Source organism: Kribbella hippodromi, assembly GCF_039531045.1.
GTDB classification, from domain to species: Bacteria; Actinomycetota; Actinomycetes; order Propionibacteriales; family Kribbellaceae; genus Kribbella; species Kribbella hippodromi.
This window is the reverse complement of sequence record NZ_BAAAPH010000008.1, coordinates 1-56,153: the sequence shown is the minus strand read 5'-3', so window position 1 is coordinate 56,153 and position 56,153 is coordinate 1. Positions and strand designations below refer to the sequence as shown.

The following is a 56,153-nucleotide window of genomic DNA, read 5'->3' as shown; positions in this document are numbered from 1 at the left end:
GCGGCAGTACAGGCGGCCGCACGGATCGGCGTGGTTCAGTACGTGCTGAAGCCCTTTGCTTTCGAGACTTTACGCGATCGGCTGTCCGCGTACGCCCGCCAGCGCCGCGCCGCCGAGTCTGGTCAAGTGGTGGCCGATCAGGACGAAGTGGACCGCTTGTTGCACCCAGCAACTATTTCGTCGGTCCCGAAAGGGCTTGCCGGTCCCGTACTCGATCGGGTGGTTCAGCTCCTGGCCAATCGGGAAGGGTGGACCGCCGAGGAGGTGGCGACGTCGTTGGGTACGTCGCGGATCACGGCCCGGCGGTACTTGGAGCACCTCGCGGATCAGGGGCAGGCGCTTCGTACGCAGCGCTATGACGGGCGCAGCGGGCGGCCGAAAGTCGAGTACTCCTGGGTTGCGGAGAGTTGATCAGGTACGGACGAGGGTGGCCCAGAGGTGCGGCTGCAGCGCCTGGCCCTCGGCTGCCATGTCGTACGCCCAGAGCAGCTCGCCGTTGACCAGGCCGTACAGCCGGTGGCCGGCGGTGACTTCCTTCGCCGACACCGTACGCGCGACCATGTCCGTCTGCAGCTCGATCTTCGCGCCGTCGATGTCGCCGTACCAGATCTCGGCGAACCCGGTCGGATGCGCGAGGATCACCTCGACCTTGTTGTCCGGCTGCGGCCGCCAGAAGCCGGTCTCGACGGCGAGCGGGCGCTGCTTGGTGCCGTCCTCGCCGACGACGAACGTCTGGCTGACGTAGTGCAGGTACGGCTTCCCGTTGTGGGTGAAGTCGATCTGCTGCCCGAACTCGAACTTCTCGATCGTCGGGTAGTCCCCGTGCCCGCGGCCCTCCCAGCGCCCGAGCAGCCAGGCCAGCGGCATCAGGTCCGGATGCAGGTCCTGCGGGATCTCGAACGCCATCGAACCCCTCAGCTCGCGTTCCGGCCGCGGTACAGCCGATAGACGACAAACGCCGAGAACCAGCCCATGAACACACAGACCAGCACCAGCAACGAGGTAAAGACAACGTGTAGCACGTTCGTCAGTCTAGAGGATGCGTCCGCTGACCCGGGGCCGCCACCGACGTGGCCTCCCGCACCACCGGTCAGTACACGATCGCCTGGACCCCGTCGGCGAGGATCTCCTCGACAAAGGCCGGGGCGCCGGCGATCCGCGTACCTGGCATCAGGTCCCGCTCGGTCAGCTCCCGGCGCTTGGCACACTGCGTACACACCGTGAGCCGACCGCCTTCCAGCACTGCGGCAACCAGATTAGCCAGCGGGGCGGCGTGTGGCAGCTCGAACTCCTCGGCCCGTCCTGGCACCGCGAAGAAGACAGAATCCCCGGTCAACCAGAACGAAACGTCCGCCCCAGCGGCAACCGCGCTGGCCCCCACCGTGAACGCCTGATTGACCCGCTCCGCCTCGCCGGCCCCCGCCGTCAACTTGATCACCAAAGCCCGATCCACGTCCCTACGCTAACCGACCTCTACCGGGGCCGCGGTAGGCCGCGACCAGTGGGGTCAGGGCGGCTGTCGCCAACGCGCCCAGGGTCCCGTCCGTGGCCAGGATCAGGCGGACGGTCTTCATCGCGGCTGTCAGCACCTGGGCACCACGCTGCCGCGCCTGCTCTTCGTACCGGCCGACCGCCGCCGGGATGTTCTTGTCGGTGTCCAGCTGAGCGAACAGATCGGCCGCGTCTTGGATCGCCGCCCCAGCACCCATCCCCGCGGTAGGTGGCGTCGCGTGCACCGCGTCACCCAGAGCAGTGATGCAGCCCGCATCCCACGGCGCAAGCTCAGCGGCCCGAGTCGAGGCAGCGTTGAACCGGAACGCCGCCACGCTGCCCGGATCGGCGCGCGCAATCACCTCCAGCGTGTGCTCGGCCCACCTGTGTTCCTTGAACCGATCGACCAGAGCACCCTGCAGCGCAGCGCCCCGCAAATCACGTAGCTCAGCGGTCCGATCCGACTCGGGGAACATCGCCCCCCAGATGTACGTCGGCCCGGTAGTGATCGACCTACTCAGCTCAGGAGCGTCGAGCACCGCGTTCCCCACCGGGTCGAGAAACCCGACGTACATAGCGGCGCCGCGCGGCCCGATCCCCATCGACGACCGCGTACCGAGCCGGTGCTGCTCGGCCGTACCCACCTCACCCCGCCTGGTCCGACCGGAGAACCCGATGATGCCGACCGGCTGATTGGTCCGGTCCCCCGCCAAGTGCCGAGCCACGATCGAGTGAGCCCCGTCAGCTCCGACCACCAAGTCCGCCGACACCGACGTCCCATCAACAAAGCTGACCCACGGCCGCCCGTCAGTACCCACACTCGCGACGGTCCGCCCAAGCTGCAGATCCTCACCGACAGCCTCCGCCAGCAGCGTACGCAGCGTGATCCGGTCAACGTCGATGCTCTTGCTGCCGGACAGGTCTGGCCCGTGCCCGAGCACGCGGCCGCGATAGTCCCAGAACACGTCCCGGTCCCGCGCGCGCAGAGCTGAGGCGGACGCCAAGAGCCCGCGCATGATCTCCGGCGCGACCAACCGTGCGAGCGCCGACTGGGCTCGCTCATCAAGCGTGATGTGGTACCCGCCGGTCGCGGTGACATCGGTGTCGCGGTCGTACACCGTCACCTCGTACCCGCTCCGCCGCAAGCCCGCCCCAAGAGCGAGCCCGCCGATGCCTCCTCCTACCACCGCAACCTGCATTCTCAGCCGCCTTACCTGGTGTCGGGCTTCCTGGTGTTGGACTTCCTGGTGTCGGGCCGACTGTGACACCAGTACTGGCCGCCGAGTGGCCAGTACTGGTGGCAGGATGTTGTGATGGCGACGACGTCACACCGCGCACTGCAGCTGCTTTCCTTGCTCGGCTCCGGCCGTACCTGGCCGTTGCGCGACCTCGCCGTCAAGCTGGAGATCAGCGCACGCACCGTACGCCGCGACCTGGACACCCTCCGCGAGCTCGGCTACCCAGTCACAACCGTTCGCGGCCCACACGGCGGCTACCGCCTCGGCACCGGCCACACCCTGCCGCCGCTGCTCTTCGACCACGAGCAGGCACTAGCGATCGCCATCGCCCTACAGACCGCCCCCAGATCCGTGTACGGGCTGCAAGACGGCACCGCCCGCGCCCTGCTCACCGTGCAACAAGCCATGCCCGCGACACTCCGCGCCGCAATGGAATCCCTGCGCCTGACCAGGCTCCGCAACTACTGGGAGTTCCCCGGCCCTCCGATCGACCCCGCCGCCCTGACCACCGTCGGCACCGCCGTCCGGCTCCACCACATCCTGACCACGGAAGTCCTCCGCCCCGACGGAACCCGCCCAGCCCCCGACGAGCCGGATTTCGCCCCACCACATCAGCTAGAACCCCACCACCTGGTCGTGTGGGCAGGACGCTGGTACCTCATCGCGTACGACCTCGACGACCAATGCTGGCGAGTAGACCGCGTAGACCGTCTGCACCCCCGCCCCACCGGCCGCCCCTTCACACCCCGCGAACTCCCCGGCAGAACGGGAGCGGCACCAGACCAATCGATCAGCGACCTGGCGCACTTCGTCATGACCAGCCCCGACCGCGGCGACACCCCCGCCGACTGGCCCTGCATCGGCAGCGCCCGCCTGAACCTCCCCGCCCACGTAGTCGCCCACTGGGCCCCCGGCGGCTCCGTAGTAGAACCCCTGGACCCCCACCACAGCCGCCTAACCCTAGGAGCCTGGTCCTGGCCCGGCGTCGCCGGCATCCTCGCAACCTTCGACACAGACCTCTCAGACCTACACCCACCCGAACTACAAACCGCCTGCCAACAAATAGCCCACCGCTACACCACCCTCACCCCACCCCCACCGAAGAAGCCACCCAGCGCCCCTTAGCTGGCGGATATTGCTCCCGACGTAGGTAGGAGCAGCCGACCGGGCTAATCCGGCCGGGGAAGCGTTTCGCGCACATACGAGGCAGAACACTCCTCTGTCCCTTGACCCCCGCCAGTTCCCTTGACCCCCGCCAGTTTCCCTTGACCCCCGCCAGTTCCCTTGACCCCCGCCAGTTTCCCTTGACCCCGCTTGTGTCCCTTGCCCCCGCTTGTGTCCCTTGCCCCCGCCTGGCCCCTCAACCCCCGCCTGCTCCCTCGACCCCGCCTGTGTCCCTCGACCCCGCCTGGTCCATTGACTCCGCCTGCTCACCCACCACCCCGCCAAACACACACCGTGACCACAGCGCGGCTCCCGCCCGCGCCTCGGCACGCCGCAGGCCATCCCCGTGCCCGCCAGGCCAGACCAGGCCACCCAAGCCCCAGCCGGGCAACCCAGGCCACCCGCTTCACAACACCCACAACCAACCCAGCACCACACCCACCGGACCGCCCACACCGGGCACACCCGCACACACACCTGCGGCATACCAGGGCCTCACGCGACGCTCAACACCCGAGGCACCTCCCCCACGAGCAGCCCCCACACAAGCACAACGCCACGCAAAGCACTCCCTTGTACAGCCCAACGCTCGGCAGGGCACTATCCGACCCGCGTCCCGAGACGGCCACACGGCACACTGCACCCCTCGACCAGCCCACACGGCCTACTAAGCAGGCCTCCACCGGGCACGCGATGTACCGCATGAGGGCACCACCAGGCAGCCCCCCGTCCCGCATGGGGCTCGCGCCGTACGGACTCCGCCGGGCAGGCGATGCACCGCAGCAGGGCAGCACCGGACAGCACCACGTACCGCATGGACCTCGCGCCGGCAGCCCGCACTATGCAGGCGCCCCGTACAGACTCGACCGGCATGCAATGCATCGCAGGAGAGCAGAACCGGACAGCACCGCGTACCCCGTACCGCATGGAGCTCATGCCAGCTAACCGCACCATGCAAGGCGACCCGTACGAACTCCGCCGAGCACGCAACGCACCGCAGGAGAGCACCACGGGGCACCGCCGAGCAGCGCCGCGTACCGCGTGGAGCTCGCGCCGCCCGCCCGCACCATGCAAGGTGGTCCGTACGGACTCGACCGGGCATGCGATGCACCAGGCACGGGCACGCACAGGTAGCCGGGTCAGATCGGACAAGGCCGCCTCCAGGCCGTCCGGCGTGCACCTACGAGCCAAGCCGGGCCATCCGCTGCACGACACAGGCTGCCCCGCAGATCGGCACCGCGCGAGTTCAGCCGGGGCAACCACCCGCGCACCACCGGGCAGCTCGACGTGCGACCTGGCACCACCGGGCAGCTCGACGTACGACCGGGCACCACCGGGCAGCTCGACGTGCGACCTGCACCACCGGGCAGCTCGACGTACGACCGGGCACGATCGGGCAGTTCGACGTACAGCAGCGGATCTCCGACGGAGCGCCCTGCGTACTGCTCGGAGGCCCACGTGGACCGGGCCTGGCCGCGTCACCTCATGCACCTGCGAGGCTCTGCGGGGCAGCTCACGTCCACGTGTGGGGCAGATGTCTGCGGTAAGGCCAGCACCTCCAGGCCGCAAGCACCTGCAGCTCCAGAGGAAGCAGCAGACTCGGCGTACCACGCAGGGCTGCACCGGGCCGCCTGGGAACCGTCCGACGACATACGGCTGCCGGGCTCGACCTGAGCGAGTGGATCTGGGAAACACCTCTGGGATGAGCAGGAGGCTTGCCGCATTGCTCGGGGCAGAGCCGGGCAAATGGCGCACCGTACAAGGGCAGTGGTTGCCCGGCTGAACTTCGACGGCCGGAGCCAGCGGGATGAACCTCCGGAACCGCAGCAGACTCGGCCTACACATGGGGCCTGCGCCGGGCAGTTCGATGCACTGCGCAGGGGAGAGGTTGGCCGCACTGGACCTCGGCAGGTGGAGTCGGGGCGAATGCGCCTCCGGATGACTCGGCGTACAGGGTCGGCGTAGAGCGTGGGGCGATTGGGGGTACGGCAGGCGGCGCGGTGCGTGCGGCGCGGGGGCGGGCGTACGGCGTGCGGTGTACGGGGTGGGACGTACCGGCGTGGGGCTCGAGCGGGCAGGCGGTATGCCGTACAGGGGAGAGGAATGCTGTGCACTGGCCGTCGGCGGGATGGTATGGGGTGGCGTGCATCTGCGGGCGGGGCGGGGCACGCCTGCGGGACGGGGCAGGCAGAAAGGCTGAGGTCTGGCCTGTGTGTAGCAGCAGACCGAGCTGGTCCCACGCACGAGAAAGTAGCCCCGCGGGGCCTGACCTGCGCGAGGCCGGGCGGATGCGCGCGTTGGATGGGCGGGCGTGGGGCGTACTGGGCCGGGTGTCGGCGTAGATGGCCGGTAGGGCCGCGTACCCGGCTCGGTGGGCCGCGTACCCGGCTCGGTGGGCCGCGTACCCGGCTCGGCATGGCGGCGTACCTGGCCCGGTGTCGCGGCGTACCCGGCCCGGTGTCGCGGCGTACCTGGCCCGGTTGAGCGGTGCGGTGAGTGGTGGTGGTGGGGTTGGCCGCTGAGGTGGAGGTCAGGGTCAGGGAGGCTGAGGCGCCCCCGGGTGGAGTTGCGGGGGCGCCTCGGGCTGGTGGGTGGGCCTGCCGGAGTGTGGGTGGGCCGGGTGGGTGGACGGGTGTGGGTGGACCGGTGTGGGTGGGGTTTATCCGCCTAGGGTGTTGCTGTTGGTTTGTTGGGGGGTTCGGGGCTTGGAGGCGGTTCTGGTGTCGCGGAGGTGGTCGGGGCGTTCGCCGGCGGAGGTGGTCGTGGTGGGGCCGCCGTCGCTGCGGACGGTGGCTCCGGAGGCGCTGGCCCGGCCGGCGCTCGTGACGTATGCGGTGGTTCGCTGCTCGTCGGGGGTCATGTCAGAGGATCGGCTCGGCTGGCCGCGGCCTTGCTCGGAGGCGCGGGCATCGCGGTACTCGGCGATGAGTGGCTCTTCTGCTGGGAGCGCGGGAGAGTTGCGCTGGCCGGATGTCTGGACCGCGCCGTTGTTGACGGTGAGCTCGTCGATGTGGTCGGCGCTGATCACCTGGCCGGACTGATTGCCGCCCTGCGCCGGTCCTTGGGCATCCTGGCCTAGTCCCGGACTCTGTGCGTCTTGGCCTGGACCTTGCGGGTTCTGGCCTTGTGCCAAGTCCTGGGGTTGCTGGGCTTGGCCCGGTGACTGGGTGTCTTGGGTCAGGGCCTGTGCGTCTTGAGCTTGGGTCGGGGCTTGGGCGTCTTGGGTTTGAGCCAGGGTTCGGGCGTCCTGGGTTTGGGCCGGGGCCGCTGGGTCTTGGAGCTGGCCCTGAGGTTCCTGGCTCTGGCGCTGGTCCTGGTTCAGAGTTTGGGCGGTTTGGGATCGGTCCGGCGAACCGAGGTCTGCGGATGGATCGGCCTCGCGCGCGGTGTCCGTGTCGGTGGCGTACGGGTCCGTCTCCGGCTGCTGCTCTTGCGGCAGGTCCGCTTCGGCGGCGGTGTCGGTGACGTACGGGTCCGACGCTGGCTCCTGCACGGCATCGCGGGCGGTGTCGGTGTCGGTGACGTACTCGCTGGGGCCGTCTGGGCTGCCGGACTGTAGTTCGTTGTCGGCGGTGGACGCGGGGGCTGCTTCGGCGTCCCGGTCGACGGTGGGGTCCGTCGTTGGGTCTTCGGCACCGAGCCCGTCGAAGGCGTCCTCGTGGTCCGCCCACGGGTTTTTCAGCTCGTCGGCTTCGGCGTCCAGGGGTGCGCCGTGTTCGTCGACGGTTGGGGTGTCGACAGCGGATTGTTCGTGGAAGGGGTCGGTGGTGTCCAGGGCGGTTGCGTCGGTTGCGTCGGGGTTGACCGTGTCTTGTTCGGCTTGGTCGGTTTGTGCGCCCTGGCGGTCGGCGCGTTCGTCCAGCTCGTCCTTGATCTCCTCGGCTGCTACTACACCACCGGCGGCTGCACCGGCACCGTCGACCGCGTTGACGCCCTCGCGGTCGGACGCCTCGGCCTTCTTCTTACGGTCGGCTTCCTCTAGCTGCGCCTGCTTGTCGTGTTCACGATCCAGGGTGTCGACCACACCGTTTTTGTCCAGATCGCCCGCGTTCTGGTTCCGCTGCTCATCCGCCACACGGACCTGGTTGTTCCGATCAGCATCCAGGTCACGGTTCCGGGTGTCGGGAATGCCGTCACGGTTGAGGTCGGTCTGGTTCAGCTCGGCGTCCTGATTGCGCTGGTCGGCGAGTAGCTGTTGCTGCTCCGCGATTCGCTGCTGGTTGGCGGCGTTTTGCCGCTCCAGCGCTGCCGCCTGACGGCTCAGCTGCTCGTTCTGAGCATCCGCAAGCGCAAGCTGCCCACTCACGCGATCCACCTGGCCGTACAACGCCCGCTGCTCGGCCTCGGAGGTCCCCCGGGCGGCGTCGGGGCGATTCCATTGTCTTCCGCGGACCACCTCTTCGACCGCCCCGCGACGCATTTGGCTCTGGTTCAGCCGTTGAGCAAGCCTGCCCCGCCGCTGTTGCTGGAACTGTCGTAGGAATTGCCAGATCCTGCGCACCGTTTGGGCAACGGACATCATGATGTCGTCTGCTTGACCTTCAGTTGCCATCAGGCCACCTCGCTGGCATAGACGGAGTACGCGAAACCGGCGGCGGTGTCTTCCGGTCCGGGCTGGGAGGCGAACAGGTGGATCTCGGCGCCGGGTCGTAGCCAGACCGCGAGGTGCCGGCGGCGGCCGCGCCACTCGGGTGGGATGCGCAGGTCGGTGCCTGGCCCGACGAAGACGGGCGGCCCCCAGTACCGGCGGGCCAGCTCGAGTTGTTCGGGCCAGTGGGCGTCCAGGCCTTCCTCGGCCTGGGGTAGCTCGGTCGAAGCGATGTCGTACGCCGACCAGCCGCTGCGTGGGCTCTCCGGGAGCACCGCGTCCGGCAGCACCAGCATCACTGTCTCGCGCTGGGTGACCAGACCCCAGGTGTACCGGTCGGGGTCGATGTCACCAGGCGCCCAGGGACGCCAGCCGGTGGCGGCGGTGACGCGGTTGACCAAGGCGCGGATGGCGTCCATGCCGGTCGCCGGCGGTCCCCAGACCGGCCGCCAGTCCAAGACCTCGGCCAGATCCGCCATTGCGCGCTCGTCATCCTCTGACGACCGCTCCTGCGTCATCACTCCGCCACACTCCCTTCGTCAAGTTTCCACAGAGTATGCCCCGATCGGTGCCACCATCTCCCGTACAGACGCAAACCTGTGGACAACGGCTCCACCCAGCCGTTCGCGACCAGTAATCGGCTCTCGCCGTCCACAGGTCTCCGGTTGGGTTGTAGTGGAAACATGAAGCCGCCGGAGAATTCGTTCCGTTCCGCCCTGCACCATCCGCGGGTCGCGACGGTGCTCGGTCGCTGGCTGGGGACAGCCGTCGTGATCTGCTTCTTGACCGGCCTGTACAGCCACTTCCAGCAGGACACTCCAGGCTGGCTGCACCTCCCGAGCCGCCCAGCCGAGCTGTACCGCGTGAGCCAAGGACTGCACGTCCTCAGCGGAACCGTCGCCGTCCCGTTGCTGTTGGCAAAGTTGTGGACGGTCTACCCGAAGCTGTTCGCGAAGCCACCCTGGCCGCCAAGCCGGCAGGCGCTCCGCACCCTGCTGGAACGCGCATCGATCCTCGTACTGGTGTCCGCGCTGGCCCTCGAACTCTTCATCGGATTCATCAACACGTTGCAGTGGTACCCGTGGCCGTTCCCGTTCCGCCAGACGCACTACGCGCTGGCGTGGATCATCATCGGCGCGCTACTCGTACACCTCGCCGTCAAACTCCCGTTGATCAAAGCGCATTGGCGCCGTACGCCCACCAGCGATCCGGAAACACTGCCCGCCGGGGTCACCGGGCTCACCCGTCGGGGCCTGTTCCGTACGGTCGCCGGCGCCGCCACCCTGGTCGGCATCACCTCGATCGGCCAATCGGTCCCCGCACTAGGACCGATCGCCGTACTCGCGCCCCGCAAACCGAACATCGGCCCGCAAGGCGTACCCGTGAACCGTACGGCGGAAGCGGCCGGCGTCACCGGAATCGACGCGAATTGGCGCTTCATCATCAACGGACCCCAGCAACTGTCGTACACGCTCGACGAGCTCAGAGCCCTTCCACAAAGCCGCTCCGGCCTGCCGATCGCGTGCGTCGAAGGCTGGAGCCAGCATGCCAACTGGGAGGGCGTACGAATGCGCGACCTGCTCAACCTCTGCGGCGCCCCGCCGAACTCCAGAGTCCGTGTCGTATCAATGGAAAAGGGCGGCTTCTATGCGACAAGCGAGCTCCCACCCGAGTTCGCCGCCGATCCGCTGACCCTCCTGGCGCTCCGCCTGAACGGTACGGACCTCGCACTCGACCACGGTTTCCCCGCCCGCATCATTGCGCCGAATCGCCCAGGCGTCCTGCAGACCAAATGGGTCCACCGCCTGGACGTGATCACATGAAGACCCGCGCAGCACTCGCGACCATCGGCGTCGGCTTCGGCCTCTGGGGACTGTGGCTCTTGTTCACAGCTGTAGATAACCACGGTCTGATCCGACTGCCGATCTGGCTGGCCGGTGCGGTTGTCGCCGACGACTTCTTCCTCGTACCGCTGACCGTCGCGATCAGCTGGCTGCTCACCCGCTGGTCGACCGGCCCCGATCGCCACCGAACAGTCGCGGCCGTACGAACCACGCTGCTCGCGATCGGTATCACCACCCTGCTCGCGCTGCCACTGCTCATCCGGCAGGGCAAAGGCGCGAACCCGACGGTGCTCCCCCGCGACTACCTCCGGGACTGGTTATTGCTTGAAGCAACAATCATCGCGGCAGGCGTCACGACGTACGTGGTTCAGCGATCGCGCTTCACGTTGAGCAGGTCACGCGCCTCGTCCGGCGACATCGGGGGCCGCTGAGCCAGCGTCGCGAGCACGGCCGCACGTTCGACGAGCTCGGCGTTGTGCGTGACCGGCTGCCCCTTCGCCAGCGTCAGCGTGTCCTCCATGCCGACCCGGAGGTTGCCGCCCTTCGAAAGCGCGGCCAGCGCGACCGGGAGCGCCGTACGCCCGATGCCGGTGGCCGACCAGGACGTGACCGCGTCGGGCAGTGCGTTCACGGCCGCGACGAGCGCATCCGCCGTGCCGGGCATGCCGCCTGGTACGCCCATCACCAGGTCACAGTGCACCCGCCCGCCGTACGGCAGCCCGTACTTGTCCAGCAGCCGATGCAGCGCGGCGACGTGACCGAGATCGAACAGCTCGAACTCAGGGACGACCTCACGCTCCTGCGTCAACTGGTACAGCTCCGTGACGAACGGCCAAGGGTTCATGAACACGTCGTCGCCGAAGTTCACCGTGCCCATCGTCAAGGAGCACGAGTCGGGTACGGCATCCAGTACGCGGAGCCGATGTTCGTACGGATCCGTGACTGCTCCGCCGGTGGAAAGCTGCACGATCAGGGCCGTGTTCTCGCGCACCGCGGCGACCGTGTCCGTGAGCCGGCCGAGGTCGAGCGTCGGCTGGTGCTCGCCGTCGCGGATGTGGATGTGGATCATCGCGGCCCCGGCGGCCTCGCAGCGTTTCGCGGTCTCGACCAGCTCGTCGAGCGTGGTCGGCAACGCCGGGCAGTCCGCCTTCGCGGTCTCGGCACCGGTGGGAGCAACTGTGATCAGAGTCGACGCCATGGATGAATCCTGCCAGATCGCACTTCGAAACGGATATTTGCCCGTCCTTGGCCCCGTTTACCGGACGATCTCCGGTAGGACAGGATGTTGCCATGAGAGCCGTAGTACAGCGAGTCAGCACCGCGTCGGTCACCGTGGACGGCGAGGTGGTCGGGGCGATCGAGCAACCGGGCCTGCTCATCCTGGTCGGTGTCACGCACGACGACACCGCCGAGAAAGCCGCCGCGCTGGCCGCCAAGATCTGGACCCTGCGCATCCTCGACGGCGAACGGTCCGCCGCCGACGAGCAGGCACCGATCCTCGCGATCAGTCAGTTCACCTTGTACGCCGACACGCGCAAGGGCCGCCGCCCTTCCTGGAGTGCCGCCGCTCCCGGCCCGGTGTCGGAACCGCTCTACGACGCGTTCTGCACCGCCCTGGCCGCCCTCGGCGCGAAGGTCGAACGCGGCCGCTTCGGCGCCGACATGCAGGTCGCCCTCGTCAACGACGGCCCAGTCACCCTGATCCTCGACGCCTGACCCCGGCTTTGGGAAGCCACCACGCAAAAGATCCACTCCAGAAATACACGGTGGCTTCTCAAAGGGGGTCCTGACAACAGAAACGGCCCCCGGTTCCGCAAGGGAACCGGGGGCCGGATTCTGGAGCCGGTGAGGTTCGACTCAGAACGCGTCTACCGCAGTCAGCTGACGACGCCGGCGGCCGAGTGGCCGACGATGACCTTCGTGTTCAGGCTGTAGACGTCGATGACCAGCGCGTTGACCTCGATGTAGCGCTTCTGCCGCATCACCTGGTTGAAGGTCAGCTTGGCGACACCCGGGATGTCCAGGGTGGCGTTCTCGCCGGTCTTCACCGGGTAGGTCTTGTTGCCGACCTTGATCGACGCGATGCTCGAGGACGAGCTCACGCCGGCCTTGCCGTCCTTGGTCTTCCAGGCGGAAGCCTTGGACTCGATGGCGCCGATCGACAGGTTGCCCACCTTCACACCCGCGACGTGCGAGCTGAAGTCGATGTAGGACTTGTTCTCGCCGATGGCGCCGTTCTTGGTGGTGTAGACACCGCCGACGTAGGCGACCTTCGGGATGTTCAGCTCGCCGACGGCGACCCGGACGGTCTTGCCCTCAGTCCCCTGGCAGGTGGTCTGAAGCGACGTCGGGCCGGACACGACCAGCTTGTCGGCCTTGGCCTGGGTGCCGTACGCGGACCCGATCACCAGCGCGGTGGCCGGCTTCGAGATCTCCGCACGGGTCTTCAGGACCGCGACGTCGACGCCCTGCGGGATGAACTGGTTCTTCACCGTCGCGTGCACGACGACCGCCTGCGCGTACGAGTAGATGCCCGACGCGGTCTTCACGCCGCCGACCCGGTTCAGCACGATGTAGCCCAGGCCCGGAACCGCGACCTTGGTGTTCGGGCCCGGCTTCAGCAGCGACGGAACCGCGATGTTGCCGATCTTGACGCCGGCGAAGCTGGTGTCGCCGGTGTAGGACAGCTGGCCCTTCGAGTACCGCGCCGTGGTGGTGGTCTTCACACCCGTCAGCGTGAGCAGGTTGCCCACCTTGACGTCGGCGGCGGTCGCGGTGCTGGTGACGCCCGTACCGCTCTTGTCGTTGAACGCGTGCGTGTCGGTCTTCACCGTCCGCGCGATCGCCTGCTCGTTCACGTTCGCCGTGGCGAGGTCGTTCTTGTCAGCCTTGGTGGCGTCCGTGGTGCAACCGAACTTGCTGACCACCTGCGGGCCGCTGTTCGCCAGACCGGTTTCGACGTCGGTGCCGTACGAGTAACCGCTGTATCCGAAAACCGGCGAGGCGGATGCCGAACCCGAGGTCAGCGCGATCGTAGAAGCCACGCCGACAACCGCCGCAACTCCGACGGCAGCGAGCTTCTTGTATCCGATGCGGGGTCGCATTGACCCCTCCTCCCTGAGTGATGACGTGACCCGAAGCGCGGGTCAGGACACAGACACAACTTGGCCGATTGCGGTAGGTAACGAGAAAGTCCCGCTCCGAGACCAAACCGTTACATTGCCGGGTCGTTGCCCGCGACATCCACGTCACCCCGTAACCCTGGCGCGATGACCGGAACCCAAAGCGGGCAAAGCGTTTCCGGACATGCCGAGGGGCCCGGACGCGCAAGGTCCGGGCCCCTCGGTGCTTACTTCAGGGTGGGCCACCTCGGGTGGTGGTGGCACCTTCAGTAACGAACGACTGCTCAGACGGTGACGGCCACTTCCGCAACCTCGCCGTACTGCGCCACTACCTCGCGGTCCACCGGCTGGGCCTTCGGCGCCAGCGTGCGCAGCGTCCAGCTGCCCGGCGCCGCGAAGAACCGGAAGTGCCCGGTGGCCGAGGTGGGCACCTCCGCGGTGAACTCACCGGTGGAGTCCAGCAGCCGCACGTACGCGCCGCCGACCGGCTCCTCGCCGCGCAGCACCTGGCCCTGGATCACGGCTTCCTTGTCGACGTCGACGCCCTTGAGGTCGAGGCCGCCCTTCTTCGCTCCGCACATGGTCAGGCCTCCCCGGGCTCGTCGCCGAGGGCAACGGGTACGCCGACCAGCGAACCCCACTCGGTCCAGGAACCGTCGTAGTTCTTCACGTTCTCCTGGCCGAGGATCTCGTGCAGCACGAACCAGGTGTGCGCCGAACGCTCACCGATCCGGCAGTACGCGATGGTGTCCTTGCCGAAGTCCACGCCGGCGTCGGCGTACAGCTGCTTCAGCTCGGCGTCGGCGCGGAACGTACCGTCGTCGTTGGCCGCCTTGCTCCACGGAATGTTCGCGGCGGTCGGGATGTGACCCGCGCGCTGCGCCTGCTCCTGGGGCAGGTGGGCCGGGGCGAGCAGCCGGCCGGCGTACTCGTCCGGGCTGCGGACGTCGACCAGGTTCTTGACGCCGATGGCCTCGTTGACCTCGTCGCGGAAGGCGCGGATGTCCAGGTTCGGGTCCTTGGCCTGGTACTCGGTGGCGTCGCGCTTCACGACCTCGTCGGTCAGCTCGCGGCTGTCCAGCTCCCAGCGCTTGCGGCCGCCGTCGAGCAGCCGGACGTCACCGTGGCCGTAGAGCTTGAAGTACCAGTACGCGTACGCGGCGAACCAGTTGTTGTTGCCGCCGTACAGCACGACCGTGTCGTCGTTCTTGACACCTCGCTCGGACAGCAGCGCGCTGAACTGCTGCTGGTTGACGAAGTCCCGCCGGACCGCGTCCTGCAGGTCGTCCTTCCAGTCCAGCTTGATCGCACCGGCGATGTGGCCGGCGTCGTACGCCGAGACGTCTTCGTCGACCTCGATCAGGACGACACCGGCGTCGTTCTTGTGCTCCTCGACCCAGTCGGCCGAGACGAGAGCGGATTCCCTGCTCATGTGTGCTGCCTCTCAGTTGGTGGCGGTTGTTGGCGTACGAATGCGATGGATCAGCAGATAGGCCTCGCAACCGAGGCAGAGCCCGACCGCGGCGTTCACGAACGCAGCGACCAGGGCGAATCCGGTGGCGACCACGCCGAGCACGGTCGCACCGGTCAGGTACCCGACCAGTCCGGCGAGCGCGAAGACGAGGCCGACCAGCTGGGCGAACCGCGGTGGCGCCGCGTCCTCCAGCTCCTTCGGCGGGGCCAGCCGGGGCCGGACCAGCCGCTTGAACAGCCACCCGTACGGCGACGCCTGGACGCCGAACGCGACCGAGACCGCGAACACCACGGCCTGCACCGCGAGCGGCCAGGGGCTGTTGAGTACGAGCGTCAGCGCGAGAACGACGGTGGTGACGCCGGCCGCGAACCGGAGTCCGCGCGGATCGACCTGCCGCGCCGCCTGTTGTTCGGACATGACAACTCCAGGAGTTGGAGGATGTCGAGCCGGGACCCGCCCGAATCTGCGGGAGACGACGTACGCGGAACCGTGCTCAGCGACCGGTTCCGCAGCGCTCGGGACGCCGCCTGGTCAGCGGCGTCGACACAGGGACGAGCGCACCCGGCAGTTGTCCACTGCCCGGCGCTTCGTCAGCCATGTCCGGTAAACCACGCAACGAGCGTACGGAACGTAGGCGGGTGCGCCGACCGTTGTCCCACTGAGTGAGACAATTGATCACACTATGGGATAGCTACTTCCGGACCACGTTGGTGGCCGCCACCTTGTCGTGCAGTGCCTGCTTCTTGTCGTCCCAGAGCGGCCACAGGTAGTCGAGCAGTGCGGCGAAGCCGGTGAGCGTACCGATCAGCGGAATCAGGCCGAGCACACTCAGCGCGATCTGGAAGCCGTACCGCTTGGCAACGGCGGAGCCCGGCGGGTTGCCCGGTACGTCGCGGAGCCGGACCGCGATACCCAGCGCCATCTTGCCCGGAGTAGCGCCCTTCTTCGTCACGAACAGGTACTCGTACACGAACGAGACCACGAAGCCGATCAGGACCGCCGGGACCATCCACTTGTAGACCTCTGGCGGCAGTGTGGTCGTAGTGGCCGGGTTGCCGGCCTCTGCGCTGTCCAGGGTGTCTCTGAAGTAGTCCAGGAGCACCTGGGAGTAGTGGTAGTAGAAGTAGCCGGTCAGCGGGAGCCCGATGATGCCGACGATGATCGAGTCGATGATGCGGGCGAACACACGCCGCCACCAGCCGGACAGCAGCTGGCCGTCGGGGGTGGCGTGGGGGCGCTGGCCTGGGTAGCCGTAGCCCTGCTGGCCCGGCTGCTGGCCTGTGTACTGGCCGTACTGCTGCTGACCGTACTGGCCGTACTGAGGCTGTTGCCCCGGCTGTTGCTGGCCGTACTGCTGTTGTTGCTGCTGGGGCTGGTTTTGGGCGTACTGCCCGTACTGCGGTTGTTGCGGCTGGGCGTACTGGCCGTACTGCGGTTGGGCCGGGCGGCTCTGCTGGGTCGGTGCCGGACCTCCGTACACCTGCCCGTGCTGTGCAGCCTGGCCGTACTGGCCCTGGTACGGCGGTGGGGTCTGCTGGGGGCGGCGCTGATCCGTCCAGGAGGTGCCGTCCCAGTACCGCTGCTGGGTCTGGTCCTCGGGATCGTCGTACCAACCGGCTGGAGAGCTCACCGGGAGAGTCTTACGTACCTGACGGTGGTTCCGCCATCCGGTGGCGCTTACCGGACGCCGGTCGGCTCGATCGCGGCAGCCAGCGCGGCAATCACGTCCGGCTTCCGGGGCGCACCGCTGGCGCGTTTCACGACCGCACCGGTGCTGTCCAGGACCAGCGTGGTCGGCGTACGCAGGATGTCCAGCCGCCGGACCAGCTCCAGGTGGGACTCGGCATCCAGCTCGACGTGCCGTACTCCGTCGACCATGCCCTCCACCTCGGCCAGCGTCCGCCGGGTGGCACGACAGGGCGCACAGAACGCCGAGGAGAACTGCAGCAGCGTCGCCCGCTCCCCCAACTCCCCACCAACCTCAGCCGCCGTCACCCGCTCCACGCCGACCTCCGCCTTCCCCCGGAACCGCCCGTCCACCCACGCCTTGAGCACACTGAGCACCCCACCGGCGACCACCGCGCCGGCCAGCACCCACAACCCAAGACTCACAATCACCCACGGTACGACTCCCCCTAAACCCTTCAACCACCCATTTCACCCACTGAGAACCGGTCTGACTTAATGGTGGGTGTGGAGAGTGGGTTGGTGGTGCGGGAGGGGGTGGTGGTGCCTGAGGGGGAGTTGATGTGGCGGTTTTCGCGGTCGGGTGGGCCGGGTGGGCAGTCGGTGAATACGACTGACAGCCGGGTGGAGTTGAGTTTTGATGTGGCGAGTACGTCGGCGCTGAGTGACGTACTGAAGGCTCGGGCGGTGGAGCGGCTGCGGTCGCGGCTGGTTGATGGTGTGGTGACGATCGCCGCGTCGGAGTACAAGTCGCAGTGGCGGAACCGGGAGGCGGCGCGGGAGCGGCTGGCGCAACTGTTGCGGGAGGCGATCGCACCGCCGCCGAGGAAACGCCGGCCGACCAAACCGAGCAAGGGCGCAGTGCGGCGCCGGCTGGACGACAAGAAGCGCCGCGGCGAGACCAAGCGCCTCCGCGGCCGCCCGGACGACTGAACCCACCGCAGACACCTGAACCCACCGCAGACACCTGGACCACCGCAGACACCTGGACCACCGCAGATAGCTGAACCACCGCGGCAGGCTGGCCACGGAGCGGCCCTCTGGCTGGTTACGCTGCCGTCGTGCAGGAAACGGGGACCGGGGGGTCTGAGCAGGAGGAGCCGGAAGCGCTCCCGGAGCTCAAGGATCTGAAGGTACGAGGCCGATCGGTCCGTACCTGGGTGATCGGCGCGGCAGTACTGCTCCTCGCCGTCTCCGCGGTCTTCGGCGGACTGAAGAAGGCCGGCGAGGAAACCCCACAAGTAACAGCCGGTACCGCGATCGACGCCGGCCGTTTCGACGTCACCATCCAGCGCGTCGTCACGGTGAAGGACCTGAAGCCGCTGTTCACCCCCGACCAGGGCGGCGCACTGATCGCGGTCGTGACGAAACTCAAGGTCACCGACTCCACCGGCACGACCCCACCACTCGACCTGATCCGCCTGATCGGCGTACCCGGCGTCGACGAAACCGCACCACCGCTCGGCACCACCAACCTCCGCGACCAGACCACGAACCCGGTCCTCACCCCCGACGCGGCCGAGGACGTCGCGTACGTCTGGAAGCTGCCGAAGGCGACCGAGCTGCCCGCCAAGGTCCAGCTCACCGTGCAGGGCTACAGCTTCGGGGAGTCGATCCTCGACCATCACGACAAGTGGTCGCAGGACAAGCTCGCCGCCGAAAGCACGGTCCCGGTGAAGGACAACATCAAGTGACCGCCCGCAGACTGCTCAACGCCGGCCTGACGCTCGCCGTCCTGGTCGCGATCGTCGGCCTGTACCGGGTGACGCCGACGCAGAAGGACATCCAGCAGCCCACTCCGGTCCGCGGCATCATCGGCCGCGCCGTACAGACGCCGCGCTTCGACCTGACCGTCGACGCCATCCGGATCGGCAAGAAGCTCCGGATTCCGCACACGACCCCGGACCGGGATTCGCTGACCGACTTCGTCGTCGTGGACGCGTCTGTCACCGCGACTCGCGAGCCGATGCACATCGCCGACGTCCGGATCCGCTCCGCTGACGGTGTCACGTACCTCGGTTCGAACCGCAGCGGTCTCGACCAGGTCGACCTGACCAGCACCGAGTTCGCGCCGGACATCCCCGTCCGCGGCTCCTTCGTGGTCGAGATGCCCGCCGACAAGGTGCCGGGGGCAACATTGCTGGTGATGGAGAAGTCGATCCTGAACGACCTGGAACCACAGGTGACCGTCCCGCTCGGCTCCGACGCCCCACCTCTGCAGGACGTGGTGGCACTGACCGCTGCGAGTGACACGTGACCGGCGCGCGCCGCGCCCGCCGCGGCTGGTTCCGGCGGAACCGCATCGCCTTCGCCGTACTGGTGCTGGCGATCCCCTTGGCGGGCTGGTGGACTACCAGGAGCGACTACAAGTCCTGGTACGACGCTGAGGCCCGTGACGCCGTGACGGTTTCGCCGGGCGGTACTGCGTACAACGGAGCCACTTGGTACGACGCCAGCATCCAGGAGAACCCCCAGCCCAACCAGACCGGACAACAAGACGTACTGCCACAGGGCACTACGCGCATCCGCGTGTACTACCGGCTGCAGGTAGACAAGCTGTCCGCACTGGATGGACTAGGTGGTTGTCAGCTACACCTGCGTGCACCGGACGGAAGGGTGTGGGACGAGACGCAGGTCGCCGACGACTTCCAGGACCGCCCCACCGGCTGCACTGGTGGTTCCGACGACAAGCCGGCTAGTTGGCGTGGCGCAGCTGGTCAGTACTACTTGAAGCCGGTCGCCGGAAAGCCGTTCGAAACAGTAGCGATCTTCGTCGTACCCACCTCTGTCGCCGGCAGCGTGCAACCGACGATCACCTGGGCTACGAAGTTCCCTCAGTACTTGGCATTCCCGAGGTAGCTGCACTCAGGTCGGTCACGCCTTGGTCCCCTGCCGGTTGGCTGTGCACCGCACGGGTCCTGGGAGTCAGGTAGCCGGCCAGCCCGCCGATCATCCGGTCGTACGCGGCAGCCAGCAGACTGACTTGGAGCATGATCTTGAGTCCGTCGGTGACCAGGTTCAGTGGCTCGTCGATAACCATCCAGAACTGCAGCGTGTGCGGCCCGAGCACCCACAGCTTCAGGACGATCCACACCGCGCTGGCCGCGAACGTCACGACCGCCCAGGCCAGGAAGTACCCCAGCATGGGTCGCAGGCCGGACCGGACGACCAGCCGGAACGCATCCATCACCGGAGTCCACCGGTCTTTCCAGTCGGCGACCACAGAGTTACCGGCAACCCGTACGATCCGCGGGGTCTGCTGCCAGCGGTTGGTGATCCGGTCGAACCGCCAGCGTGGTTTCTCCAGCTTCTGCAGGGCTCTGCCGTAGATGACCGCGGTCATGGTGATCCACATCAGCGGAAGTACAGCAGCGCTCCACAGGTCGCCGATGCCCGCGGTGATGAACCCGGTGACCGCATCCCACACCTCACGGACCTGATTGACCCCGAGGACGTGGTCCAGCACCCAGGCGTACCCGTCGTGCAGCCACTGCCAGGCCACGCGCTCCTTCAGCCAGGTCATCGGTGGTGGAATCACGGACGACGCCTGGTACGCCACCACGAAGATCCACAGCGCCTCCAGGTACGTGACGAACAACTTCCGTACCGGGCCCTCCTTGTCCTTCTTCCACTTCTTGAACACGAAGCGGAGCAGGTACGCCGTGATGCCCAGGCCGAGGAACAGCCACGTGGACAACGACTGCAGCCCCTCCGACTGCTGCGGGACCGTGCCACCACCTAGTACGGTCGCCACCGTCTCGTTCGCCTGGTGCACCGCGAGTCGGTACTCGTAGTCGAGCGCCTCGTTCTGCAGGAACTTGTACGCCGCGTAGAACGCCAGGAACGGCAGCAGCGCCGCAGCGATCGCATCCAGCGGCTTGTGCTCGTTACCCGGCTCCACCCCATCCGGTGCGAGTACGCCCTCTGCCACGGCTCGGCGGTGGAAGGGCAGCTCGCCGCGTAGTACCAGGAACATGCTGACGTACATGGCGAGTGACACAACTACGAGCAGTGCCAGTACCGCTATGCCGGCTGCTTCTGCCTTGGCTCCTGCCTGCACCGCTACCCACTGCAGTCCCCGGTGCACCAACTGTGCGACCAGGAAGACCGCAAGAAGGCGTGGCCAGGCCTTGCCGAACAGGACCCCCGCGCGCCCCACTGTTGTGAGCAGCGTCCCCGACTCCATCGCCACGGCAGGAATCTACCTCTTGGGTGGTGCCAACCACCTCGACGCGGTCAGCCGCCGGCGAACGGTGGCAGCGCGTCCACGAGAGCACCCTGGGTAAGCGGCGTGCTCGAGTCGGCCCGCTCCCCGTCGAGCAGGAAGGTACAGATCGACAGCACCCGCGCCAGCTCCGGACGGCCGGTCGAAACCGTCGTCACCAGGTCACCGATCGACCTCGCCTCAGCGGTCGCCGACGACTCCCCGGCCGCCGAACGCGCGGCAGCGAAGTACCTGATGGTCACTTCCGGCATCTGGTCCGCGCCTCACTCATCGGTCAAGTCATCCGCTATTATGTCAGCTTGCTGTTACTACCCAGTGTGTCCCAGGCCCCCGGCAACGACGCCGTCGGGGCCTGACGTGCAAAAGGACCGGGTCGCATCGTCAAGATCCGATGATCAGCACCAGGAGACGGCGTGAGCACGTTACTTCTGCTGACGAATGCTTTGCAGGCCTCCACGGAGGTGCTGCCCTCGCTCGCCCTGCTCCCGCACCAGATCCGGATTCTGCCGCCCGAGGTTTCCGCGCTCGTGGACGCGCCGGACGCGGACGCCGTCCTGCTGGACGCCCGCCGCGACCTGGTCGCCGTCCGGGCCGCGTCCCGGCTGATCCGGACCACCGGCATCGACGTACCGCTGATCCTGGTGGTGACCGAGGGCGGCCTGACCGCGGTGAACGCGGACTGGGGCGCCGACGACGTCATGCTCGACACCGCCGGCCCGGCCGAGATCGAGGCCCGGCTCCGGCTGGTGATCGGCCGGCTCGCCGCGACCCGTGACGTCGAGCCGGAGTCGACGCTGATCCGCAGCGGCGACGTGGTGATCGACGAGGCGTCGTACACGGCCAAACTGAACGGGCGCGCGCTCGACCTGACATACAAGGAATTCGAGCTGTTCAAGTTCCTCGCGCAGCACCCGGGGCGGGTCTTCACCCGTGAGCAGCTGCTGCAGGAAGTGTGGGGGTACGACTACTTCGGCGGTACGCGGACGGTCGACGTGCACGTACGCCGCCTGCGCGCGAAGCTCGGCCCGGAGCACGAGTCGCTGATCGGTACGGTCCGGAACGTCGGGTACCGCTTCGTCGCACCGCCCGCGCCGAGTACCCGCGAACCGGCCGAAGCCAAGTCCTGACCGCTCCGAGGCTTGCTCAGAAGAAGAACTTGAGCAGCGTGAACGCGAGCCCGGCACCGGCCAGCAGCGCGGCCTTCCAGGAGCCGAGCCCCTGCCGGAACCCGGTCACGAACGTGCCGATCGTCACCGGCACCAGCATCACCAGCAACGTCACCCCGGCGGCGTGGACGCCGACATGCGACTGCACCGTCAGGATCCACCCGACGACGAACGCGAACGCCAGGCCGAGCCAGCTCGTGACCTGGATCGATCCGTCATCGCTGCGATGTCCGCGATGCGACGCGCGCGCGGGCCGTCGATGCGAAGTCGGAGCAACGTGCGCCATCGCTCACCTTCCGTAAGTACTTGAGTACGCAAGGTACCAGCATCCCCGGCCGGAGCGAAAACTCTCCGGGGCGCCGGGCGGACGGCCCGCCCAGCGCCCCGGGAACAGGTCAGGAACCGATCGAGATCCGGTCGGTGGCGACCGGCGTGTACGGGTCGTGCGCGGTCAGGTAGCTCGCGAACGCGTCGATGTCGAGCCCGCCGAACACCTTGTTCGTGGCGGTGGTGAAGGCCGGGAAACCGTCACCGCCGTCGGACAGGAAGTTGTTCGTGACGATCCGGTACGACGTACCGTCCACCAGCGGCTGGCCACCGATCTTGACCGAACCGGCGACGATCTTCGAACCGGCCGCGGCCGCCGGGTTCCAGGTGTAGGTGATCCCCGCGACCTGAAGCACCTTGTACTTCGCCGCCTCCGGACCGTTCACGCCGGAGAACTGCTGCTCCAGCAGGGCCTTCAGCTGCGTACCGGTCATGTCCATCGAGACCAGGAAGTTGTTGAACGGCTGCACCGTGAACGCCTTGCCGAAGGTGACCTCGCCGTTGTTCGAGGCGAGATCGGCGCGGATGCCGCCCGGGTTCATGAACGCGACCACCGGCTTCTTCCCGCCGGACACCACGGACGGATCGGCCAGCTGCGCGTCGGCGATCAGGTTGCCCAGCGGCGATTCCAGCGAGTCGTCGTTGGTACGCACAACGGACGGCGTGGTGATGTGACCGATCACCTTGCTCTCGATCGGCGCGACCAGCTTCTTGTACTTGGCGATCAGGTCGCTGGTCTTCCGGTCCGGCACCACGTCCTGCGTGACGATCTGGTTGTTCGCCAGCGTGTTCACCCGGTCGACGTCACCGGTGGAGTTGTCGACGCTGAGCCGTACCTCGGTGACCAGGCGGCCGAACGACGACGCGCTGGTGATCAGCCGCGGCTTGCCCGCCTTGTCCGGCAGCGAGCAGTTGTACGCCTGGTGGGTGTGACCCGAGATGATCGCGTCGATCTCCGGGTCCAGGCCGGCGTTGATGTCGACGATCGGGCCGGAGATCCCGGGGCAGCTGTTGTACGCCTTCGGGTCGGCCGGGAAACCGCCCTCGTGCAGCAGCACCACGATCGACTTCACGCCCTGCTTCTTCAGCTCCGGGACCAGCGCGTTCGCGGTCTCGACCTCGTCCTTGAAGCTCAGGCCCTTGACGCCGGCCGCGGTGACGATGTTCGGCGTGTTCTCCAGCGTCATGCCGATGAAGCCGACCTTCTTGCCGTCCTTGAAGGTCTTGATCGTGTACGGCGCGAACAGCGGCTTGTGGGTGCTGTCCAGGAACACGTTCGCGGACAGGTACTTGTACTTCGCGCCCTGGAACGGGTGCTTCGGGTCCGGGCACGAGTTCTGGTTGTTCTGCCCGTCGCCGTCCGGCAGGCAGCCGCCGGTCTGCATCCGGCGCAGCTCCTGCCAGCCCTCGTCGAACTCGTGGTTGCCCACCGACGCGGCCTCGAGGCCCATCCCGCTCAGCGCTTCCACCGTCGGCTCGTCGTGGAACGCGGCCGACAGCAGCGGCGAGGCGCCGATCAGGTCACCAGCGGCGACCGTGACCGAGTCCTGGCCCTTGGCCTTCGCCTCGGCGCGCAGCTGCTTCAGGTGCGTCGCGAGGTACGCCGCGCCACCGGCCGGGATGTCGTTCACCTTGCCGCCCGAACCGGTGGCCGGCTCCAGGTTGCCGTGGAAGTCGTTGATCGCCAGCAGCTGGATCTGGGTGTGCGTGGGCTTCGGCTTCTTACCCTGCTCTGCCTGCGCCTGGTCTGCCTGCGCCTGGTCTGCTTGTGCGGCGGCGGCTTGCTGGGTCTGCAGTGCCTGCTGGGCTTGCTGGGTCGCGGCGGCCTGCTGCGGCGCGGCTCCTGCCTGGCTCACGGATCCCCCCGTGGCCAAGGCGAGCGCCACGGCAGATCCGGCGGCGAGCAGTCCGACCACGCGCCGTCCCCCCAGCCGCGCTCCGTCTCGTCCTGTCAGAGCCATGTCTTCTCCGTCGTCCTCTCGGCACCGCGGTAGCAGTGCCCTCTCGGGACCGCCGACGTGGTCGCCTCTGGGCGGCACGGTCGCGGTGGCCTTTCGGCGACGCGGTGGCGGTGGCGCGGAATCATCCGCGGTTCCGGGCAAGGTACCGGCGGCAGCTCAACCTCGCCAGGACCTGAGCATGAACTCGACCCGACCTTTTACGGTATTCGGGTGACCCTCGAAGCCGTACCCTCACCGTTGCCCCCGGCCACCGCCGCCACCGTCACGGAGCTCGCTCACGCCGCCGCGCAGAGCGACGGCGTCAACCCGCTCTCCGAACGCACTCTGCTGCACCTGGACGGCGAACACCCCGACGACGTCCACGTCCTCGCGTACGAGGGCGACCCCGGCACCATCGAGGTCTCCGGCCTGCAGAGCGCCCGCAACCTGGCCGGGTACGCCGCCCTGGCCCCCGACGGCTCAGCCGAACTGTTCGTCGCACCCACCCACCGCCGCCAAGGTTTCGGTACGGCCTTGTTGCGCATGCTCTTGGACCACGGCGGCCCCCGTACCCGAGTGTGGGCCCACGGCCGCCTGCCCGGCTCGGACGAACTCGCCCAGCGCCTCGGCCTGGAAGTAACCCGCGAGCTGTACTTCCTCCGCCGCACCCGCGCCGACCTGCCCGATCCGGTCTGGCCGGACGGCATCACCGTCCGTACCTTCGTCCCCGGCCAGGACGACGCCGCGTGGCTGGACCTCAACGCCCAGGCCTTCGCCGACCACCCCGAACAGGGCTCCTGGACAGCCAAGGACCTGGCCGAACGTCTCCACCAACCTTGGTTCGACCCCGAAGGCTTCTTCCTCGCCGTCGACTCCACCGGCACCCTGGCCGGCTTCCACTGGACAAAGATCGAGGACGGCGTGGGCGAGGTCTACGTAGTAGGCGTCTCCCCCACCCACCAGGGCCTAGGCCTAGGCAAGGCCCTCACCCTCCAGGGCCTACACCACCTACAAACCACCCGCTCCTTGGACACCATCGTCCTCTACGTAGACGGCACCAACACCCCAGCCCGCAACCTGTACACCCACCTAGGCTTCAAAACCGCCACGCTAGACGTCCAATACGCCCCCACCACACCCCCCACAGCCACCCCCGCGTGACCCCACCCACGCCCACCCACCATCACCCCCTCCAGACGACTAGCCGCAGACCCACCTCCAGCCGACTCAACACAGCCCCACCTTCGAGCAACTCACCGCAGCCCGCCTCCAGACGCCCCAGCACACGCACACCTCCAGGCAGCCCGGACAGCTCCGGACGGTTTCGGACAGCCCTGGGCAGCTTCGGGCAGCTCGGACAGCTCCGGGCGGCTCCGGCGGCTCCGGGTGGCTCCGGGCGGCTCCGGGCGGCTCCGGACAGCCCTGGGCAGCTTCGGGCAGCTCTGGCAGCTCGGGCAACCCTGGGTAGCCCTGGGTAGCCCTGGGTAGCCCTGGGTAGCCCTGGGTAGCCCTGGGTAGCTCGGACGACCCTGGGCAGCTTCGGACAGCTCGGACAGCTTCGGGCAGCCCCGGGCAGCTCGGACGGCTCGGGCAGCTCTGGACAGCTCTGGGCGGCTTCGGGCGGCTTCGGGCGGCTTCGGGCGGCTTCGGGCGGCTTCGGGCGGCTCAGCCTGCACCCACCCAACCCGGTGCAAACACACACCTTCCGGCAGCTCAGCCCGACGAGACCTCGCTCATCCCACTGCAGCACCACTTCCAAGCACCCCTGTGAACGACATCACAGCGAATCCACCCCCTCACCCCGCGTCATAACTCCCCCACCCCACCCGTCCCACCATCAGCCAGGAGCCGCCCGAGCCTCTAACCCCCCAGCCGGACGGCTCCTGGCCCCCAATCCCACCGCCCCACCCAACCCCGCCGCCAACCCCACGGCCAACACGACACCGCACCGGACGGCACCGGACGGCACCGGACGGCAGGCACGGCAGGTACGGCACGTACGGCACGGCACGGCACGGCACGGCACGGCACGGCACGTACGGCACGTACGGCACGGCACGGCACGGCACGTACGGCACGTACGGCACGGCACGGCACGTACGGCACGTACGGCACGGCACGTACGGCACGTACGGCACGGCACGGCACGGCACGGCACGGCACGGCACGGCGACGATCCATCCGATCAGCGAGCTCGACCAGCCGCGCCGACCCACCGCCTCCGCCACCCCCAACAGCTCATCCCCCGGCCACCTACGCGCCGTCGCCGCGGGTTATCCACAACCTGCACCTTTTGACATAGAGCCCGCCCCACCCTCCCGATACGATCAATTTGACTACGGAGGGCAGACACTCGTGACATTCCGCAACCAACCCACCCAGGCCCTACTAGCCTGCCTAACCACCACCACCCTCCTAACCGCCTGCACCCCCAACCCCAAAGCCGGCCACCCAAACACCGCCCCACCGCCGTCCACGTCGACGGGCGCCCCGGCAAGCACACCGATCGTGCCGACATCCCAACCGTCTTCACCACCGACCCCGAGCGCACCGCCGGACCGCCCTGCAGCCGCCAACGGACTGACTCTTGCAGCGGCCGACAAATTCATTCGTTACTACAGCGAGTTGCTGAATTACGCGTCTGCGACTGGCGACACCGCTCCTATGCTCAGCAGCAGTGAAGCCGGGTGCGAAAACTGCAAGTCATATGCCAAGTTTGTCCAGCAGGCCAACGCCTCCAACGGCCTCCTGCAAGGTGACTATCTCGAAAGAGTCACCGACATCCCGGAGCTGTACCGCGGCGAGAACGGGCGGCTCGGTGGGTCCGCAACCGTGGCGATCGGCGCCTACACCAGCAAGCAATCGGCAGGCGCCAGCCCGATCAACTTGAAGGCCGCGAAGTACACACGAGAGTTTGCCCTGTCAGCGCAGGGCGGCAACTGGGTCATGTACGAGATGAAACTCGTGAAGCAATGAGGCGCGTTGTTGGCGCGGTCGCTGCGATCACCGCCTTGCCGGTCGCAATGGCGGCTGTTCCAAGCAGCGTCCTGGCCGCCACCGCGCATCCACGCGCCCCTCACATCGCCCGATCTACTGCCTCAACGCCTGCCCCGCCCCCGGAGGTAGACGTCAATCTGACCAGAGAAGGTGCTACGGCCAAAGGCTCGAGTCGTCTCGGCGGCCGTCAGCACAGTCGACCGAAGCAGACGTCCACGAATCCAAAAGGCATCAAGTCAGCCCCTCCCCGTTCGAGAGAGGACACGGGGGTGGATCCGCGTGGCCGTACCGACCTCAAGCTGAATATTGGGATTTGTGGGCGGGTGCAGGTGGATGGGAGTGTGTTTGGGCCTGATCGGTGTCAGCCGGTGGTGCCGGATGGGGCTCGGGGGGTGGTGCGTACGGTGCCGCCGGAGGTGGTTCGGGTTCGGCCGCGGGATGTTACTTGGGAGCAGGTGCTTGCGGAGACGAAGAGTGTGGTTTTTCCGGGGCTGACGGTGAAAGTGCAGCCGGAGGATCGTACGTTGGTGAATCTGGAGACCAACGTCTACACCGATGACAGCAAGGTTTCGAATACGACGGTCACCTTGCTGGGGTTTCCGGTGGAGGTGCAAGCGACGCCCATCAGTTACACGTGGCGCTTCGGTGACGGGACGCCCGCGCTCACGACCAGCACGCCCGGCAAGGCGTACCCCGGGAAAGAGATCATCCATAAGTACCTCAGGCGCGGCAACGTCAGGCTGACGGTCACCACCAGCTACGCCGCCCGCTACAACGTGGCCGGCACCGGCTGGCAGTACGTCCCCGGCACCGTACCGATCACCGGACCGCCCACCGCCCTCGCCATTCACGAAGCGATCCCGGTCCTGGTCGATCCCGAACGCTGAGCCGCCGACTAAGACCACCGCTCCTGGGTCCTGGAGCTCCTCCCACGCCACCCAGTTGGAGCGTTTTCCGCTGGAACCTGGCGAGTTTTGCCCCGTATATGGCGGAAACGCTCCTACATCGTGGGTCGACCTCGGCCCGACAGCCGGGCGTGAGCTCGGCAGCTGACAGCTGGCCGGGACGGCGTCGAAGTTGTCCACGGGGTTGCCGCAGGTGGAGTTCCGGGTTACCGGAGGGCGGTGCGGAGGTGGTTTGTCAGGTGGTGGTGGGCTTCTTGGGTGGTGCCGGGGACTGTGCGGAGGTTGGCGTGGCCGTGGGGGAGGGTGGGGTGGAGGACGTGGGTGATGGCGTTGCCGGCTGACTTGAGGGCTTCGGCGTACTCGTTGCCCTCGTCGCGGAGGGGGTCGAAGCCGGCGGTGGTGAGGTACGTCGGGGGGAGGCCGGTGAGGTCTTCGGCGCGGAGTGGGGAGACGATCGGTTCGGGGCGGAGGGTGGGGTCGGGGGTGTAGTGGTCGCGGTACCAGATGATGTCGGCTTCGGTGAGGATGAAGCCGTCGGAGAACAGGTCCCGGCTGGGGCGGCGGGCTACCAGGTCCAGGGCCGGGTAGATGAGGACCTGGAGTGCGGGTAGCGGGAGATCGCGGCGTACGCACTGCTGCGCGACGACCGCGGCGAGGTTGCCGCCGGAGCTGTCGCCGCCGACTGCCACCCGGGCGGGGTCGGCGCCGAGGTCTTCGGCGTGGTCGACTGCCCAGGTGAAGGCGGCGATCGCATCCTCGGCGGCGGCCGGGGCGGGTGCTTCGGGGGCGCGGCGGTAGTCGACGGCGAGGACGCGTACGCCTGAGTCGGCGGCGAGCGCGCGGCAGAGCGCGTCGTGGGTTTCCAGGTCGCCGACCACCCAGCCACCACCGTGGAAGTACACCAGCAGCCCATCCGGTCCGTCCGAGCCGCGAGCCGCGCGCCGGGACCCACCGGCCGATGCGGCGCCGGAAGCGGTGTCCTCCGGGGTCGAAGCGGTGAGGGCCGAGGTGCTGGGGGTCGAGGTTGTGGGGGGCGCGGTGGTGGGGCGGGGGATGTAGAGGCGGGCAGCGAGGTGGCCGTCGGCGCCTCGGACGGTCAGGTCGGTGACTCGGAGCAAGGGGGCCGGGTTGCCCGTGATGAGTTTGCACAGGTTGCGGAAGTGCGTGCGGGCGCCGGCGGGGTCCGTCTTGGTTGTGTGTGGCAACAAGTTTTCCAGCCGGAGCAGGAGCTGGATCTCGGGGTCGAGGGTGTTCCCGTCGATCTGGATCGGCCGGCCGGCCAGGCGGCGGCGGACCGCGGTGGGCAGGGCGTACAGCGGGGTCAGCGCGTTGGCCTGAGCGGCCGTCAGCGTGTCGCGGAGTACCGAGTCCAGTCGTGGGTTCACAAGGAGTGACGCTAGCAACGATGGCCCCGGTAGCGGTCCGGAGGCAACGAAAACGTCACATCCGCCAACGCGCGGACGGCTACCCCATGTTCATCAAAGGGTGCGATCCTGGTCAGCGTGGCTGGAGACTTGCTGGCATCCCACAACCGGGAGTACGACGTCGAACCGCCGTACGACATCAGTGCGGCCGGCGACCTTCCCCCGGACCGGTTCTCCGATCGGGAGCTGAGCTGGCTGACGTTCAACCAGCGCGTGCTGGAGCTGGCGGAGAACGATCGCATCCCGCTGCTGGAGCGGGCCAAGTTCCTGGCCATCTTCGCGAGCAACCTGGACGAGTTCTACATGGTCCGCGTCGCCGGTCTGAAGCGGCGGATCGCGGCCGGCGTTGCGGTGAAGGCAGCCAGCGGCCTGCTCCCCCGTGAGGTGCTGGACCGCAGTCTGGCGAAGAGCCGGGAGCTGATGGACCGGCACGCGGAGACCTGGCGGAAGTCGGTGCAGCCGGCGCTGACCGAGCAGGGCATCGACATCCTGCGCTGGGACGAGCTGGAGCACAGCGAGCGCGAGGACATGACCCGGTTCTTCCGGGACCGGATTTTCCCGGTGCTGACGCCGCTGGCGGTCGATCCGTCGCACCCGTTCCCGTACATCTCCGGCCTGAGCCTGAACCTGGCTGTTGTGGTCCGCAACCCCAGCTCGGGTGGTGAGCACTTCGCCCGGGTCAAGGTGCCGCCGCTGCTGCCGCGGTTCGTGAACGTCGCGGAGGGGCGCTTCGTACCGCTCGAGGACGTCATCGCCACCCACCTGGGCCAGCTGTTCCCGGGCATGGAGGTGATCCAGCACCACACGTTCCGGGTGACCCGCAACGAGGACCTCGAGGTCGAGGAGGACGACGCGGAGAACCTGCTGGCAGCTCTGGAGAAGGAGTTGCTGCGCCGCCGGTTCGGTCCGCCGGTCCGGCTCGAGGTCGAGGAGTCGATCGACCCACAGGTGAAGGCACTGTTGCTGTCCGAGCTGGGCGTCACCCAGGCAGAGGTGTTCGAGCTGCCCGGCCCGCTGGACCTGCGTGGCCTGTTCACTATCGCCAGCCTGGACCGGGCCGAGCTGAAGTACCCGGCGTTCGTACCGTCCACGCACCCGCACCTGGCCGAGGTGGAGACCGCCAACCCGGCGGACATGTTCCACGCGCTCAAACAGCGGGACGTACTGGTCCATCATCCGTATGACTCGTTCTCCACCAGCGTCCAGCGCTTCATCGAGCAGGCCGCCGCCGATCCGCACGTACTGGCGATCAAGCAAACGCTCTATCGGACCAGCGGCGACTCCCCCATCGTCGACGCACTGATCGACGCGGCCGAAGCCGGCAAGCAGGTGCTGGTACTGGTAGAGATCCAGGCACGCTTCGACGAGCAGGCGAACATCAAGTGGGCGCGCCAACTCGAACATGCCGGCTGCCACGTCGTGTACGGCGTGATCGGTCTGAAAACGCACTGCAAGCTGTCAATGGTCGTGCGGGACGAGCCAGACGGACTGCGCCGCTATGCCCACATCGGTACTGGGAACTACCACCCGAAGACCGCCCGGTTGTACGAGGACCTCGGACTGCTCACCAGCGACAAGGTCGTGACAGAGGACGTCGCACTGCTCTTCAACCACCTGTCCGGCTTCGGCCGCAGTGCCGGCTACCGCCGCATCCTGGTAGCACCCCAGTCAGTGCGGCGTGGTCTGCTGGAGCGGATCGACCGGGAGATCCAGCACCACCACGCTGGTCGCCCGGCACGCATCCGGATCAAGGTGAACAGTCTGGTCGACGAGGCGCTGTGCGATGCGCTGTACCGGGCGTCGCAGGCCGGCGTACCCGTCGACCTGTGGATACGCGGCATCTGCACGCTCCGGCCGGGTATCCCGGGTCTGTCGGAGAACATCCAGGTACGCAGCATCTTGGGGCGCTTCCTGGAACACAGCCGGGTGTTCCTGTTCGAGAACGGTGGCGAACCGGAGGTGTGGATCGGGTCCGCCGACCTGATGCACCGGAACCTGGACCGCCGGGTCGAGGTGCTGGTGCAGCTGAAGGAGCCTGACCACGTCACCGAGCTGAGCGACATGTTCGACCTGGCGATGGACGACAGCACCGGTTCGTGGTGGTTGCAGGCCGACGACTCCTGGCAGCCCAGACTGAGTGGACCGGACGGTGAACCGCTCCGTGACCTGCAGGAACGCCTGATCCGCTCCCGCGGCCGCCGCCGGGCGATAGACCCCATCAGCTAGTTCTAGGGTGAGAGCATGAGTCTCCCGGCGACAGTTATCGCCGCGGGTGGTGTCGTTTGGCGAGAGCGCCGCGGCACCCGTCAGGTGTTGCTGGTGCACCGGCCGCGCTACGACGACTGGTCGCTGCCGAAGGGCAAGCTGACCGCACATGAGCACGTGCTGCTCGGTGCGCGGCGTGAGATCGAGGAAGAGACCGGCCTGCAGGTAGTACTCGGCCCACCGCTCGGTGTGCAGCGCTACACCATCCGGAAGAACGGTGGGACCGCGCAGAAGCTGGTGCACTACTGGTCCGCCGTACCGGTGGATGACCGCGACTTCGAGCCGAACGACGAAGTGGACGAGGTCAGCTGGCTACCAGTGGACAAAGCCCGCAACAAGCTGAGCTACCCACGTGACGTGGATATCCTGGACGCACTGGACGGTGTAGTGCCGGTAGTGGCCACGCTGGTTGTCGTACGGCATGCGGAGGCGGTGAAACGGAAAGACTGGGATGGCAAGGACACCGTGCGACCGCTCAACAGCGCAGGCACTGCAGTAGCCGAGCGCCTGACCGGCGTACTGGCGGCACTTGGCGTTAATCGCATCATCAGCAGTGACGCCGAGCGGTGCGTCGCCACGGTCACGCCGTACGCCGCAGCGATCGATCGGCACATCCACCTCTGGCCGGAGATTTCCGAGCGCGGGTACGACGCTGCTCCGGACGGACTGCACGGTCTGGGTGAGCGGGCGTGGAAAGCCGGCAAGGTGACTGCTGTCTGCTCGCACCGGCCGGTACTCCCCGCACTGGCCCGGGAGCTCGGTCTGAAAGTGGGCAAGTTCTCCACTGGAGCGTTCCTGGTCGCCCACCGGCTGGCCGACGGACGGCTGGTACACGAACGCTTCGGAGCACCGTAAGGTACCTGAACTGGTCCCCGTGACACGGCTCGGTGACGATCCAGGCACAGCGGACGGGGTGGCCGGGTGACACTAGGGGTGACGGGTATGTTCCTACCCGAGGAACCGGCGCCCCACCGGGTGCCGGTCTGAGGAGAGGTTCGGGGCGCACCATGACGATGATGCGAGAACTGACACTGATCGGGATCCGGATGGAATCACCCAACCGGGCCCCGGTGATGATGCTGCGCGAGACCGAGGGCTACCGCTACCTGCCGATCTCGATCGGTTCGGTCGAGGCGACCGCGATCGCGTACGAGGAGCAGGGCCTGCGCCCGTCGCGACCGCTCACCCACGACCTGATGCGCGACCTGATCCAGGCGTTCGACGTGGAGATCGAGGCGGTCGAGATCGTCGAGCTCCGGGACGCGGTGTTCTACGCCGAGCTCGTGCTGGCCAACGGCGCCCGGGTGTCGGCCCGCCCCAGCGATTCGGTGGCGCTGGCGGTACGGCTCGGTACGCCGATCCGCTGCACCGAAGAGGTGCTCCGCGAGGCCGGCGTCGCCACTCCCGAGGAGGAACAGGCCGAGCTGGAGCGCTTCCGCCAGTTCCTCGACAGCGTCGCCCCGGAAGACTTCTCCAGCTGACGGTCGCGGGGTGCCGATTCAGAGCGCCGGGAGTCGGTCGTTCACGGTGCCGGTGCGCTGAGCGTTACCAAAACGTGAGCGGAATCGCATTTACTTATACGCAGAGTCACCGCTCTTAACTCAGTTCACCTATTGGCTGCCTGTCGGCACGCCATCCGTCGCGCAGGCTACCGGAACCGTTCACCGCCAGTTCACCAGCGACGGGCCGCCGCGTCATCTGCTCTCCCTACCGTCTGTGGAAGTTCAGAAGTCTGATCCCGCAGAAGGGCAACATTCTCGTGTCCGTCAATCGCCTGTTCCGCGTCGGCTCCGTCGCCGTGGCATCCCTTGGCGTCCTCGCGCTCAGCGCTTGTGGCAGCGACCCGCAGCCGTCCGGCTCGTCGAGCCCCGACTCCTCGGCGTCGTCCGCCGGGGGCGACTGCCCGAAGGGCACCCTGAACGCCGAGGGCTCGTCGGCGCAGAAGAACGCCATCGAAGAGGTCATCAGCAAGTACAACGAGAAGTGCGCCGACGTCACGGTGAACTACAACCCGACCGGTTCCGGTGCGGGTATCAAGCAGTTCAACGCGAACCAGGTGGACTTCGCCGGCTCCGACTCGGCCCTGAAGCCGGACGAGATGACCGCGGCCACGAAGCGCTGCGCGAACAACCCGGCCGTCGACCTGCCGATGGTGATCGGTCCGATCGCGATCGCCTACAACGTGGACGGCGTCAGCAAGCTGACCCTCGACGGCCCGACCGCGGCGAAGATCTTCCAGGGCTCGATCAAGACCTGGAACGACCCGGCGATCGCCAAGCTGAACGCCGGCGTCACCCTCCCGTCGACGCCGATCTCGGTGTTCTTCCGCTCCGACGAGTCCGGCACCACTGAGAACTTCACCAAGTACCTGAAGGCCTCCGGTGGCGGCGCCTGGACCGGTGAGCCGGCCAAGAAGTGGACCGGTACCGGCTCCGGCAAGGAGAAGTCGGCCGGTGTCGCCGAAGGTGTGAAGAGCACCAAGAACTCGATCACCTACGTCGAGTGGTCGTACGCCGTCGACAACAAGCTCGGCGTCGCGCAGATCGACAACGGCTCCGGCACCCCGGTGGAGCTGTCCACCGAGTCCGCGGGCAAGGCGCTGGTCGCCGCGAAGCCGGCCGGCACCGGTTCGGACCTGGCCCTGAAGCTCGACTACGCGACCAAGGCCCCGGGTGCGTACCCGATCATCCTGGTCACCTACGAGATCGCCTGCACCAAGGGTCTCCCGGCCGAGAAGACCGCGCTGGTGAAGAGCTTCCTGAACTACTTCGTCAGCAAGGACGGCCAGGCTTCGCTGACCGACCTGAACTACGCGCCGCTCCCGGCCGAGATCCAGACCAAGGTCGAGGCCGCGATCCAGGCGATCAGCTGATCGCGAAGCAGCACTGATGCGAGCCCCGGCCGGTCCCCGAGTCATCGGAGGACGGCCGGGGCTTCGCCTCGTCAGACCCGACGTCACAGTTCACGACTCAGGCGCTTGGAGCACCATCGATGAGTAGTCCAGACGGCACGGCACCGCCCGACCGGCCGGACGGCACGGCCGCGGACCAGGTGGCCGCGGCGGATGCCGCTGAAGCAAAGATCGAGGATCTGGTCCACGAGGACGCCGGTCCGGCCCCGCGGTTCGAGGAGCTGGCCGAAGAGCACACCCAGCAGACCGAGCACACTGGGCACACCGAGCACACCGAACAGCAGCCGGCCGAGAGCGGCGGCCGCAAGCTGGAGCTCGGCGCGGTCGGCCACCTGGGTGACCGGCTGTTCGGCGGGCTGGCCCGCGGCTCCGGCGGCCTGGTGGTCCTGATCGTCGCGTTCGTCGGCATCTTCCTGCTGGCGCTGGCGATTCCGGCCCTCGCCGACGACAAGAGCAGCTTCCTGTTCTCCCGGATCTGGGAGCCGGGCGGCGACAACCCGCGGTTCGGTATTGCCGCGCTCTTCTACACCACCGTGGTCAGCTCGATCATCGCGATGATCATCGCGGTCCCGATCGCGATCGGCGTCGCGCTGTTCATCACGTACTACGCCCCGAAGAAGCTGGCCGCGCCGGTCGCGCACGCGGTCGACCTGCTGGCCGCCGTGCCGTCGATCGTGTACGGCCTGTGGGGCGCGCTGTTCTTCGCCCCGATCCTGCTTCCGGTGATCAACGGGCTGTCCGACGCGCTCGGCTGGATGCCGGTGTTCGCGAAGCCGGTCGGCGACAACGTCGGCGTGGTCTTCACCGCCTCGGTGGTGCTGGCGATCATGATCCTGCCGGTGGTCACCGCGATCAGCCGGGAGATCTTCGCCCAGACGCCGATCGCGCACCGCGAAGGCGCGCTGGCGCTCGGCGCCACCAAGTGGGAGATGGTCCGGATGGCGGTCCTGCCGTACGGGCGCTCCGGCGTGGTCAGCGCGTCGATGCTCGGCCTCGGCCGGGCGCTCGGTGAGACCGTCGCGGTGCTGATCATCCTGTCGGTGCCGAACGGCAACGACCCATGGAACTCGTCGATCTTCGCCGGTGGTGAGACGTTCGCGTCGAAGATCGCCAACAACGCCGCCGAGTTCGACTCGCCGGAGAAGACCGGCGCGTACATCGCGGCCGGTCTGGTCCTGTTCGTGGTCACGTTCCTGGTCAACTCCGCGGCCCGGATCATCGTCGACCGCAGCGCCCCCGGCAAGAAGCGGCCGCGCCGGAACCGCCGCGCCGGTTCCACCGCAGCGGAAGGAGCGTCCTCGTGAGCGAGCGCAGCGAGCGAACCAAGAAACACAGCCCGTCTAGTGCCTCGTCGGCGCCCGGAGCGAAGCGAGGACGTCGATGAGTTTGATCGCCGAGAACAAGCCCGCGTACGACGGCAAAGTGCTGGATCTGAGTGGTAAGTCCGGGGCGCGGGCGTTCCGGAACACGCTGGCCACCGTACTGATCGTGCTCGCCTTCGTGCTGGCGATGATCCCGCTGGTCTGGATTCTGTTCACCGTGGTCAGCAAGGGCTACCACCTGCTGCTGACCGCCGACTGGTGGAGCCAGTCGCAGCGCGGCATCACCGTCCGCCGGGAGGGCGGCGGCGCGTACCACGCGATCATGGGCACGCTGATCATGGCCCTGATCACCGCGGTGATCGCGGTGCCGATCGCGATCCTCGGTGCGATCTTCCTGGTCGAGTACGGCAAGGGCACCCGGACCGCGAAGGTCGTCAGCTTCATGATCGACATCCTCACCGGGGTGCCGTCGATCGTCGCCGCGCTGTTCATCTACGCGGTCTGGATCACCATCTTCGGCTTCAACCGGGTCGGCTTCGCGGTCTCGCTGGCCCTGGTACTGCTGATGCTCCCGGTCGTGCTGCGCTCCACCGAGGAGATGCTCAAGCTGGTACCGGACGAGTTGCGCGAGGCGTCGTACGCGCTCGGAGTGCCGAAGTGGAAGACGATCCTGAAGGTCGTCGTGCCGACCGCGTTCGGCGGCATCGTCACCGGCGTGATGCTCGGTCTGGCCCGGGTGATGGGTGAGACCGCGCCGCTGCTGATCCTGGTCGGCTACTCGAAGAACATCAACCTGAATCCGTTCAACGGCTTCATGGGCGCACTGCCGACGATGATCAACCAGGACCGCACCGAGCTGGCGCTGCCGAACGCGGCCGACCGGGTCTGGGCGGCGGCGCTGACGCTGATCCTGCTGGTCCTTGCCCTCAACCTGCTGGCCCGGCTGATCGCCCGGTTCAGCGCCATCAAGTCGAAATAGTCACGAGAGGTTCTGAGTCGATATGGCGAAGCGCATCGAGGTCAGCGGCCTCAACGTCTACTACGGCGATTTCAAGGCCGTCGAGGACGTGTCGATGACGGTCGAGCCCCGCTCGGTCACCGCGTTCATCGGTCCGTCCGGCTGCGGCAAGTCCACCTTCCTGCGCACCCTGAACCGGATGCACGAGGTGATCCCCGGCGCCCGCGTCGAGGGCAAGGTGATGCTGGACCAGCAGGACCTGTACGGCTCCGGCGTGGACCCGGTGGCCGTCCGGCGGGTCGTCGGCATGGTCTTCCAGCGGCCGAACCCGTTCCCGACGATGTCGATCTTCGACAACGTCGCGTCCGGCCTGAAGCTGAACGGCGTCAAGGACAAGAAGAAGCTGGCCGAGGTGGTCGAGCAGTCGCTCAAGGGCGCCAACCTGTGGAACGAGGTCAAGGACCGGCTGGACAAGCCGGGTGCCGGCCTGTCCGGTGGTCAGCAGCAGCGGCTCTGCATCGCGCGCGCGATCGCGGTCGAGCCCGAGGTGATCCTGATGGACGAGCCGTGCTCGGCGCTGGACCCGATCTCCACACTGGCGATCGAGGACCTGATCGAGAAGCTGAAGGACAAGTTCACCGTCGTGATCGTGACGCACAACATGCAGCAGGCGGCCCGGGTCTCGGACCAGACCGCGTTCTTCAACCTGGCCGCGACCGGCAAGCCCGGCCGGCTGATCGAGATGGCACCGACCAAGCAGATCTTCTCCAACCCGACGGAGAAGGCCACCGAGGACTACATCACCGGCCGTTTCGGCTGAGCCTCGTCCTGCCTCACGGTCTTGTCACCGGCTGTCGCGACGCGTCGTCGCGGCGGCCGGTGCCCGTTTCGGGCCGGTGGCCCGGTGTGGGGACGTGACCGTGAACCGGTGGGAAAGATAACCTGCGAAGATTCCTCGACGTTCTCAGAAGGGAACCGCGGTGAGCACTCCGACGCCTCCTCCCGGCGACGACCAGAACGACCAGAACAGGCCGCAGGACACTCCCGAGACTCCGGGTGAACAGCCGAACCCGTACGGTCAGAGCGACCCGTACGGCCAGCAGCAGCCAGGCCAGTACGGTCAGCAGCCGCCCGGTGAGTACGGGCAGCAGCAGCCAGGGCAACAGCAGCCTGGGCAGTACGGCCAGCAGTACCCGGGTCAGCCCGGGCAGTACGGGCAGCAGCCGGGCTACGGCCAGCAGCCTGGGTACGGGCAGCAGGGTGGCTACGGCCAGCAGCCAGGTGGCTATGGCCAACAGCCGGGCGGTTACGGTCAGCAGCCGGGTCAGTACGGCCAGCCGGGGCCTGGCGGCTACGGGTATGGCGCGCAGCCGCAGAACAACACCCCGAAGACCCTCGCCATCATCGGCATCGTCTGCTGGTTCTGCTGCGGTATCGCGTCAGTGGTGCTCGGTCTGATTGCTCAGGGCAAGTTCCGCGAGCAGGGCCGTCCGGACACGCTGGCGAAGGTCGCGTGGATCGGTGGCGTGGTGTCGATCGCACTTTCGGCCATCAGCTACTTCGTGCGTTACAGCAACTGAGCAGTGCTCCCCGGCTGTCAGACCAGGTTGCGGGCGATGCCGTACGCGGCCAGCAACACGATCAGGCCCTTCATCAGCCAGTCCGCCGCGCGCGGGCTCATCGACAGCCGGGGCAAGCGCACCACCCGCAGGGACTCCAGGGTCCAGGCGAGCACCTGGTAGCCAAGGGCAACACCGGCCAGTGGGCCGAGCACCAGGATCACGGGGTTGAAGTGCCACGCGGCGGCCAGATCGCCGCGGAGCAGCGCGGCCGCCATCCGGGTCGATCCGCAGAGTGGACAGTTCAGTCCGGTGGTGGCGTGCAGGATGCACGGGATGCCGATCCGCTGGTTGGACAGCTGATACACGGCTGCCAGCGCGAATCCGCCCACACCGACTGCTGACAGCCCCCACACTCGTCGATCCAACGGCCGGACCGGACCCGTGGGGCGGACGAAGACGCTCTGCGACAGGCTCACCGTCCAAAGGTAACCCCGAACAGGGCGGATCCGTCGGCAGGGCTGATCCGTCCGACCACTAGCCTGCAACTCACTCCTCAAACAGCAATACACAGAAGGGATCGTCGTGAGCACTCCGACGCCACCACCGGGTTACGGCCCGCAAGACCCACAACAACCGGGTCAGTACGGCCAGCCTGGGCAGTACGGCCAGCAGCCCGGCCAGTACGGGCAGCAGCCGGGGTACGGGCAGCAGCCCGGTCAACCGGGTCAGTACGGCCAGCAGCCCGGTCAGCCGGGGCAGTACGGGCAACAGCCGGGGCAGCCTGGTCAGTACGGACAGCAGCCGGGTTATCCGCAGCAGCCGGGGCAGTACGGGCAGCAGCCTGGTCAGTACGGGCAGCCGTACCAGCAGGGCTACGGCCCGTACGGCCAGCCGGGCGCGTACGGAGGTGGCATCCCGGGCAACCTGGCGGCTTGGCCGAACCGGGTCGGTGCCTGGTTCGTCGACTCCGTCATCATTGGTGTGCCCTGCGGTCTCGGGTCCGCGATCGCCAACGTCGACAACTCCGTGGTCAGGATCTTCGGCGTCCTGCTGTACCTGGTCGGCCTCGGTCTGGCGATCTGGAACATCATCATCCGCCAGGGCAGCACCGGCCAGACCGTCGGCAAGCAGGTGCTCGGCCTGAAGCTGGTCGGCGCGGACACCGGCCAGCCGCTCGGTGCCGGCAAGACGTTCCTGCGCCAGCTGACCCACGTCCTCGACGGCGCGGCCTGCTACCTCGGGTACCTGTGGCCGCTGTGGGATGAGAAGCGGCAGACGTTCGCCGACAAGATCAACAACACCTACGTCATCAAGCTCTGACGCCGAGCTGACGATCCCGGACGCCGTGGCCGAGCTGGCCGCGGCGTCCGGCCGTTTCGGCGATACTTGTGCCCGGCAATCAGTTCGCCGCAGAGAGGACCTCTCGTGACCACCCCTCCCTCAGGGCCTTACGGCGGTCAGTACCCACCCGGCCAACCAGGCCAGTTCCCACCAGGACAACCGGGGCAGTTCCCGCCCGGCCAGCACCCGGCGCAGGGCTACAACCCTTATCCACAACCCGGTCAGGGCTATCGGTACGTAGCTCCCGGCCGGCTGGCGGAGTGGCCGATCCGCGTCGGCGCGTACCTGCTCGACGCACTGCTGACCGCGATCCCGTCGATCGCCGGGGTACTGATCGCGCTGGTCATCGACGGCAACAAGGAGGATCTCGGGCCCGGTGGTGGGTTCGCGATGCTCGGCGGATTCGCGCTGGCGTTCGTTGTCTGGGTCTGGAACCGCATCGTCCGGCAGGGCAGCACCGGCCAGTCCTTCGGCAAGAAGGTGACCGGGCTACGGATCGTCGACGCGCGCACAGGCCAGCTGATCGGCACCGGCAAGACCATCGCTCGCGAGGTGTGCGCCCAGATCTTCAACCAGCTTTGCGTTCTCAACGTGCTCTGGCCGCTCTGGGACGACAAACAGCAGACCTGGCACGACAAGGTCGTCGACGACGTCGTCATCCGCGCCTGAGGTCAGTGCGATCGCAGTAGACCCGCGCAGGTGACTGCCCACAGGACGCTGGTGAACGTGCCGATGATGAAGCGTTCCGCGACCGCTTGGGGTGTCACCGACGCGGGCTGGTCCGGACTGCGCAGCTCCGGGTAGCGGGCCAAGCCCTTGATGGCCAGCACTACCGCGATGCCCTCCGGCCAGCCAGAGACCAGTGCACCGTACACAGCGAGCCGCTCGAGCGCACCGATCAGTGCACCGCCCCGCAGCACCTCACCGGCCTTCTGAGTCGACTGGGCACGCGTACTGCGCCGGTCCGCTAGTGCCAGCACTGATGTGGTCAGTGGACCGCCTCCGGTGACAGCCAGGCCGCCGGCCAGTAGTAGCAGCGCGTTCCACCAGCGCTCGGGCCAGCTGGCCACGCCGTCCTCAGCCAGCAGCAGTACGCCGACTGCGCCCAGACAGGCCAGCATGACCGCACTGATGACGATTTCGAGAGTGGAGCCGGACTTCGGCACCCAGGCCAGGACGGCGAGGATCAGTCCGGCAGCGGTGAGCGACAGGACCAGCGCCGTCACGCAGCATCCCCTGCGTCGAGGAGGTCCGCGGCCAGCGCCCGTCCGCGTTGCTCCTCGGCGAAGCCGGCCGCCTGGGCCCGCTGGGTCACCGCCGACTGGCTGATCCCTAGTTTCACGCCGATCTCCCGCCTGGTGAGTCCTTCTGACAACAGATCCGCCACCGCCCAGCCGCGTTCGCTCCGGCGCCGCAGCACGGACGCCATCAGCCACAGCACGGTTTCGACCCGCTCGGCGCCGCGGACGTCCGGTCCGACCACGTTGACCGGGTGCGGGCTCGACTTGGCCCGGGTCACTGCTTCCCGCGCGTACACGAACGCCGCCCCGCTGCCCGCGCGCGTACTTCGCGGCAGCGGCTCGGTCACCGCACCGATACCGAGGCCCACGTACCAGACGTCCGCGCGGAGCAGTTCCACAATGACGTCGATGGTGGCACGGGCCTCCGACAGTACGCCCTGCACCTCGTCACCGGCGGTCCGCTCGAACTTGCGGAGCAGTCCGGGCAGCCGCGGCCGGCGGTTCAGGGAGTTCAGTAGCTCGGGTACGAGATCGCTCGTGCTTCGGCTGTCGCGCTGATCTACGGTTAGGACGAAGACCATCGCACCTCCTTCCGACGGGGTTAAGGCTACAGCCTTATTCACGTAGAGTGAAGGACAGAACCTGAATCGCTTCAGTCAGTAACTCCACGTGATCACTCCGTGAGCGGCGATTTCACCCAGAGTCAGGGCCCGGCGGGGTCAAAACACTGCAACCCAGGGCCCGCTCCCGGGCGAGCCGGGAGCAGGCCTGAGGTCAGTCGGCGATCGGCAGGTACAGCTTCTGCCCGTCGGCGCGGAAGGTTTCCGACATCTCCGCGAACCCGGCCTCGACCGCCTCCGCCGAGGTCAGCCCGTGCTCCTCGGCGTACGCGCGAATGTCCGCGGTGATCCGCATCGAGCAGAACTTCGGACCGCACATCGAGCAGAAGTGCGCGGTCTTGGCGGGCTCGGCCGGCAACGTCTCGTCGTGGAAGGAGCGGGCCGTGTCCGGATCCAGCGAGAGGTTGAACTGATCCTCCCAGCGGAACTCGAACCTTGCCTTCGACAACGTGTCGTCCCAGGCCTGCGCGCCGGGGTGCCCCTTGGCCAGATCGGCCGCGTGGGCAGCGATCTTGTACGTGATCACGCCGGTCTTCACGTCGTCGCGATCGGGCAGGCCGAGATGCTCCTTGGGCGTGACGTAGCAGAGCATCGCCGTACCCAGCCAGCCGATCTGCGCCGCGCCGATCGCGGACGTGATGTGGTCGTAGGCCGGTGCCACATCAGTTGCCAACGGCCCCAATGTGTAGAACGGTGCCTCGCCGCAAAGCTCCTCCTCGAGCCGTACGTTCTCCGCGATCTTGTCCATCGGCACGTGTCCGGGGCCTTCGATCATGACCTGGACATCGTGCTCCCACGCGATCCGGGTCAGTTCGCCGAGCGTACGCAACTCCGCGAACTGTGCTTCGTCGTTCGCGTCCGCGATACATCCCGGCCGCAAGCCGTCGCCCAGCGAGAACGTGACGTCGTACGCGCGCAGGATCTCGCACAGTTCGGCGAAATGCGTGTACAGGAAGGACTCCTGGTGATGCGCCAGGCACCAGGCCGCCATGATCGAACCACCACGCGACACGATCCCGGTGATCCGCCGGGCGGTCAGCGGTACGTACCGCAGCAGCACTCCGGCGTGCACCGTCATGTAGTCCACGCCCTGCTCGCACTGCTCGATCACCGTGTCGCGATACACCTCCCAGGACAGCTCGGCCGGATCGCCCTTCACCTTCTCCAGCGCCTGGTACAGCGGGACGGTACCGATCGGGACCGGCGAGTTGCGCAGAATCCACTCGCGGGTCTCGTGGATGTTCTTGCCGGTGGACAGGTCCATGACCGTGTCCGCGCCCCAACGGGTTGCCCAGACGAGCTTTTCGACTTCTTCCTCGATCGAACTGCTGACGGCCGAGTTGCCGATGTTGGCGTTCACCTTGACCAGGAACTTCTTCCCGATGATCATCGGCTCGCTCTCCGGGTGACACCGGTTCGCCGGGATCACGGCCCGGCCGCGCGCGACCTCCGCCCGGACGAACTCCGGATCGAGTCCTTCCCGGACGGCGACGTACCGCATTTCCTCGGTGATCACGCCGGCCCGGGCGTACCCGAGCTGGGTGCTGGGCTCGCGCCCCGCGATCCAGTCCCGCCGCAACGGCGGCAGGCCGGCCTCGAGGTCGATCTTCGCGTCCACCTCGGTGTACGGACCGGAGGTGTCGTAGAGATCGAAGTGTTCGCCGTTGGTGAGGTTGACGCGCCGGGCCGGCACGCCGAGCTCGCCCCGGCGGATCTTCTCCGACCCCGAGATCGGGCCGGTGCTGACATTGACCATGGTGCTGCTCCCTACGCCGGAATTACCCGGACAGGTTCGGCGGTCGGCGGCGCCGGATTCTGGTCCAGCCGCCCTCTCAGCCCACTTCGGTGCGAGCTCCCGCGGTGTCCTGTGTCCCGCTTGCGGGCCACAATGTTGTCGCAGACCACCATAATCGGGGCATGCGAGACATCGTCTACCCGCCCGTCATCGCCTTCGCGAAGACTGCCTTCACGGTGCTGGATCTACAGATCCGCCGCACCGGTACGGAGCATGTCCCGCGGACGGGTGGCGCGCTGATCGCGCTCAACCACATCAGCTACGTCGACTTCGTCCTCGGCGGGTACGGTGCGCTGCCGAGCAAACGGCTGGTCCGGTTCATGGCCAAGGAGGTGCTGTTCCGGAACCGGTACTCGGGCCCGCTGATGCGCGGGATGCACCACATCCCGGTCGACCGGGAGGCCGGCGCGGCGTCGTACCAGCAGGCGATCCGGCACCTGCAGGCCGGCGAGATCGTCGGCGTGTTTCCGGAGGCGACGATCAGCCGGTCGTTCCAGCTCAAGGAATTCAAGACGGGTACGGTGCGGATGGCCGCCGAGGCGGGCGTACCGGTGCTGCCGATGATCCTGTGGGGCACACAGCGGATGTTCACCAAGGACCACCCGCGGGACTTCTCCAGGCACCGCCCGATCGCGATCAGCATCGGCGCGCCGATCACGGTGACGGGTGACGACGACCCGGGCGAGGCGACCGCGCACCTGCGGGACACGATGGCCGGCATGCTGGACGAGACCATCCGGAGCTACCCGGAGCAACCGGCCGGCGCCTGGTGGCTACCGGCCGCGTACGGCGGCAGCGCGCCGACTCCGGAGGAGGCCGAGCGGCTGGACCGCGAGGAACTGGCCCGCCGGGCGGAACGACGCCGCTAGCCGGGCGCGGACAAGACCTTGACCCTTGGGGTGGTCCGAGGGTACGAAAGCACTCGTTGACGAAACAGGTACCTGGGGGGTCTCTGTTCGGCGGGCCGGCGGTCGCGGCCCGTGCACTACGAACAGGCGGGGGAAGTTGTCGTGTTTTTCGATTCGCGCGAAGAAGAGTTGCACCTGTTCGATCCGGGTGCGCTGACGGTCGCACCGCACGTGGCCGAGCAGATCCCGGACGCCGGCGCGTTCTTCGTCGAGTGGGCGATCCGTGACCTGACCGCGGAGCGCGCCCGGGAGATCGAGTCCGCGGTGAACGGCCGGCGCAACCAGAACGGCTGGTTCCCACTGGAGTCACTCGACGGCATCGGCAGCAAGGGGTTCTGGCGCGGTCCATTGACCTATCTGGCCCAGATGACCGCCGATGATCCCGCGATTCTGCAGGAGTGGGCGACCGATGGGCTCGCCAGTGAACAGTGCGGCCGCATCCAAGCCACAGTCGACCATCTGTTGCATCAGCAAGGTCACGCGGCCGCCGCCACTTGGGCAGTCGCGGTACGGCCGCGTACGCACCTTGATGCGGAGGTACTGGGCGAGCGGCTGCTGGCTGCGTGGGAGTACAACCTGGGGTCGATCCGCAGCAAGGACGTGGCCAAGTCGGTACGCCGCTGGAACCGCTGATACCCGTACGACGGGCAGCCGCCAGACCGCCCGTCGTACGTCAGCACTAGTGGAACTGCGGGATGATCAGGTACAGCCCGTACAGCACAGCTGCCAGACAGGCCGCGAAACACAGTGCGGCCACGCCGGTGTCCACGAAGGACGGTTGGCGCTTCGCATCGATCGCCACCGCTCGCCGCGACATCGCATTCACCCCCAGCGCGAACAGCACTGCTACGCCGACACCGAAGACCAGGCTGACGATCGCTACCTCACCCAGCGAACTCCAGTCGATATGCATCGCCGTACTCCTCTCAGACCGTCGCGGCCGTGGTAGCCGGGGTCGTGGAGCTGGGGTACTCGTTCACGTTCTCCGAGGTGACCGGACGGCGCCGGGAGGCGGCGTAGATGGCACCACCGGCAGCAACCGCCAGGATCGCGATGATGACGACACCGAGGTTCCCGGAGTCGGCCACCTCACCGGACAGCGCGCCGACGACCGCAGCGGCCGGTAGCGTCAGCAGCCAGGCAACAGCCATCCGGCTGGCTACTGTCCAGCGCACCTCGGCCAGCCGCTTGCCGAGCCCGGCGCCGAGGATGCTGCCAGAGCAGACCTGCGTGGTGGACAGCGGGAAGCCCAGGTGTGCCGAGATCAGCAGCACCGAGGTCGAGCTGGTCTCCGCGGCGAAGCCCTGCGGCGACTCGATCTCGGCCAGGCCCTTGCCCATCGTCCGGATGATCCGCCAGCCGCCGAGATAGGTACCGGCCGCGATCGCCGTGCCGGCAGCGGGGATCACCCAGATCGGCGGCCCGGAACCCTTGGTGAGGCTGCCGGAGGTGATCAGCACCAGGGTGATGACCCCCATCGTCTTCTGCGCGTCACCGGTGCCGTGCGCCAGCGAGACCAGCGAGGCGGAGGCGACCTGACCGGCCCGGAAACCGTCGGTCACGGTCTTCTTCCGCGCCCGCGCGGTGAGCTTGTAGGCCAGGTAGGTGCCGAGAACGGCGACCACACCGGCGACGATCGGTGCGGCGACGGCCGGGACGATGATCTTCTGCACGACGGTGCCGAAGTGCACGGCGCTGCTCCCGGAGGCGATCCAGGTGGCGCCGATCAGCCCACCGAAGAGCGCGTGGGACGAGGAGCTCGGCAGGCCGAGATACCAGGTCAGCAGGTTCCACAGGATGGCGCCGACCAGTCCACCGAAGATCACCGGGACGGTCACCTTGGCATCGTCGACGATGCCGCTGGAGATCGTCTTGGCCACCTCGGTGGAGATGAACGCGCCAACCAGATTGAGCACGGCCGACACGGCGACCGCGACCTTGGGTTTCAGGGCGCCGGTGGCGATCGAGGTCGCCATCGCGTTGGCGGTGTCGTGGAACCCGTTGGTGAAGTCGAACACCAACGCGGTGATGATCACCACGACAACGAGGAACGAAAGATCCATTGCGCATCACTTCCCCTGGGCGTACGAGCTGCAGCCTCGTTCGACCGTAGGCCTGGTGAGTGAATTCGAAATGAACCGGTTCGGTGCAGTTACTCGAGAATCAGATGAGCCAGCCCGTAGACCGCTGCGGCGACCAGGCCGGCCGCGGGAATCGTCAGCACCCACGCGGTGACGATGCCCTTCGCGACACCCCACCGGACGGCCGAGAGCCGCTTCGTGGCGCCGGCGCCCATCACCGCGGACGTGATCGTGTGGGTGGTCGACACCGGGGCGTGCAGGCCGATCGCCATCACGTACAGCACCGCCGCCGAGATCGCCTCGGAGGCGAAGCCACGGGCCGGGTCCAGGTGGATGATCCGGCGGCCGAGTGTCCGCATGATCCGCCAGCCGCCGGAGTACGTGCCGAGCGAGATCGCGGTCGCGGCCGAGATCTTGACCCAGAGCGGGATGCCATCGGTCTGCTGGGCGTGCCCGGTGGTGACGAGGGCCAGGAAGATGACGCCCATCGTCTTCTGCGCGTCCTGCAGGCCGTGCCCGAGCGCCATCGCGGCCGCCGACAGGGACTGCGCCATCCGGAAGCCGCGGGTGGTCTTGCCCGGGTTGCTGCGCCGGAACAGCCAGAGGATCCCGACCATCAGCAGGAAGGCACCGAGGAAGCCGACCGCGGGCGACAGCACCATCGGGATGACTACCTTGTCGACGATGCCGGACCACAGGACCGTACTGGTCGAGGCCAGGCCGGCACCGACCAGACCACCGATCAGGGCGTGCGTCGACGAGCTGGGCAGGCCGAAGTACCAGGTGATCAGGTTCCAGGTGATGGCGCCGATCAGGGCGGCGATCACGATCACCAGACCGTGTTTGCCGCTCGGCGTGTTGATGATGCCCTTGCCGACCGTCTCGGCCACCTCGGTACCGGCCAGGGCGCCGAGGAAGTTGAACGCCGCGGCCATCCCGAGCGCCACGCGGGGCGTCAGCGCGCGAGTGGAGACGGAGGTGGCGATCGCGTTGGCGGCGTCATGGAAACCGTTGGTGTAGTCGAACGCGAGCGCGATGACGACGACGGCGATGACGAGCGCGAGCTCCACGCTCAGCTCTCCTTGACGGCGATCTGCTCGACCGTGTTGGCGACGTGCTCGAAGGCGTCGATCGCGGCCTCCAGCAGGTCGACCACGGTCTTGAGTTTCATCACGGTGAGCGCTTCGTACTCACCGCTGAACAGCTTGGCGATCAGCCGCCGGTGGACCGCGTCACCGGTGTTCTCCAGCCGGTTGATCTCGATCCAGTACTCGGCCAGGTCCTTCATCGTGCGCAGCCGCGGCATCGTCTCGGCGGTCAGCTGGGCGGCGCGCTGCAGGACCTCGATCTGCTCGGCGATCTCCTCCGGCAGCTTCTCCAGGTTGAAGAGGTGGATGGTGTCCACCGCCTCCTCCATGAAGTCCATCACGTCGTCGAGATCGGAGGCCAGCCGGTAGATGTCCTCGCGGTCGAACGGGGTGACGAAGGTCGAGTTGACCCGCCGGATGATCGAGTGCGTGGTCTCGTCGGCCGCGTGTTCCGCGTCCTTCATCTGGGCGGCGATCTGATGGCTGTTGGACAGCCCGGTACCGGCCGTACTGCCGAGCAGCTCCGCCAGAATCCGGGATCCGTCCACGAGGTGGTTGGCGGACTCGGTGAAAAGGTCGTAGAACGTCGGGTCGTTCGGACGCAGACGTAACGGCACTTCAAGCTCCGGATGAACGAGGGACAAACCGTGAACATGCTAGAGGGAACATGCGGTTGACGTGGTACCCGCGGGGGTCAACGTAGCGCGTCGGGATGAATTGGCCAGTCAGGGGTTATACAGTCGGTAACTGATCGGTTTCATCGTGTGATCACGGCGTACAGGTCGAACAGCCCGACGACGAGTACCAGGCCGGCGGCCACCCGAAGTACGTTCTCGTGGCCGAGGGCATGGACCGCGCCGCCCTTCGTACGCCGGTAAACCGCGCTCACGGCGGCCCAGCAGCCCAGCGAGAGCACCAGGACGACGATCCCGAGGCCGGTCCGGACAGCCGACGAACCGTGGCCGGAGGCAAGCAGCAGAGCGCCGTTGGCGATCAGCCCGAGGGACGTACGCCGCCACGCGAGCAGCGTCCGCTCTGGCTGACGACCCGGATCCGGTGTGCTCATCGCCACAGTTATCGCCACAGGGAGAACAGCAGGCCGATCAGCCCGACCACCGCGATGGTTGCCCCGAGCATCAGCGGCAGTCTGGTCACCGGAAGCGCACCGCCGCGGCGGATCGCGCTCTGGTTCTGCTGCCAGCGACGGAACGCGCCCGCGGTGGTGGCGACCCCGGCACAGACCAGAACGATGCCGATGATCCGGGCCGGCCAGCGGTCCGGTCCGAGGTCGAGGAACTGGACCGCTGACAGTCCGCCGGCGTAGCAGGCCAGTGAGGTCCGCAGGTAGGCCAGATAGGTACGTTCGTTCGCCAGGGTGAAGCGGTAGTCGGGTTCCTGCTCTTCGTCCGGCCCCGACCCGGTCATCCGCAGCTCACCAGACCGTGGTCCTGCTTCAGTGTCAGCACACGCCGCACGCTACCCGTCAGCTTCGTGGCGAAGGACGGGTCCTGCTTGGCCCGCGCGACCAGCGCGTCCACCATCGGCTCGGTCAGCGCGGACTTGGCGTTGATGACGATGTCACCGCCGGCCGCCACGAACCGGGTGGCCCGCTGGCCGGCCGGGATCGACGCGACCTCCGCGGCGGCACCGACGTCGTCGGTGATCACCACCCCGCGCCAGCCGAGGTCGCCGCGGACCATCCCCTGGATGACGGTTGGCGAGAACACCGCACGGTTGTCCGGATCGATCTTGGTGTACGTGGCGGTGGAGATCATCACCATCGACGTACCGGCGGCGATACCGTCCGCGAACGGCTTCAGATCCGCATCGCCGCGGACCGTGGTGGTGTCGACGACACCGGCCGCGAAGTCCGTGTTGCCGCGGACCCGACCGAGTCCGGGGAAGTGCTTCACCGAGGTGGCGACCCCGGCCTGGTTCATTCCCTGTACGAAGGCCCGGACAGCCGGACCGACCTTTTCGGGGGTGTTGCCGAACTCCCGGTCGAGCTTGCCGATCGGCGCGTTCTGATCCTTCAGCGATTCGGGGACGACGTCCGCGACCGGCGCCAGATCGACGTTGACCCCGGCCTCTTTGAGCTGTTTGCCCCACTGCTGTGCCTTCGCGGTCAGCTTGCCCGCCGACCACTCGCCCTGGACTGTCGCGGCCGGCATGCGGTCGAAGCCGGAGCCTTTGAGACGCTGGATCTGACCGCCTTCCTGGTCCGCGGCGATCAGCGGACGGATGCCCTTGACCGTGGCCGCGTCGGTCACGGTCGCCATCGCGGTGCGGGTATGGGCGAGGCTGCCGCCGCTGCCGACCAGCAGGATGCTGCCCGACTTCTGGCCCTCGACGACGGTCCGCTGGGCAGCGGTCATGCCGCCGGCGTTGATGCCCGTCATGATCAGTTGGGCAGCCTGCTCGCGCAGGGTCAGCGATTTGAGCTTCTGGTCGACGCAGCTCGGAGTCGGCGTCGGCGTGTGGGTTGGGGTTTGGGTCGGGCTGGGCGTTGTCTCCTCGGTTGTCGGCACCGAGGATGACGGCACCGTGCTCGGACCGGCGGTCGGCTTGCCGCCATTGCTGCAACCGGCTACGGCTAGGGCAGTCAGCGCGATCAGCGTGACCGGACGCCTCATCTCAGGTCCGCTCCCAGGCGGCGCGATCGACAGTGTCGCCGGAGTGCCGGGCCAGCGTCGCACAGACGTCGTACAAGTGCTCGACCTGCTCCGGGGTGAGGGCGTCGAAGATCGACTGGCGTACTTCCTCGACGTGACCGGGCGCCGTGTCGACGAGCTTCTGCCGGCCGAGCTCGGTCAGGATCGCGACCTGACCGCGACGGTCGGACTCGATGCCCTCGCGCTTCACCCAGCCGTGCTGCTCGAGCCGGTTCACCGCGTGCGAGAGCCGGCTGCGGGAGCCGAGCGTGGCGACCGCCAGCTCACTCATCCGCAGCCGGTTGCCCGGAGCATCGGACAGCCGGACGAGAATCTCGTAGTACGTGTGCGGAATGCCGGCGTCGCGTTGTAGCTGCTGCTCGATCCGGCTGCTCACTACGCGCTGCGCCGCGATGTACGCGCGCCAGGCCTGTTGTTCTCTTTGGTCCAGCCACCGGGGTTCCGCCATCCCCGCAGCGTACAAGTTCCCGGCCCCTGATCAGGAGTACGGCTATGGCACAAATCAGCATGCCCAGGACGGCGAGTGCGCCGATCCTCTCGCCGAAGAGCAGGAAGGCGAACAACATCGTGGTCGGCGGGACCAGATAGAGCAGTGAGCTGACGCGGGTCGCGCCGGAAAGCTTGAGGTTGACGAGGTACAGACCCCAGCCGCCGCCGGTGGCTAACAGTACGAGCCAGAACACCGCGCCGTAGAAGGCTGGTTCTCGCGGAACGGTCAGCTGATTCGTCGCGGACGCCAGCGCGGTGAACAGTACGGACGACACGAGGCTCTGTACGGCGAGGGCGTCGAGTGAACTCGTCGTGGGCTTTCGGAGCCGATCGAGACAGGTGCCGGCGACCAGGCCGAGGAGGCCGGCGACTGGGATCAGGAAGAGGAGGGGCTTCACATGTCCGGCGCTGAGATCGTCCGCGACGACCAGTGCGACGCCGGCGAGGCCGAGGAACAGACCAATCCATTGCCGTCGGCTCACCACTTCGCCCAGTAGCGGTCCGGCGACGGTCGCGATCAGAAGTGGTTGCAGCGAACCGATGAGCGCGGTGACACCGGCGGTGATCCCGTGGTCGATTCCGGTGAAGATCAGTCCGAGGTACACGAATTGCGTCAGCACGGCCATCCACACCTGGGTGACGAGATCACGGCGCGAGATCCGCGGCCGCCGTACGGCCAGGACGATCGCCGCGATCGCACCCGCGACCAGGAACCGCCAGGCGAGCAGATCGAAGGCGGTCGTGTACTCCGTACCCCACCGGGCGCCGATGAAGCCGCAGCTCCAGAACACCGTGAACCCCGCTCCGGCGGCCAGGGCGAGCGCCTTGTTCTTCGTCATGCCGGGGTTCTTCGTCGCTCCGGGGTTGGTGGTCATGGTTGGGACAGTAACCACACCGGTCGGTATACTGTCAGTATGCTGGACCAGCAGATGAGACTGATCGTGGACCGCGAGGTGGCCGCCGCGCCCCGGCTGACCCCGGCCGGCGAGCGCATCCTGACGGCCGCGTCGACCCTGTTCTACGAGCAGGGCATCCGGACCGTCGGCGTCGACTCGATCGCGGCGGCCGCGGACGTGACGAAGAAGACGCTGTACGACCGGTTCGGTTCGAAGGATCGGCTGATCGCGGCGTACCTCGGGCGCCGGAACCGGGAATGGCATCTGTTCCTCGATGAGCAACTCGCGGCTCGCCGGCCGTCGACGCCGGAGGACGTGATCCTGGCGTTGTTCGCGGCGCTGACCGATTGGCTGGCTGGGTCGCGGAACGGCTGTGGATTCATCAACGCGAGTGTCGAGCTGGCCGCGCCGGACCATCCGGCGATGCCGGTGATCGTGGGGCAGAAGCGCTGGCTGCGGGCCGAGTTCGAAGCGCAGGCGCGGCTGGCCGGGCTGGCCGATCCGGGCGAGCTGGCGGACCGGCTGCTGTTACTGCACGAGGGCGCGCTGGTCAGTTATCGCGTCGCGGCGATGACCGACGCGCCCGAAGTCGCAACCCGCGCCGCCGCCGACATCCTCAAGACCTGGCCCCGCGGTTAGGGCCTTCCTGCTCTTTAGCCGCTGGGTCTTTCTTCAGCCTTCTTGCCGCTGATCTTCTTGCTGCTGATCTTCGTGTGCCTGGTCCTCTTGCCGGGAGGCGATGATCGCGGCACGGCGGGCCAGCCGGTGACTGCGGCGGATCTCTGCTTCGCGCAACCTCCGCCGATCCTCATCCGTCACCGGAACGACCTGCGGCACCGCACGTGGTTGCCCGCCTTCGTCCACCGCAACAAACACCAGGTACGCCGACGCGACATGCACCTGTGGGCCCACCGCGTCCCACCGATCGGCGGTGATCCGGACACCGACCTCCATCGAACTACGCCCGGTCCAGTTCACCTGCGCGCTGAAGTGCACGACATCGCCGACCCGTACCGGCACGAGAAACACCATCTCGTCCATCGACGCCGTCACCGCCGGCCCACCCGAGTGCCGCGCCGCAACCACGCCCGCCGCCGAGTCGACCAGCGTCATGATCACGCCGCCATGCACCGTACCGAGCAGGTTGGTCTCGTTCTGCGCGGTGATGTGCGACAACGACAGCCGGGTCTCGGACGTCGGCCGCGACAACGGACTGCTGGACATACGTACTCCTTGGCGATTACCGGGTCTGCGGCCCTCTGCCCGGACCTGCGCAGACTATCCCGGCGTTATCCACAGCTTCAGATTTCCACCCTCCGGCGGCGGCCGATCCTCGTACTTTCTCTGCCGAAGGAGGACTCCGATGCCCCTCGAAACCACCGAACCTGCCCGCGACCACAACCCCGACCACGCCGACCACGCCGACCACGCCGACCACGCCGTTTATACCGGCGACCCCGTTCCGGACCTGCCACCGCTGTCCCGGCGCCAGTCCACGCGACTCATCCAGCTCGCACTGTCCACCACCGCCGACCTCGGTCTCTCCCTGACCTACCGCGGCGGCACCACCCTCGTGTCCGCAGACCCATCAAGCGATCAGCTGCTCGGCCTCAGCAACCTCGCCCGCATCCTGGCCGGCCACCCAGAAGACTTCTGGCCTGCCTTGGTGACCGAGCACTTCACCGATCTCCTGGACCAACTCGACAACGGCACCGCGCCGCTACCCGAGGCCCCACAACGCGACCTCATCCAACGCCTTGTCCCCCGCGCCTCACTCCCACCCGGCTGGAGCATCGACCGCCCCGAGTTCGTCCCCGGCCTGCTGTCCGTCCCGTCCACCGCGACCGACGGCATCATCACCATGTACCTGAAACCGTCCGATCTCGGCATCAGCTGGGACCAAGCCGAGGCGTACGGTCTGGCGAACCTCCGCCGCCTGACCGACGAAGTCGAGTACTTCGACCATGACGAGCTCCGCCTCGCCGCCATCACCGGAAGTCCGTTCGCGGCGTCCCGCGCGCTCGTCCTCGACACCGTGCTGCGGGAGTCCCTCAAGGTGGACGCACCTCATGGCGTACTGGCCGCGGCGCCGGCTCGCGACACCCTGCTATTGCACGTGATCAACGACCTCAGCGTGATCCCGGCTCTTGGCTTGATGCTCAACGTCGCGGCGCGCTGCTACACCCGCGACCCCGGACCGTTGTCAGCCGAGGTCTATCTGGTGACACCGGATCTCACCTGGCATCCAGCCACGACCGTGCTGCCGGATCACACTCCACTGCGGATGTCGCCCGTGCTCGAATCCCTCACCCAGCAGCTGTCCGACCACGAATTGTCAAAAGATGCCCTGAGCAACAACAAGGTCAGTGACCCGGAGGTGTGAAATGCCCAGGCCAGTCGGCGTACCTGATCCGGGTGATCGACCGGATGTCGCCCAACGTACTCCACTCGTCCTTGCCGAGCCGGGCCAGCGGACGGAGCCGGCGAATCTCGGGATGGTCGCCGTCCAGCATCGCCGCATCGACCGCGATGTGCCGGACCCGGCCGATCACCAGCGTGCAGTCACCGAGTTCGAGGGTCTGATGCAGCGTGCATTCGATCGCCACCGGCGACTCCGCCACCCGCGGTACGCCGACCGTCCGGGACGGCTCGGTGCTGACCCCGACCGCTTCGAACTCCGAAACCTCCGGCGGGAAATTCGTCCCGGACGCGTTCACCTGCTCGTACAGTGGCTCCGCAGCGAAGTTCACCACGAACTCGCCGGTCGCCTCCACGTTGTTCAGGCTGTCCTTCCGTCCGACCGAGGTGAACTGCACCATCGGCGGCTGCACACAGGACACGGTGAAGAACGAGTGCGGCGCGAGGTTCAGGACACCGCCGGCCGACCGGCTCGACACCCAGGCGATCGGGCGCGGCACGACCACGGAGTTGAGCAACGCGTAGAACTCGCGCCGCCCGGCAGCTTCCGGATCAACCTCGACACGCACAGCTGCAGTACATCAAACCCAATGCCCGCCGACCGCACCGGCGGCCACCCTGACCAACGGAGAACCAGCTTGGGCGAGCAGCACAACTCCCTTGAACGAAGGACAACCGGCTTGGGCGAGCAGCGCGAGTTCCTGGACCACGTCACCGCGATCGCGCGCCGCCACGGCGTCGACACGGCGCAGGTCTACGAGGTCCCGGGCGGCGTAGCCAACCGCGCCTTCGTCCTCGGTCCCAACCTATTCCTCCGAGTCTCCCGCCCCGGCTTCGAGCAAGACCTGCACAAAGAAACCCAGGTAGTCCCGATCGCCCGCCTGGCCGGCGTCCACACCCCCGCCATCGTCGACTACGACCCGACCCAGCAGCTCATACCCACCCCGTACGCAGTAATGCAACGAGTCCACGGCACCGAACCACGCACCACCCCAACCGCCCTCGCGATCCAACTAGCCCGCCTCCACCAGGTTCATCCCGCCCCCAACCCATCGCCCGCGAGCCCCGCCGACGGACCCACCGACCAGCCTGCCGTGGCAACTGCCGACGGACCCACCGGAGCCGCCCTGGGAACTGCTCGCGATGCCGCTAGCGAGCTTCTACCTGCACTCACTCTGCCCGATCCGACCAGCCACGTTCGGGTCTTCATCCCCGACCTGCCTCTGGACGACTGGGGCGATCCGCACCGCACACTCGACGACCTCGCCACGCGGGGCTACCTGGACCCAGGAACAGCCAACTGGCTCACCGCCTGGTTCACCCGCCTCGCCAACCGCTTCGACCGGACCGGCCCAAAGGTCCTCATCCACGGCGACGTTGCCACCCACAACCTTCTCGCCGCGCCCGACAACAGCTTCCGCGCCCTCATCGACTGGGGCGACGCCGCCTGGGCCCCACCCGCGATGGACTTCGCCAAACTCCCCCTCCCCGACGTCGCCACACTCCTCCCGACCTACCTGCACCACACCAACCACGCCACCGGCGCTATCTCCGCCACCTCAACCCCATCAACGTCCGCCACCTCAAACCCACCCATCTCTGCCACCTCAACCCCACCCACCTCCGCCGGTTCGACCCCATCCACCTCCGCCGCCCCGAGCCCACCCGCGTCGGCGCCGCGGCGTACCGGACCGTCGATCCCCGAGGACGAGCTTGCCGCGGGCATCCTCTGGTTGCACCTCTCCTGGGCGCTCTCCAAACTCCCCGCCGACCCCTGGCCCAACCAGCGCCACTGGACCGCCCCACCGACCAGCCGTCTCCTCGGCATCCTCCGCTTCTTCACCGGCACCCCACCGGAGCCCTGGTCCACCCTGCGCTGACCCAACCGATCAACCAGACCCAACCGATCAAGAAGACCGGGTTCTTGGTGTAAGAGCCACGGCGGAGTCCATCGGTCTAAGCAACGCCTGATGGAGGGTGTTGTGTATGCCGATG

General features: G+C 67.5%; 61 protein-coding genes (1 of these 61 running past the window's edge). 29 read left to right on the top strand and 32 right to left on the bottom strand.

Features of this window, described 5'->3' with window-relative positions; translation table 11 throughout:
- Positions 1-411, top strand: partial view of a response regulator gene (locus ABD260_RS14230; RefSeq protein ID WP_344233956.1) — the 3' portion only. The gene continues 267 nt to the left of window position 1, outside the view; only the last 411 of its 678 coding nucleotides appear in the window; the start codon falls outside the window, past its left edge; its stop codon occupies positions 409-411.
- Here ABD260_RS14230 and ABD260_RS14225 read toward each other — a convergent pair whose 3' ends face one another.
- The 3 genes from ABD260_RS14225 to ABD260_RS14215 all read right to left on the bottom strand — a co-directional run bounded on the left by ABD260_RS14225 (position 412) and on the right by ABD260_RS14215 (position 2,690).
- The gene (locus ABD260_RS14225; RefSeq protein WP_344233954.1) at positions 412-906 is read right to left on the bottom strand and encodes a nitrobindin family protein; all 495 of its coding nucleotides are present in this window, start codon (positions 904-906) and stop codon (positions 412-414) included.
- Positions 907-1,090: 184 nt separating this feature from the next.
- On the bottom strand, positions 1,091-1,453 hold the full coding sequence (locus tag ABD260_RS14220) for a DsrE family protein (RefSeq protein WP_344233953.1): 363 nt from the start codon (positions 1,451-1,453) through the stop codon (positions 1,091-1,093).
- Positions 1,454-1,457: 4 nt separating this feature from the next.
- The gene (locus ABD260_RS14215; RefSeq protein WP_344233952.1) at positions 1,458-2,690 is read right to left on the bottom strand and encodes an FAD-dependent oxidoreductase; all 1,233 of its coding nucleotides are present in this window, start codon (positions 2,688-2,690) and stop codon (positions 1,458-1,460) included.
- 114 nt (positions 2,691-2,804) lie between these two features.
- Between ABD260_RS14215 and ABD260_RS14210 the strand changes: the two genes are divergently transcribed.
- Both ABD260_RS14210 and ABD260_RS14205 read left to right on the top strand, forming a co-directional pair.
- Complete coding sequence (locus ABD260_RS14210; RefSeq protein WP_344233950.1) at positions 2,805-3,854, top strand: helix-turn-helix transcriptional regulator; 1,050 nt, start codon at positions 2,805-2,807, stop codon at positions 3,852-3,854.
- A 2,381-nt stretch (positions 3,855-6,235) separates the two neighbouring features.
- Positions 6,236-6,415, top strand: coding sequence for a hypothetical protein (locus tag ABD260_RS14205; protein ID WP_344233949.1), 180 nt, complete (start codon positions 6,236-6,238; stop codon positions 6,413-6,415).
- Positions 6,416-6,552: 137 nt separating this feature from the next.
- Here the strand turns inward: ABD260_RS14205 and ABD260_RS14200 are convergent, their stop codons facing one another.
- Both ABD260_RS14200 and ABD260_RS14195 read right to left on the bottom strand, forming a co-directional pair.
- Complete coding sequence (locus tag ABD260_RS14200; RefSeq protein WP_344233948.1) at positions 6,553-8,313, bottom strand: hypothetical protein; 1,761 nt, start codon at positions 8,311-8,313, stop codon at positions 6,553-6,555.
- Between the two features lie 131 nt (positions 8,314-8,444).
- Positions 8,445-8,999: a hypothetical protein gene (locus ABD260_RS14195; protein WP_344233947.1), complete on the bottom strand. Its 555-nt coding sequence runs from the start codon at positions 8,997-8,999 to the stop codon at positions 8,445-8,447.
- Between the two features lie 165 nt (positions 9,000-9,164).
- On the opposite strand from ABD260_RS14195, the gene ABD260_RS14190 reads away from it, so the two are divergent.
- Together ABD260_RS14190 and ABD260_RS14185 are read left to right on the top strand one after the other, a co-directional pair.
- Positions 9,165-10,304 (top strand): molybdopterin-dependent oxidoreductase, encoded by a 1,140-nt coding sequence (locus tag ABD260_RS14190; RefSeq protein ID WP_344233946.1) that lies wholly within the window; start codon positions 9,165-9,167, stop codon positions 10,302-10,304.
- Entirely contained in the window at positions 10,301-10,756 is a 456-nt protein-coding gene (locus ABD260_RS14185; protein ID WP_344233945.1) for a hypothetical protein, read from the top strand. Before ABD260_RS14190 ends, ABD260_RS14185 begins: the two co-directional genes overlap by 4 nt.
- Here ABD260_RS14185 and ABD260_RS14180 read toward each other — a convergent pair.
- Positions 10,693-11,523: a beta-keto acid cleavage family enzyme gene (locus tag ABD260_RS14180; RefSeq protein ID WP_344233944.1), complete on the bottom strand. Its 831-nt coding sequence runs from the start codon at positions 11,521-11,523 to the stop codon at positions 10,693-10,695. The genes ABD260_RS14185 and ABD260_RS14180 overlap by 64 nt on opposite strands.
- Positions 11,524-11,615: 92 nt before the next feature.
- Between ABD260_RS14180 and dtd the strand changes: the two genes are divergently transcribed.
- Positions 11,616-12,041, top strand: coding sequence for a D-aminoacyl-tRNA deacylase (gene dtd / locus ABD260_RS14175; RefSeq protein ID WP_344233943.1), 426 nt, complete (start codon positions 11,616-11,618; stop codon positions 12,039-12,041).
- 161 nt (positions 12,042-12,202) lie between these two features.
- Here the strand turns inward: dtd and ABD260_RS14170 are convergent, their stop codons facing one another.
- From ABD260_RS14170 to ABD260_RS14145, 6 genes are all read right to left on the bottom strand, one after another.
- Positions 12,203-13,429, bottom strand: coding sequence for a choice-of-anchor P family protein (locus tag ABD260_RS14170; RefSeq protein ID WP_344233942.1), 1,227 nt, complete (start codon positions 13,427-13,429; stop codon positions 12,203-12,205).
- A gap of 302 nt (positions 13,430-13,731) precedes the next feature.
- Positions 13,732-14,028 (bottom strand): DUF1416 domain-containing protein, encoded by a 297-nt coding sequence (locus tag ABD260_RS14165; protein WP_344233941.1) that lies wholly within the window; start codon positions 14,026-14,028, stop codon positions 13,732-13,734.
- A gap of 2 nt (positions 14,029-14,030) precedes the next feature.
- Entirely contained in the window at positions 14,031-14,879 is an 849-nt protein-coding gene (locus tag ABD260_RS14160; protein ID WP_344233940.1) for a sulfurtransferase, read from the bottom strand.
- 12 nt (positions 14,880-14,891) lie between these two features.
- The gene (locus ABD260_RS14155; protein ID WP_344233939.1) at positions 14,892-15,338 is read right to left on the bottom strand and encodes a DUF4395 domain-containing protein; all 447 of its coding nucleotides are present in this window, start codon (positions 15,336-15,338) and stop codon (positions 14,892-14,894) included.
- Positions 15,339-15,612: 274 nt separating this feature from the next.
- Entirely contained in the window at positions 15,613-16,551 is a 939-nt protein-coding gene (locus ABD260_RS14150; RefSeq protein ID WP_344233938.1) for an RDD family protein, read from the bottom strand.
- A 47-nt stretch (positions 16,552-16,598) separates the two neighbouring features.
- Positions 16,599-17,033: a TlpA family protein disulfide reductase gene (locus tag ABD260_RS14145; protein WP_344233937.1), complete on the bottom strand. Its 435-nt coding sequence runs from the start codon at positions 17,031-17,033 to the stop codon at positions 16,599-16,601.
- Positions 17,034-17,105: 72 nt separating this feature from the next.
- Between ABD260_RS14145 and arfB the strand changes: the two genes are divergently transcribed.
- The 4 genes from arfB (at position 17,106) to ABD260_RS14125 (ending at position 19,466) form a co-directional block, all read left to right on the top strand.
- Positions 17,106-17,540 (top strand): alternative ribosome rescue aminoacyl-tRNA hydrolase ArfB, encoded by a 435-nt coding sequence (arfB, locus tag ABD260_RS14140; protein ID WP_344233936.1) that lies wholly within the window; start codon positions 17,106-17,108, stop codon positions 17,538-17,540.
- A gap of 128 nt (positions 17,541-17,668) precedes the next feature.
- Complete coding sequence (locus ABD260_RS14135) at positions 17,669-18,301, top strand: hypothetical protein (RefSeq protein WP_344233935.1); 633 nt, start codon at positions 17,669-17,671, stop codon at positions 18,299-18,301.
- On the top strand, positions 18,298-18,864 hold the full coding sequence (locus tag ABD260_RS14130) for a hypothetical protein (RefSeq protein ID WP_344233934.1): 567 nt from the start codon (positions 18,298-18,300) through the stop codon (positions 18,862-18,864). The genes ABD260_RS14135 and ABD260_RS14130 overlap by 4 nt, the downstream gene beginning before the upstream one ends.
- Positions 18,861-19,466: a hypothetical protein gene (locus tag ABD260_RS14125; RefSeq protein ID WP_344233933.1), complete on the top strand. Its 606-nt coding sequence runs from the start codon at positions 18,861-18,863 to the stop codon at positions 19,464-19,466. The genes ABD260_RS14130 and ABD260_RS14125 overlap by 4 nt, the downstream gene beginning before the upstream one ends.
- Here the strand turns inward: ABD260_RS14125 and ABD260_RS14120 are convergent.
- A complete protein-coding gene (locus ABD260_RS14120; protein ID WP_344234200.1) occupies positions 19,429-20,793 on the bottom strand; it encodes a hypothetical protein in 1,365 nt (454 codons plus the stop codon). The two genes, ABD260_RS14125 and ABD260_RS14120, sit on opposite strands and share 38 nt — an antisense overlap.
- A gap of 50 nt (positions 20,794-20,843) precedes the next feature.
- A complete protein-coding gene (locus tag ABD260_RS14115; protein ID WP_344233932.1) occupies positions 20,844-21,083 on the bottom strand; it encodes a MoaD/ThiS family protein in 240 nt (79 codons plus the stop codon).
- Positions 21,084-21,245: 162 nt separating this feature from the next.
- Between ABD260_RS14115 and ABD260_RS14110 the strand changes: the two genes are divergently transcribed.
- The gene (locus ABD260_RS14110) at positions 21,246-21,959 is read left to right on the top strand and encodes a winged helix-turn-helix domain-containing protein (protein WP_344233931.1); all 714 of its coding nucleotides are present in this window, start codon (positions 21,246-21,248) and stop codon (positions 21,957-21,959) included.
- 16 nt (positions 21,960-21,975) lie between these two features.
- Here the strand turns inward: ABD260_RS14110 and ABD260_RS14105 are convergent, their stop codons facing one another.
- Both ABD260_RS14105 and ABD260_RS14100 read right to left on the bottom strand, forming a co-directional pair.
- Entirely contained in the window at positions 21,976-22,284 is a 309-nt protein-coding gene (locus tag ABD260_RS14105; RefSeq protein ID WP_344233930.1) for a hypothetical protein, read from the bottom strand.
- A gap of 109 nt (positions 22,285-22,393) precedes the next feature.
- Positions 22,394-24,181 (bottom strand): bifunctional metallophosphatase/5'-nucleotidase, encoded by a 1,788-nt coding sequence (locus ABD260_RS14100; RefSeq protein WP_344233929.1) that lies wholly within the window; start codon positions 24,179-24,181, stop codon positions 22,394-22,396.
- A gap of 315 nt (positions 24,182-24,496) precedes the next feature.
- On the opposite strand from ABD260_RS14100, the gene mshD reads away from it, so the two are divergent.
- The 3 genes from mshD (at position 24,497) to ABD260_RS14085 (ending at position 28,149) form a co-directional block, all read left to right on the top strand.
- A complete protein-coding gene (gene mshD / locus ABD260_RS14095; protein ID WP_344233928.1) occupies positions 24,497-25,426 on the top strand; it encodes a mycothiol synthase in 930 nt (309 codons plus the stop codon).
- A gap of 1,347 nt (positions 25,427-26,773) precedes the next feature.
- Complete coding sequence (locus ABD260_RS14090) at positions 26,774-27,241, top strand: DUF6318 family protein (protein ID WP_344233926.1); 468 nt, start codon at positions 26,774-26,776, stop codon at positions 27,239-27,241.
- Between the two features lie 548 nt (positions 27,242-27,789).
- Positions 27,790-28,149: a PKD domain-containing protein gene (locus tag ABD260_RS14085; protein ID WP_344233925.1), complete on the top strand. Its 360-nt coding sequence runs from the start codon at positions 27,790-27,792 to the stop codon at positions 28,147-28,149.
- Between the two features lie 224 nt (positions 28,150-28,373).
- Here the strand turns inward: ABD260_RS14085 and ABD260_RS14080 are convergent, their stop codons facing one another.
- A complete protein-coding gene (locus ABD260_RS14080) occupies positions 28,374-29,552 on the bottom strand; it encodes an alpha/beta hydrolase (RefSeq protein ID WP_344233924.1) in 1,179 nt (392 codons plus the stop codon).
- Between the two features lie 132 nt (positions 29,553-29,684).
- Between ABD260_RS14080 and ABD260_RS14075 the strand changes: the two genes are divergently transcribed.
- From ABD260_RS14075 to ABD260_RS14040, 8 genes are all read left to right on the top strand, one after another.
- Positions 29,685-31,817 (top strand): RNA degradosome polyphosphate kinase, encoded by a 2,133-nt coding sequence (locus tag ABD260_RS14075; RefSeq protein ID WP_425553342.1) that lies wholly within the window; start codon positions 29,685-29,687, stop codon positions 31,815-31,817.
- A 15-nt stretch (positions 31,818-31,832) separates the two neighbouring features.
- The gene (locus ABD260_RS14070; protein WP_344233923.1) at positions 31,833-32,711 is read left to right on the top strand and encodes an NUDIX hydrolase; all 879 of its coding nucleotides are present in this window, start codon (positions 31,833-31,835) and stop codon (positions 32,709-32,711) included.
- A 152-nt stretch (positions 32,712-32,863) separates the two neighbouring features.
- The gene (locus ABD260_RS14065; RefSeq protein ID WP_425553339.1) at positions 32,864-33,337 is read left to right on the top strand and encodes a bifunctional nuclease family protein; all 474 of its coding nucleotides are present in this window, start codon (positions 32,864-32,866) and stop codon (positions 33,335-33,337) included.
- Between the two features lie 278 nt (positions 33,338-33,615).
- A complete protein-coding gene (gene pstS / locus ABD260_RS14060; RefSeq protein ID WP_344233921.1) occupies positions 33,616-34,728 on the top strand; it encodes a phosphate ABC transporter substrate-binding protein PstS in 1,113 nt (370 codons plus the stop codon).
- Between the two features lie 347 nt (positions 34,729-35,075).
- Positions 35,076-36,071 carry a phosphate ABC transporter permease subunit PstC gene (gene pstC / locus ABD260_RS14055; RefSeq protein ID WP_425553341.1) on the top strand — a complete coding sequence of 332 codons (996 nt, stop codon included), beginning with the start codon at positions 35,076-35,078 and terminating at the stop codon, positions 36,069-36,071.
- Between the two features lie 76 nt (positions 36,072-36,147).
- Complete coding sequence (gene pstA / locus ABD260_RS14050; RefSeq protein WP_344233919.1) at positions 36,148-37,068, top strand: phosphate ABC transporter permease PstA; 921 nt, start codon at positions 36,148-36,150, stop codon at positions 37,066-37,068.
- A 22-nt stretch (positions 37,069-37,090) separates the two neighbouring features.
- Positions 37,091-37,867, top strand: coding sequence for a phosphate ABC transporter ATP-binding protein PstB (pstB, locus tag ABD260_RS14045; protein WP_344233918.1), 777 nt, complete (start codon positions 37,091-37,093; stop codon positions 37,865-37,867).
- A gap of 160 nt (positions 37,868-38,027) precedes the next feature.
- Positions 38,028-38,627, top strand: coding sequence for a DUF4190 domain-containing protein (locus ABD260_RS14040; RefSeq protein ID WP_344233917.1), 600 nt, complete (start codon positions 38,028-38,030; stop codon positions 38,625-38,627).
- Positions 38,628-38,644: 17 nt separating this feature from the next.
- Here the strand turns inward: ABD260_RS14040 and ABD260_RS14035 are convergent, their stop codons facing one another.
- Positions 38,645-39,085: a DUF2752 domain-containing protein gene (locus ABD260_RS14035; RefSeq protein WP_344233916.1), complete on the bottom strand. Its 441-nt coding sequence runs from the start codon at positions 39,083-39,085 to the stop codon at positions 38,645-38,647.
- Positions 39,086-39,191: 106 nt separating this feature from the next.
- Here ABD260_RS14035 and ABD260_RS14030 point away from each other — a divergent pair, with 106 nt between their 5' ends.
- Positions 39,192-39,929, top strand: coding sequence for an RDD family protein (locus ABD260_RS14030; RefSeq protein ID WP_344233915.1), 738 nt, complete (start codon positions 39,192-39,194; stop codon positions 39,927-39,929).
- 105 nt (positions 39,930-40,034) lie between these two features.
- On the top strand, positions 40,035-40,619 hold the full coding sequence (locus ABD260_RS14025) for an RDD family protein (protein WP_344233914.1): 585 nt from the start codon (positions 40,035-40,037) through the stop codon (positions 40,617-40,619).
- Positions 40,620-40,621: 2 nt separating this feature from the next.
- Here the strand turns inward: ABD260_RS14025 and ABD260_RS14020 are convergent, their stop codons facing one another.
- The 3 genes from ABD260_RS14020 to thiC form a co-directional block, all read right to left on the bottom strand.
- Positions 40,622-41,176 (bottom strand): hypothetical protein, encoded by a 555-nt coding sequence (locus ABD260_RS14020; RefSeq protein WP_344233913.1) that lies wholly within the window; start codon positions 41,174-41,176, stop codon positions 40,622-40,624.
- Positions 41,173-41,772 (bottom strand): transposase, encoded by a 600-nt coding sequence (locus ABD260_RS14015; RefSeq protein WP_344233912.1) that lies wholly within the window; start codon positions 41,770-41,772, stop codon positions 41,173-41,175. Before ABD260_RS14015 ends, ABD260_RS14020 begins: the two co-directional genes overlap by 4 nt.
- A gap of 193 nt (positions 41,773-41,965) precedes the next feature.
- Entirely contained in the window at positions 41,966-43,567 is a 1,602-nt protein-coding gene (gene thiC / locus ABD260_RS14010; RefSeq protein ID WP_344233911.1) for a phosphomethylpyrimidine synthase ThiC, read from the bottom strand.
- Between the two features lie 161 nt (positions 43,568-43,728).
- Between thiC and ABD260_RS14005 the strand changes: the two genes are divergently transcribed.
- Complete coding sequence (locus tag ABD260_RS14005) at positions 43,729-44,475, top strand: lysophospholipid acyltransferase family protein (RefSeq protein WP_344233910.1); 747 nt, start codon at positions 43,729-43,731, stop codon at positions 44,473-44,475.
- Between the two features lie 141 nt (positions 44,476-44,616).
- Positions 44,617-45,147 carry a hypothetical protein gene (locus ABD260_RS14000; RefSeq protein ID WP_344233909.1) on the top strand — a complete coding sequence of 177 codons (531 nt, stop codon included), beginning with the start codon at positions 44,617-44,619 and terminating at the stop codon, positions 45,145-45,147.
- 46 nt (positions 45,148-45,193) lie between these two features.
- On the opposite strand, the gene ABD260_RS13995 is transcribed toward ABD260_RS14000, so the two are convergent.
- The 9 genes from ABD260_RS13995 to ABD260_RS13955 all read right to left on the bottom strand — a co-directional run bounded on the left by ABD260_RS13995 (position 45,194) and on the right by ABD260_RS13955 (position 51,719).
- The gene (locus tag ABD260_RS13995) at positions 45,194-45,427 is read right to left on the bottom strand and encodes a hypothetical protein (protein WP_344233908.1); all 234 of its coding nucleotides are present in this window, start codon (positions 45,425-45,427) and stop codon (positions 45,194-45,196) included.
- Positions 45,428-45,440: 13 nt separating this feature from the next.
- Complete coding sequence (locus ABD260_RS13990; RefSeq protein WP_344233907.1) at positions 45,441-46,577, bottom strand: inorganic phosphate transporter; 1,137 nt, start codon at positions 46,575-46,577, stop codon at positions 45,441-45,443.
- Between the two features lie 89 nt (positions 46,578-46,666).
- Positions 46,667-47,665, bottom strand: coding sequence for an inorganic phosphate transporter (locus tag ABD260_RS13985; RefSeq protein WP_344233906.1), 999 nt, complete (start codon positions 47,663-47,665; stop codon positions 46,667-46,669).
- Between the two features lie 2 nt (positions 47,666-47,667).
- Complete coding sequence (locus ABD260_RS13980) at positions 47,668-48,300, bottom strand: DUF47 domain-containing protein (protein WP_184837287.1); 633 nt, start codon at positions 48,298-48,300, stop codon at positions 47,668-47,670.
- 140 nt (positions 48,301-48,440) lie between these two features.
- Complete coding sequence (locus ABD260_RS13975; RefSeq protein ID WP_344233905.1) at positions 48,441-48,749, bottom strand: DUF202 domain-containing protein; 309 nt, start codon at positions 48,747-48,749, stop codon at positions 48,441-48,443.
- A gap of 8 nt (positions 48,750-48,757) precedes the next feature.
- A complete protein-coding gene (locus tag ABD260_RS13970; protein WP_344233904.1) occupies positions 48,758-49,108 on the bottom strand; it encodes a YidH family protein in 351 nt (116 codons plus the stop codon).
- Entirely contained in the window at positions 49,105-50,316 is a 1,212-nt protein-coding gene (locus ABD260_RS13965) for a glycoside hydrolase family 3 N-terminal domain-containing protein (RefSeq protein WP_344233903.1), read from the bottom strand. The genes ABD260_RS13970 and ABD260_RS13965 overlap by 4 nt, the downstream gene beginning before the upstream one ends.
- A 1-nt stretch (position 50,317) precedes the next feature.
- Complete coding sequence (locus ABD260_RS13960; RefSeq protein ID WP_319038460.1) at positions 50,318-50,731, bottom strand: MarR family winged helix-turn-helix transcriptional regulator; 414 nt, start codon at positions 50,729-50,731, stop codon at positions 50,318-50,320.
- Positions 50,619-51,719, bottom strand: a complete 1,101-nt coding sequence (locus ABD260_RS13955; protein WP_344233902.1) for a DMT family transporter — start codon at positions 51,717-51,719, stop codon at positions 50,619-50,621. Before ABD260_RS13955 ends, ABD260_RS13960 begins: the two co-directional genes overlap by 113 nt.
- Positions 51,720-51,773: 54 nt before the next feature.
- On the opposite strand from ABD260_RS13955, the gene ABD260_RS13950 reads away from it, so the two are divergent.
- The gene (locus ABD260_RS13950) at positions 51,774-52,379 is read left to right on the top strand and encodes a TetR/AcrR family transcriptional regulator (protein ID WP_344233901.1); all 606 of its coding nucleotides are present in this window, start codon (positions 51,774-51,776) and stop codon (positions 52,377-52,379) included.
- Positions 52,380-52,412: 33 nt separating this feature from the next.
- Here ABD260_RS13950 and ABD260_RS13945 read toward each other — a convergent pair whose 3' ends face one another.
- Positions 52,413-52,964 (bottom strand): acyl-CoA thioesterase, encoded by a 552-nt coding sequence (locus ABD260_RS13945; RefSeq protein ID WP_344233900.1) that lies wholly within the window; start codon positions 52,962-52,964, stop codon positions 52,413-52,415.
- 139 nt (positions 52,965-53,103) lie between these two features.
- Between ABD260_RS13945 and ABD260_RS13940 the strand changes: the two genes are divergently transcribed.
- Positions 53,104-54,123, top strand: coding sequence for a DUF1444 domain-containing protein (locus ABD260_RS13940; RefSeq protein ID WP_344233899.1), 1,020 nt, complete (start codon positions 53,104-53,106; stop codon positions 54,121-54,123).
- Here the strand turns inward: ABD260_RS13940 and ABD260_RS13935 are convergent.
- Entirely contained in the window at positions 54,104-54,727 is a 624-nt protein-coding gene (locus ABD260_RS13935) for a flavin reductase family protein (RefSeq protein WP_344233898.1), read from the bottom strand. The genes ABD260_RS13940 and ABD260_RS13935 overlap by 20 nt on opposite strands.
- 111 nt (positions 54,728-54,838) lie before the next feature.
- Between ABD260_RS13935 and ABD260_RS13930 the strand changes: the two genes are divergently transcribed.
- The gene (locus tag ABD260_RS13930) at positions 54,839-56,038 is read left to right on the top strand and encodes a phosphotransferase family protein (RefSeq protein ID WP_344233897.1); all 1,200 of its coding nucleotides are present in this window, start codon (positions 54,839-54,841) and stop codon (positions 56,036-56,038) included.
- Positions 56,039-56,153 lie beyond the last annotated feature (115 nt).

Bases quoted from the DNA above. Each gene is read 5' to 3' on its own strand.
- ABD260_RS14115 (WP_344233932.1), bottom strand. From the start codon at position 21,083: ATGCCGGAAGTGACCATCAGGTACTTCGCTGCCGCGCGTTCGGCGGCC.
- ABD260_RS14180 (WP_344233944.1), bottom strand. From the start codon at position 11,523: ATGGCGTCGACTCTGATCACAGTTGCTCCCACCGGTGCCGAGACCGCG.
- ABD260_RS13990 (WP_344233907.1), bottom strand. From the start codon at position 46,577: ATGGATCTTTCGTTCCTCGTTGTCGTGGTGATCATCACCGCGTTGGTG.
- ABD260_RS14170 (WP_344233942.1), bottom strand. From the start codon at position 13,429: ATGCGACCCCGCATCGGATACAAGAAGCTCGCTGCCGTCGGAGTTGCG.
- ABD260_RS13965 (WP_344233903.1), bottom strand. From the start codon at position 50,316: ATGAGGCGTCCGGTCACGCTGATCGCGCTGACTGCCCTAGCCGTAGCC.
- ABD260_RS14225 (WP_344233954.1), bottom strand. From the start codon at position 906: ATGGCGTTCGAGATCCCGCAGGACCTGCATCCGGACCTGATGCCGCTG.
- ABD260_RS14210 (WP_344233950.1), top strand. From the start codon at position 2,805: ATGGCGACGACGTCACACCGCGCACTGCAGCTGCTTTCCTTGCTCGGC.
- ABD260_RS14105 (WP_344233930.1), bottom strand. From the start codon at position 22,284: ATGGCGCACGTTGCTCCGACTTCGCATCGACGGCCCGCGCGCGCGTCG.
- ABD260_RS14195 (WP_344233947.1), bottom strand. From the start codon at position 8,999: ATGACGCAGGAGCGGTCGTCAGAGGATGACGAGCGCGCAATGGCGGAT.
- dtd (WP_344233943.1), top strand. From the start codon at position 11,616: ATGAGAGCCGTAGTACAGCGAGTCAGCACCGCGTCGGTCACCGTGGAC.
- thiC (WP_344233911.1), bottom strand. From the start codon at position 43,567: ATGGTCAATGTCAGCACCGGCCCGATCTCGGGGTCGGAGAAGATCCGC.
- ABD260_RS13955 (WP_344233902.1), bottom strand. From the start codon at position 51,719: ATGACCACCAACCCCGGAGCGACGAAGAACCCCGGCATGACGAAGAAC.
- ABD260_RS14155 (WP_344233939.1), bottom strand. From the start codon at position 15,338: ATGTCCGAACAACAGGCGGCGCGGCAGGTCGATCCGCGCGGACTCCGG.
- ABD260_RS14190 (WP_344233946.1), top strand. From the start codon at position 9,165: ATGAAGCCGCCGGAGAATTCGTTCCGTTCCGCCCTGCACCATCCGCGG.
- ABD260_RS14200 (WP_344233948.1), bottom strand. From the start codon at position 8,313: ATGCGTCGCGGGGCGGTCGAAGAGGTGGTCCGCGGAAGACAATGGAAT.
- ABD260_RS14160 (WP_344233940.1), bottom strand. From the start codon at position 14,879: ATGAGCAGGGAATCCGCTCTCGTCTCGGCCGACTGGGTCGAGGAGCAC.
- ABD260_RS14205 (WP_344233949.1), top strand. From the start codon at position 6,236: ATGGCCGGTAGGGCCGCGTACCCGGCTCGGTGGGCCGCGTACCCGGCT.
- arfB (WP_344233936.1), top strand. From the start codon at position 17,106: ATGGTGGGTGTGGAGAGTGGGTTGGTGGTGCGGGAGGGGGTGGTGGTG.
- ABD260_RS13995 (WP_344233908.1), bottom strand. From the start codon at position 45,427: ATGCATATCGACTGGAGTTCGCTGGGTGAGGTAGCGATCGTCAGCCTG.
- ABD260_RS14070 (WP_344233923.1), top strand. From the start codon at position 31,833: ATGAGTCTCCCGGCGACAGTTATCGCCGCGGGTGGTGTCGTTTGGCGA.
- ABD260_RS13975 (WP_344233905.1), bottom strand. From the start codon at position 48,749: ATGAGCACACCGGATCCGGGTCGTCAGCCAGAGCGGACGCTGCTCGCG.
- ABD260_RS14185 (WP_344233945.1), top strand. From the start codon at position 10,301: ATGAAGACCCGCGCAGCACTCGCGACCATCGGCGTCGGCTTCGGCCTC.
- ABD260_RS14215 (WP_344233952.1), bottom strand. From the start codon at position 2,690: ATGCAGGTTGCGGTGGTAGGAGGAGGCATCGGCGGGCTCGCTCTTGGG.
- ABD260_RS14015 (WP_344233912.1), bottom strand. From the start codon at position 41,772: ATGGTCTTCGTCCTAACCGTAGATCAGCGCGACAGCCGAAGCACGAGC.
- pstB (WP_344233918.1), top strand. From the start codon at position 37,091: ATGGCGAAGCGCATCGAGGTCAGCGGCCTCAACGTCTACTACGGCGAT.
- ABD260_RS13950 (WP_344233901.1), top strand. From the start codon at position 51,774: ATGAGACTGATCGTGGACCGCGAGGTGGCCGCCGCGCCCCGGCTGACC.
- ABD260_RS13945 (WP_344233900.1), bottom strand. From the start codon at position 52,964: ATGTCCAGCAGTCCGTTGTCGCGGCCGACGTCCGAGACCCGGCTGTCG.
- pstA (WP_344233919.1), top strand. From the start codon at position 36,148: ATGAGTTTGATCGCCGAGAACAAGCCCGCGTACGACGGCAAAGTGCTG.
- ABD260_RS14120 (WP_344234200.1), bottom strand. From the start codon at position 20,793: ATGGAGTCGGGGACGCTGCTCACAACAGTGGGGCGCGCGGGGGTCCTG.
- ABD260_RS14065 (WP_425553339.1), top strand. From the start codon at position 32,864: ATGACGATGATGCGAGAACTGACACTGATCGGGATCCGGATGGAATCA.
- ABD260_RS13940 (WP_344233899.1), top strand. From the start codon at position 53,104: ATGCCCCTCGAAACCACCGAACCTGCCCGCGACCACAACCCCGACCAC.
- ABD260_RS14165 (WP_344233941.1), bottom strand. From the start codon at position 14,028: ATGTGCGGAGCGAAGAAGGGCGGCCTCGACCTCAAGGGCGTCGACGTC.
- ABD260_RS14005 (WP_344233910.1), top strand. From the start codon at position 43,729: ATGCGAGACATCGTCTACCCGCCCGTCATCGCCTTCGCGAAGACTGCC.
- ABD260_RS13970 (WP_344233904.1), bottom strand. From the start codon at position 49,108: ATGACCGGGTCGGGGCCGGACGAAGAGCAGGAACCCGACTACCGCTTC.